This window comes from Psychrobacillus faecigallinarum, assembly GCF_014836595.1.
GTDB classification, from domain to species: domain Bacteria; phylum Bacillota; class Bacilli; order Bacillales_A; family Planococcaceae; genus Psychrobacillus; species Psychrobacillus faecigallinarum.
In genome coordinates, this window is sequence record NZ_JACSQO010000003.1 from 224,662 (window position 1) to 282,332 (window position 57,671).

At 36.8% G+C, this 57,671-nt stretch carries 49 protein-coding genes and 1 other RNA gene (2 of these 50 only partly in view); 23 read left to right on the top strand and 27 right to left on the bottom strand.

Going from position 1 to position 57,671, the window contains the following annotated elements; translation table 11 throughout:
• From hutH to H9650_RS08705, 6 genes are all read left to right on the top strand, one after another.
• Window positions 1-1,231: the 3' portion of a histidine ammonia-lyase gene (gene hutH, locus H9650_RS08680; RefSeq protein WP_144538507.1), read on the top strand. 281 nt of this gene lie to the left of the window's left edge; only the last 1,231 of its 1,512 coding nucleotides appear in the window; its start codon lies beyond the left edge, outside the window; its stop codon occupies window positions 1,229-1,231.
• Window positions 1,232-1,455: 224 nt separating this feature from the next.
• Window positions 1,456-1,791: a L,D-transpeptidase gene (locus tag H9650_RS08685; protein WP_144538506.1), complete on the top strand. Its 336-nt coding sequence runs from the start codon at window positions 1,456-1,458 to the stop codon at window positions 1,789-1,791.
• 480 nt (window positions 1,792-2,271) lie between these two features.
• Window positions 2,272-2,430, top strand: coding sequence for a hypothetical protein (locus tag H9650_RS08690; RefSeq protein WP_154311746.1), 159 nt, complete (start codon window positions 2,272-2,274; stop codon window positions 2,428-2,430).
• A 485-nt stretch (window positions 2,431-2,915) separates the two neighbouring features.
• Complete coding sequence (gene sda / locus H9650_RS08695) at window positions 2,916-3,044, top strand: sporulation histidine kinase inhibitor Sda (protein ID WP_144538505.1); 129 nt, start codon at window positions 2,916-2,918, stop codon at window positions 3,042-3,044.
• 107 nt (window positions 3,045-3,151) lie between these two features.
• A complete protein-coding gene (locus H9650_RS08700; RefSeq protein ID WP_144538504.1) occupies window positions 3,152-3,598 on the top strand; it encodes a hypothetical protein in 447 nt (148 codons plus the stop codon).
• Window positions 3,586-3,876: a DUF2653 family protein gene (locus tag H9650_RS08705; protein ID WP_144538503.1), complete on the top strand. Its 291-nt coding sequence runs from the start codon at window positions 3,586-3,588 to the stop codon at window positions 3,874-3,876. Before H9650_RS08700 ends, H9650_RS08705 begins: the two co-directional genes overlap by 13 nt.
• A gap of 117 nt (window positions 3,877-3,993) precedes the next feature.
• Here H9650_RS08705 and H9650_RS08710 read toward each other — a convergent pair whose 3' ends face one another.
• On the bottom strand, window positions 3,994-4,191 hold the full coding sequence (locus H9650_RS08710) for an alpha/beta-type small acid-soluble spore protein (RefSeq protein WP_144538502.1): 198 nt from the start codon (window positions 4,189-4,191) through the stop codon (window positions 3,994-3,996).
• A gap of 797 nt (window positions 4,192-4,988) precedes the next feature.
• On the opposite strand from H9650_RS08710, the gene H9650_RS08715 reads away from it, so the two are divergent.
• Window positions 4,989-5,291 carry a YunC family protein gene (locus tag H9650_RS08715; RefSeq protein WP_144538501.1) on the top strand — a complete coding sequence of 101 codons (303 nt, stop codon included), beginning with the start codon at window positions 4,989-4,991 and terminating at the stop codon, window positions 5,289-5,291.
• Window positions 5,292-5,499: 208 nt separating this feature from the next.
• Here H9650_RS08715 and H9650_RS08720 read toward each other — a convergent pair whose 3' ends face one another.
• From H9650_RS08720 to ssrS, 4 genes are all read right to left on the bottom strand, one after another.
• Window positions 5,500-9,903 (bottom strand): S8 family peptidase, encoded by a 4,404-nt coding sequence (locus tag H9650_RS08720; RefSeq protein ID WP_154312362.1) that lies wholly within the window; start codon window positions 9,901-9,903, stop codon window positions 5,500-5,502.
• Between the two features lie 789 nt (window positions 9,904-10,692).
• Window positions 10,693-11,457 carry a YqjF family protein gene (locus H9650_RS08725; protein WP_191697006.1) on the bottom strand — a complete coding sequence of 255 codons (765 nt, stop codon included), beginning with the start codon at window positions 11,455-11,457 and terminating at the stop codon, window positions 10,693-10,695.
• Between the two features lie 423 nt (window positions 11,458-11,880).
• On the bottom strand, window positions 11,881-12,654 hold the full coding sequence (locus tag H9650_RS08730) for a 3D domain-containing protein (RefSeq protein ID WP_191697007.1): 774 nt from the start codon (window positions 12,652-12,654) through the stop codon (window positions 11,881-11,883).
• 353 nt (window positions 12,655-13,007) lie between these two features.
• Window positions 13,008-13,203, bottom strand: a non-coding RNA gene (gene ssrS, locus H9650_RS08735) — 6S RNA.
• Between the two features lie 131 nt (window positions 13,204-13,334).
• On the opposite strand from ssrS, the gene H9650_RS08740 reads away from it, so the two are divergent.
• Window positions 13,335-14,138 (top strand): S1C family serine protease, encoded by an 804-nt coding sequence (locus H9650_RS08740; RefSeq protein ID WP_144538498.1) that lies wholly within the window; start codon window positions 13,335-13,337, stop codon window positions 14,136-14,138.
• Between the two features lie 259 nt (window positions 14,139-14,397).
• On the opposite strand, the gene H9650_RS08745 is transcribed toward H9650_RS08740, so the two are convergent.
• Together H9650_RS08745 and H9650_RS08750 are read right to left on the bottom strand one after the other, a co-directional pair.
• Window positions 14,398-15,156, bottom strand: coding sequence for a hypothetical protein (locus H9650_RS08745; protein ID WP_154311752.1), 759 nt, complete (start codon window positions 15,154-15,156; stop codon window positions 14,398-14,400).
• Window positions 15,156-18,995, bottom strand: coding sequence for an AAA domain-containing protein (locus tag H9650_RS08750; RefSeq protein ID WP_191697008.1), 3,840 nt, complete (start codon window positions 18,993-18,995; stop codon window positions 15,156-15,158). Before H9650_RS08750 ends, H9650_RS08745 begins: the two co-directional genes overlap by 1 nt.
• Window positions 18,996-19,443: 448 nt before the next feature.
• Between H9650_RS08750 and H9650_RS08755 the strand changes: the two genes are divergently transcribed.
• Both H9650_RS08755 and H9650_RS08760 read left to right on the top strand, forming a co-directional pair.
• A complete protein-coding gene (locus H9650_RS08755; protein WP_144538589.1) occupies window positions 19,444-19,776 on the top strand; it encodes a DUF485 domain-containing protein in 333 nt (110 codons plus the stop codon).
• Between the two features lie 2 nt (window positions 19,777-19,778).
• On the top strand, window positions 19,779-21,302 hold the full coding sequence (locus H9650_RS08760) for a solute symporter family protein (RefSeq protein ID WP_154312364.1): 1,524 nt from the start codon (window positions 19,779-19,781) through the stop codon (window positions 21,300-21,302).
• 43 nt (window positions 21,303-21,345) lie between these two features.
• Here H9650_RS08760 and H9650_RS08765 read toward each other — a convergent pair whose 3' ends face one another.
• On the bottom strand, window positions 21,346-21,894 hold the full coding sequence (locus H9650_RS08765; RefSeq protein ID WP_144538495.1) for a YhcN/YlaJ family sporulation lipoprotein: 549 nt from the start codon (window positions 21,892-21,894) through the stop codon (window positions 21,346-21,348).
• Between the two features lie 246 nt (window positions 21,895-22,140).
• Between H9650_RS08765 and H9650_RS08770 the strand changes: the two genes are divergently transcribed.
• The 12 genes from H9650_RS08770 to H9650_RS08825 all read left to right on the top strand — a co-directional run bounded on the left by H9650_RS08770 (window position 22,141) and on the right by H9650_RS08825 (window position 34,978).
• Entirely contained in the window at window positions 22,141-23,310 is a 1,170-nt protein-coding gene (locus tag H9650_RS08770; protein ID WP_151111539.1) for a M20 family metallopeptidase, read from the top strand.
• Between the two features lie 211 nt (window positions 23,311-23,521).
• The gene (locus tag H9650_RS08775) at window positions 23,522-24,133 is read left to right on the top strand and encodes a TerD family protein (RefSeq protein WP_144538493.1); all 612 of its coding nucleotides are present in this window, start codon (window positions 23,522-23,524) and stop codon (window positions 24,131-24,133) included.
• A 16-nt stretch (window positions 24,134-24,149) separates the two neighbouring features.
• Window positions 24,150-24,725 (top strand): TerD family protein, encoded by a 576-nt coding sequence (locus H9650_RS08780; protein ID WP_151111541.1) that lies wholly within the window; start codon window positions 24,150-24,152, stop codon window positions 24,723-24,725.
• 111 nt (window positions 24,726-24,836) lie between these two features.
• On the top strand, window positions 24,837-25,934 hold the full coding sequence (locus H9650_RS08785) for an HpcH/HpaI aldolase/citrate lyase family protein (protein WP_144538491.1): 1,098 nt from the start codon (window positions 24,837-24,839) through the stop codon (window positions 25,932-25,934).
• Window positions 25,885-27,252 carry a phosphoribosyltransferase family protein gene (locus tag H9650_RS08790; RefSeq protein ID WP_225215985.1) on the top strand — a complete coding sequence of 456 codons (1,368 nt, stop codon included), beginning with the start codon at window positions 25,885-25,887 and terminating at the stop codon, window positions 27,250-27,252. Before H9650_RS08785 ends, H9650_RS08790 begins: the two co-directional genes overlap by 50 nt.
• Window positions 27,242-28,354 (top strand): cysteine protease StiP family protein, encoded by a 1,113-nt coding sequence (locus tag H9650_RS08795; RefSeq protein WP_225215986.1) that lies wholly within the window; start codon window positions 27,242-27,244, stop codon window positions 28,352-28,354. The genes H9650_RS08790 and H9650_RS08795 overlap by 11 nt, the downstream gene beginning before the upstream one ends.
• On the top strand, window positions 28,351-29,169 hold the full coding sequence (locus H9650_RS08800) for an HAD family hydrolase (RefSeq protein ID WP_191697009.1): 819 nt from the start codon (window positions 28,351-28,353) through the stop codon (window positions 29,167-29,169). Before H9650_RS08795 ends, H9650_RS08800 begins: the two co-directional genes overlap by 4 nt.
• A 12-nt stretch (window positions 29,170-29,181) precedes the next feature.
• Window positions 29,182-30,795, top strand: coding sequence for a YceG family protein (locus tag H9650_RS08805; protein ID WP_191697010.1), 1,614 nt, complete (start codon window positions 29,182-29,184; stop codon window positions 30,793-30,795).
• 18 nt (window positions 30,796-30,813) lie between these two features.
• Window positions 30,814-31,890, top strand: coding sequence for a toxic anion resistance protein (locus tag H9650_RS08810; RefSeq protein ID WP_186318158.1), 1,077 nt, complete (start codon window positions 30,814-30,816; stop codon window positions 31,888-31,890).
• 40 nt (window positions 31,891-31,930) lie between these two features.
• Complete coding sequence (locus H9650_RS08815; RefSeq protein WP_144538487.1) at window positions 31,931-32,509, top strand: TerD family protein; 579 nt, start codon at window positions 31,931-31,933, stop codon at window positions 32,507-32,509.
• Window positions 32,510-32,874: 365 nt separating this feature from the next.
• Complete coding sequence (locus H9650_RS08820; protein ID WP_151111548.1) at window positions 32,875-33,771, top strand: PucR family transcriptional regulator; 897 nt, start codon at window positions 32,875-32,877, stop codon at window positions 33,769-33,771.
• A 109-nt stretch (window positions 33,772-33,880) separates the two neighbouring features.
• Window positions 33,881-34,978 (top strand): ABC transporter ATP-binding protein, encoded by a 1,098-nt coding sequence (locus tag H9650_RS08825; RefSeq protein WP_144538485.1) that lies wholly within the window; start codon window positions 33,881-33,883, stop codon window positions 34,976-34,978.
• Between the two features lie 451 nt (window positions 34,979-35,429).
• Here H9650_RS08825 and H9650_RS08830 read toward each other — a convergent pair whose 3' ends face one another.
• The 13 genes from H9650_RS08830 to H9650_RS08890 all read right to left on the bottom strand — a co-directional run bounded on the left by H9650_RS08830 (window position 35,430) and on the right by H9650_RS08890 (window position 51,817).
• Window positions 35,430-38,510 carry an NHL repeat-containing protein gene (locus H9650_RS08830; protein ID WP_151111550.1) on the bottom strand — a complete coding sequence of 1,027 codons (3,081 nt, stop codon included), beginning with the start codon at window positions 38,508-38,510 and terminating at the stop codon, window positions 35,430-35,432.
• A gap of 168 nt (window positions 38,511-38,678) precedes the next feature.
• Window positions 38,679-39,638 (bottom strand): GNAT family N-acetyltransferase, encoded by a 960-nt coding sequence (locus H9650_RS08835; protein WP_191697011.1) that lies wholly within the window; start codon window positions 39,636-39,638, stop codon window positions 38,679-38,681.
• Window positions 39,639-39,656: 18 nt separating this feature from the next.
• Window positions 39,657-41,249: an FAD-dependent oxidoreductase gene (locus H9650_RS08840; protein WP_151111552.1), complete on the bottom strand. Its 1,593-nt coding sequence runs from the start codon at window positions 41,247-41,249 to the stop codon at window positions 39,657-39,659.
• A gap of 17 nt (window positions 41,250-41,266) precedes the next feature.
• Entirely contained in the window at window positions 41,267-42,934 is a 1,668-nt protein-coding gene (locus H9650_RS08845; RefSeq protein ID WP_191697012.1) for an alpha-glucuronidase family glycosyl hydrolase, read from the bottom strand.
• Between the two features lie 97 nt (window positions 42,935-43,031).
• Window positions 43,032-44,006, bottom strand: a complete 975-nt coding sequence (locus tag H9650_RS08850; protein WP_144538480.1) for a Gfo/Idh/MocA family protein — start codon at window positions 44,004-44,006, stop codon at window positions 43,032-43,034.
• Window positions 44,003-44,689: a hypothetical protein gene (locus tag H9650_RS08855; protein WP_144538479.1), complete on the bottom strand. Its 687-nt coding sequence runs from the start codon at window positions 44,687-44,689 to the stop codon at window positions 44,003-44,005. The genes H9650_RS08850 and H9650_RS08855 overlap by 4 nt, the downstream gene beginning before the upstream one ends.
• Before the next feature lie 14 nt (window positions 44,690-44,703).
• A complete protein-coding gene (locus H9650_RS08860; RefSeq protein ID WP_144538478.1) occupies window positions 44,704-45,546 on the bottom strand; it encodes a sugar phosphate isomerase/epimerase family protein in 843 nt (280 codons plus the stop codon).
• An 18-nt stretch (window positions 45,547-45,564) separates the two neighbouring features.
• Window positions 45,565-46,539: an acetylxylan esterase gene (locus H9650_RS08865; protein WP_191697013.1), complete on the bottom strand. Its 975-nt coding sequence runs from the start codon at window positions 46,537-46,539 to the stop codon at window positions 45,565-45,567.
• Window positions 46,540-46,574: 35 nt separating this feature from the next.
• Entirely contained in the window at window positions 46,575-47,627 is a 1,053-nt protein-coding gene (locus tag H9650_RS08870) for a Gfo/Idh/MocA family protein (RefSeq protein ID WP_144538476.1), read from the bottom strand.
• Between the two features lie 32 nt (window positions 47,628-47,659).
• Entirely contained in the window at window positions 47,660-48,661 is a 1,002-nt protein-coding gene (locus H9650_RS08875) for a zinc-dependent alcohol dehydrogenase (RefSeq protein ID WP_191697014.1), read from the bottom strand.
• Between the two features lie 42 nt (window positions 48,662-48,703).
• The gene (locus tag H9650_RS08880; protein WP_144538474.1) at window positions 48,704-49,507 is read right to left on the bottom strand and encodes a carbohydrate ABC transporter permease; all 804 of its coding nucleotides are present in this window, start codon (window positions 49,505-49,507) and stop codon (window positions 48,704-48,706) included.
• Between the two features lie 17 nt (window positions 49,508-49,524).
• Window positions 49,525-50,421, bottom strand: a complete 897-nt coding sequence (locus tag H9650_RS08885) for a carbohydrate ABC transporter permease (RefSeq protein WP_191697037.1) — start codon at window positions 50,419-50,421, stop codon at window positions 49,525-49,527.
• A gap of 118 nt (window positions 50,422-50,539) precedes the next feature.
• Window positions 50,540-51,817: a sugar ABC transporter substrate-binding protein gene (locus H9650_RS08890; RefSeq protein ID WP_144538473.1), complete on the bottom strand. Its 1,278-nt coding sequence runs from the start codon at window positions 51,815-51,817 to the stop codon at window positions 50,540-50,542.
• Between the two features lie 642 nt (window positions 51,818-52,459).
• Here H9650_RS08890 and H9650_RS20880 point away from each other — a divergent pair.
• Window positions 52,460-53,122, top strand: a complete 663-nt coding sequence (locus H9650_RS20880) for a YesL family protein (protein ID WP_191697015.1) — start codon at window positions 52,460-52,462, stop codon at window positions 53,120-53,122.
• Between the two features lie 22 nt (window positions 53,123-53,144).
• Here the strand turns inward: H9650_RS20880 and H9650_RS08900 are convergent, their stop codons facing one another.
• The 6 genes from H9650_RS08900 to H9650_RS08925 all read right to left on the bottom strand — a co-directional run.
• Window positions 53,145-54,374, bottom strand: a complete 1,230-nt coding sequence (locus tag H9650_RS08900; RefSeq protein WP_144538471.1) for a sugar ABC transporter substrate-binding protein — start codon at window positions 54,372-54,374, stop codon at window positions 53,145-53,147.
• A 508-nt stretch (window positions 54,375-54,882) separates the two neighbouring features.
• On the bottom strand, window positions 54,883-55,659 hold the full coding sequence (locus H9650_RS08905) for a sulfite exporter TauE/SafE family protein (RefSeq protein WP_144538470.1): 777 nt from the start codon (window positions 55,657-55,659) through the stop codon (window positions 54,883-54,885).
• 100 nt (window positions 55,660-55,759) lie between these two features.
• Window positions 55,760-55,987: a sulfurtransferase TusA family protein gene (locus tag H9650_RS08910; RefSeq protein WP_144538469.1), complete on the bottom strand. Its 228-nt coding sequence runs from the start codon at window positions 55,985-55,987 to the stop codon at window positions 55,760-55,762.
• 43 nt (window positions 55,988-56,030) lie between these two features.
• Entirely contained in the window at window positions 56,031-57,158 is a 1,128-nt protein-coding gene (locus tag H9650_RS08915) for an MBL fold metallo-hydrolase (RefSeq protein ID WP_144538468.1), read from the bottom strand.
• A gap of 58 nt (window positions 57,159-57,216) precedes the next feature.
• Entirely contained in the window at window positions 57,217-57,612 is a 396-nt protein-coding gene (locus H9650_RS08920; RefSeq protein ID WP_144538467.1) for a DsrE/DsrF/DrsH-like family protein, read from the bottom strand.
• A gap of 11 nt (window positions 57,613-57,623) precedes the next feature.
• Window positions 57,624-57,671: the 3' end of a sulfurtransferase TusA family protein gene (locus H9650_RS08925; RefSeq protein ID WP_144538466.1), read on the bottom strand. Its footprint extends 516 nt past the window's final position; 48 of the gene's 564 nt are visible here — the last part of the coding sequence; the start codon falls outside the window, past its right edge — the gene reads right to left on this strand; it ends in the stop codon at window positions 57,624-57,626.

Here is a 57,671-nt window from a genome sequence, read left to right on the forward strand (position 1 = left end):
TTCTAGAGCAATGGTTGTACTTCGCTTGAATGCGTTATTGAAGGGGTTTTCAGGCATTCGTTTAGAGGTTTTGGAAAGACTAGCATATATGGCTAATCATAGCATTCATCCAGTAATTCCATCTCAAGGCTCACTTGGAGCATCAGGAGATCTAGCTCCATTATCTCATCTAGCTCTTGTTCTAGTCGGTGAAGGACTAGTTTGGGAGAATAACAAACATATCCCTTCAGCAGAGATATGGAAAAGACATGGCTTAGATCCAATAGTTCTAGAGGCAAAGGAAGGTCTAGCTCTCATAAATGGAACCCAAGCGATGACTGCGCAAGGCGTGATTAACTGGCTAGAGTCTGAAACTCTCGCTTACCAAAGTGAGTGGATTGCTGCTATTACTATGGAGGCTTTGCATGGAATAACAGATGCCTTTCATCCCGCAATCCATGAAGCAAGAGGTTATATAGAACAAGTAGAAGTGGCTAAGCGAATGCTCCAATGGTTGGAGGGAAGCAAACTCGTCACTAAGCAAGGGGAGGAACGAGTGCAGGATGCTTATTCGTTAAGATGTATCCCCCAAATCCACGGAGCTACATGGCAGGTTCTTTCCTATGTGAAGGAAAAGTTAGAGATTGAAATGAATGCGGCTACAGATAATCCGTTAATTGTTGAAGACGGACGTTCTGTTATTTCGGGAGGAAATTTTCATGGGCAACCCATCGCGTTTGCTATGGACTTTTTAAAAGTGGGTATGGCAGAGCTCGCAAATGTTTCGGAGCGTCGTATTGAACGATTAGTAAATCCACAGTTAAACAATGGGCTTCCTCCCTTTTTAAGTCCTGAGCCTGGCCTACAATCTGGAGTCATGATTATACAATATGCAGCCGCAAGTCTTGTTTCAGAAAACAAAACACTTGCCCACCCTGCTTCTGTCGATTCCATTCCATCTTCAGCAAACCAAGAGGATCATGTAAGCATGGGAACAATAGGTGCAAGACACGCTTTTCAAATTATCCAAAATACTCGTCATGTTATTGCTATCGAGGCTATTTGTGCTATTCAAGGTACTGAATATCGCGGGAAGGATCTTATGTCTCCAAGACTACTGAAGAAGTGGCAAGAACTCCGTTCATTCATCCCATCTATAAAAGAAGATCGCGTCTTTAGTAATGACATAAAACTTATGCAAGCATATTTAAAAGAAGAAACTATAAAAAGCAAAGTGCTTAATCATAGTTAAAATAATCTCTTGTATAGAATTGTGAAAAGGCATCCTCTACAGTGTTCCTTCTAGTCGCTAGTAGAAAAGCCTTTTCACTTTATTCAATCCTCTTGAACCATATTCGATTTATGGAATAACTCGCCCCCCTTAGACAGGGACCATGCATTCATCCTTCTCTTCTTTAAACGTTTCCTAGCCATTCACATATAATAAGATGAATAACATTTTAGGAGAGTGGTTCTTTGACACTTTGGATTGATGTGTCTGTTAGCAAGCGTCAGCTAAAGCTTTATGATGCAAGCAAATTACTTAAAACATACCCCATTGCAGTTGGAAAAATTTTAACTCCTACCCCTACAGGCAACTATATAATTATTAATAAAGAAATTGACCCTGGAGGTCCTTATGGAGCGTTGTGGATGGGTCTCTCAAAGCCCCATTATGGCATTCATGGAACTAACGACCCTAGCTCCATTGGTAAAGAGGTTTCGTTAGGTTGTATAAGGATGTACAACGATGATGTTATAGAACTTTCTTCTATGGTCCCTATTCAAACAAATGTATACATTCATAAATGAAAATTTCCAAGTAACTCGCTATATGTTACTAATTACAGACGAAGTGTAAGCCGTATATTAATAAAATTATATCTTCCAATTCACTATGCTAATTAAGTTCCCCTGTACAAATGATCCTACACTTTCCACTTCATCCAATTTCTAAATATATTTTGTAAGTTTCTTCCCTACTTTTGACTTTCAACCCTTTTACCCTATTCCAATTCGTTTTAGCGATTCATATTAGCATATGACTTCTTGTTCCTACTGTTCCTTCTTATTTGTTCCTCTATGATTGTCTACATATCTTTGTTAAATTAACTTTTTCAGTTGTAATGCTTCCTAAATTTTTTTGATAAACCATAGATCACATCACTGTATGTATTTTGTACCTATTACTCCTTTTTAAGTTTACCTCTTGAAAAGAGAGGTAAGTAAATAAGAAAACTCATTTTAGGGATGACGTTTGTTAATTAAGAAAAAATTTCGGAGGTAATATATATGTTTGCTAAAAATAAACGCGCAAAAATCGGCGCTTTTTCATTGATTTCATTAGGCCTGCTTGGTGCATGTGACAATGATTCAACCAATAAAAACGATGAAGGTCCTGAAGATATCAACGTAGAGGAACAAAATATGGAACAAGAAGTGGATAAATAAAAGGTAGAGATAACAGACGAAGAGATAATGGATATGGATAAAGAATATTTTTTAAAAAATTCAATTAATTGGTTTAAGTTTATTCTTTATGGGTATTTAATAAAAGGAAATATTTTGTTTATCCACAGGATTAAATGAATAAAAAGAACAAAAAGTTATTGAATATACTTGAAAAATATTTAAAACATATAATATGTTTCATTTTTTTCAATTAGAAGTAAAAAAAATGTTTTTACATTAAAATGTTTCGACAAAATCCGCCTTTTTTTCTTACTGTGGATAAAATTACACACAGAACTCACACTAGAAGAGTAAGCATTTGAAATTCTTATAAACAGTTTATACACAACTTATCCATACATTACTGTGGATAAAAAGAACGATTGTTCTATCTGAGATTATTTGGTAAAGTATCTATTATAATAATTATTTAATAAGAAGAACTTTTCTCATATATTACTATTTAACTAACAGGAGGAAAAAACATGAGTAAAATGTCAGATGATTTATTATTAGAATCATATTTTACTGCTAAGGAACTAGAACTTTGCCCCGACTTTTTAGCTCTATTAGAAAGCGAAATTCAACGTCGCTCACTCAAGGTTGATTTATAGTTTTTATCTAAAAGTGAAACTTTCTTTCCATTCCTTCGTATATAGTATAAGGTAATACAGTAGACCCATACTATATCAGCTATTACTATTCAACGGAGGTTAATACATTGAAAAAATTGCTCGTCGCTTTACTTACCATCACACTTGTCTTTTCATCTGTCGGTAGCTTCGTCTTCCAAGATGATATTACTGCTGAAGCAAAAAAGTATAAATCCGGAAAAAAAGGATTTAACTCAAATAACAACTCTAATAACACTAATTCAAATATTCAAAAGGATAAAAAAGATGATACAACAGCAACAAACAAAACTACTAACAACACTACTCCTAAAGGAGGATTTTCTGCAGGGGGACTAATGAAGGGTCTTTTTGTTGGTGGTTTAGCTGGATTACTTTTTGGTAGTCTATTTGCTAATATGGGTATCCTAGGATCTGTATTAGGCTTCTTAATAAATGCAGTGGCAATCATTGTTATTATTGTGCTTGCACTTAAAATCTTCAACATGTTTAAAGACAAGAAGAAAAAAGAGGATCCACACACATGGAGAAACTAGTTATACCAGAACAAAATATTATTAATGCTATTTGCGTCCATTTTGGTCGTAAATTTAATACTACTCCTGAAGAGGTTGAAGTAGAACTAATCTTTGATGATGAGGTTGGTTTTTCCGCAGAAGCTTATATAAATAATCAGCAACATAACTTAAGCACATTAGACATTATCGAATCTCTTCGCCAAACAATGAGAGAATTTTTAAATCTAGATCCTATTACTACAGGAATCGAGCTTGTTTTTGATGAAGAAGAGGGAATTATCGCTATAGTAAGCTAAGAAAAAACCGAAGAATCTTTCTTCGGTTTTTTTCTTGGCTTATTTTTCCTAGCACTTATGTTTTTCATTGCACATTAAAAACCGATGGCTAAAATAGCCATCGGCCGTAAAGTTTAATTATTTTTGTGATCCGTTCATTTGTCCTTGAGCTTGAGCTACTAAACGCTTAGTAATTTCTCCGCCAACGGAACCGTTAGCACGCGCTGTAGATTCTCCTCCAAGTTGCACACCGAATTCTTGAGCGATTTCATATTTCATTTGATCAAGAGCTTGTTTAACACCTGGTACAAGTAGTTTATTGTTGTTGTTTGACATTTTTCTCACCTCCTTGTGAGATTAGATTGTGCCATTTGACTTTATTTATACCAACGAAAATAAGAGGAAATTATTGTTATTTTATAAACCACCGAAACAGAAATTTTTTCTTTTTTAAAGAACAGCTTTAATCAAGCATTATTTATTTATCTTTGGTTAAGCTTTTTATAGAAGTCAATCAATTTAATAATTCCTGTTTTTATGAAAAAGTACGAACTATCAAGATAGGAACAATGATATACAGATGCTTTTTTAAGAATATAATAATTGATTTCCACTCTAGACGGAGGCTTTCCGTGGGGTGATCGATAAGCCATCACCGTCGCATACACTCCTGTTGTGATGGTTTTTCTGCCTCACTCATCCCTCCGGAGTCGCCGCCTGGCGCTACTATCAACAAGTATGAAATGTACGTATTTAACTGGTAAAGTGCTATTAAAGTAATTAAATTATTCAATCTGATTTAAGAATGATTTTTATTTAAACGCACTAATTCGCAAGCTACTTATCTGTTTCTAAACTATTTTTAATTCACTCTTAGTACACTTTATATTCTTACATCATGAATTTCCTGCTCCGCCCATAAATCCCCACTATCAGGTAGAAGTTAAAGAAAACAATAGTTTTTAAAGGTTTTTGTAGCTAAAATAACAAAGCATTACCTTTTTAACTTTCCCCTACTATAAGAAGTATATGAGGTGTAAAAGCATATTTAGCAAACTTATTTAGTAATAATGCACGCTTTGTCACCCTATTTCATAACTTGTAGGGAAACGTTAAAAGGAGTGGGTATTAACATGATTAAAGTACAACCAATAGAAATAGAGGGCAATACTTTTATAGCTGTTTCAGTTGAACTTCCTAAAACTAACTTACTTACCGTGTCCAATGATAAAGGTTATATTATGTGTGGGGCACTAGACATAGGATTGCTCAATGAAAAATTGAAGGATCGTCAAATTATTGCAGGTCGCGCAGTTGGAGTTAAAACAATTGACCAGCTTTTAAACGCTCCATTAGAATCAGTTACATTAGAAGCAATAGAAATGGGAATCACTACTGGAATGGTAGGAAAAGATGCATTATTAAGAATGGTCTAGATAGGAAAATGACTTCGAGTAATTAGTAGGACCGGCAAAATGAATCACTTTTTCTTTCAAATAAAAATTGAACAGAATTTATCACTTCCATACCCTAAGGAAGTCGACGCCTTTTTATAAATTTCATTCATTTTTTGGTGTATCACCAATAATAGAAAAAGTGTCAGCAAGGAAATTCCTTACTGACACTCTTTTAAATTTTGCCGAATTAGTTTGTTAATAAGTTATCAATTTCTTCTTTCTTATCTTCGTTTCCTTTTGCTGGCTCCTCTACATCAGCAGGTTTTTCCACTGACGGCTGTGAAGTCGGTGCATCTACGTTAACATACAGTTTACCTGCTGCTTTTTGACGTGTTTCATTCGCAAAGCCATCAACTGTAATAACCTCAATTACCGCTCCATTAGCTACAGTATCAGCTGGTACTGTCCAATAACCTACATAATGTCCATTTCCAGTTTCCATCATTGGAAGTTCTGTAGCATTTTGTACATTACCCACATTTGTAAGCGGCATATGAATAACAAATGTAGATTTTAATCCTGGTTCACTGTCAAATTCAATTTTAACACTACGACCAGTTTTAAGGTTTAAATCAGTCGCTGGTTTCAGATTAGAAATCTCTGGAGCTATGGAGTCAGCAGTAACTTTAATTGTTTTTGTTTCTATGTTTCCTGCTCTGTCCTTCGCTTCTACAGTGATTTCATTTAATCCTTCCTCTAAAAGGACACGTTTAGAGAACTTACCGTTAGTTACTGTTGCAGGTTGTCCATTTACATGAACATACTCTAAATTAGCATCTGCAATTGTACCTTCAACAGTAACACTCTCACGATTTGTTTTCTCGCCATCAACTGGTTTAGTAATAGCTAGTTCAGGCTTTTGAGTGTCTAAAATAACAGTTACAGGAGCAGACTCTCCAGTTTCACGATCATCCAAATTAGAGACAACTGTAAATTCATTTTCACCTTCTGTTAATACTGCATCAATAGCAAATTTACCGTCAGTTCCAACTTCTGTAGATTCTACTACTTCACCATTTTGCTTCAACTCGATTGTTGTAGTTGGTGATGCAGATCCCTCTATTGTAATTTCTTCTTCATTAGTCACTAATCCTTCTTGAGGAGAAGTGATAACTGGGCCAACTACCTCGTAGCTTACACGAGCTCGTATCATGTAGTTACCCTCTGCGGTAGGTGAAGGCGACCATGCACCAGAAACTCCTTGATAGCTTCTGCCAGCATTTGTACCATTTTCATCTGTTCCTAAGCCTGGAGAATTTGGATTTGCAGTCGTTTGACGATAAACCATATAGAAATCTCCAGTTACTACGATGTTGTGTTCTGTTAGGTCAACAACAGTCCATTCACCATTTCGAAGTGCTGTCGCGTCTACAGGACCAGCTAGCATTTTACCTGGTGTACCATCAGCTCCACTTGCATCCCAAACTTCCACTGCAAATGCAGTTCCACCCGGTACAGGCCATTCAGTAGTCCAGAATTTAAACACACCATCTGTTACAATTCCACTTTCTTTTCCTTCAGGAAGTGACATTTTTACAGCCCATGCATTTCCAGCTGCATTAAATGCTCTAGCATTTTCTGCTGTTCCGTCATCATAACCAATTTCCCCACCTGGGTAAGTGTAGAAAGGCTCTAATGCGATATCTTTCGTAATCGGCTCACCGTCAATACTTACAGGAAGTTCTTGACCATGATATCCACGAGCAATAACTTTAAGTGTGTAGTCTCCTACATAAGCAGTGATAGAGTAGTTACCATTCTCATCCGTTACTACAGGAGTAATATTAGCATCCTCTACAAGCAATATAGTTGCTCCAGCGATACCTTCGCCTGTAGCAGAATCTGTAATAGTACCACTAACAGTATTTTGCTCTACTTCATCTAAAGTGAAGTTAGCTGTTGCAGTTCCATCTGCTTCAATCACAACTGATTTTTGCTCAGATGTGAAGCCGTAAGCTTCAGCTTTCGCTGTAAATGTTCCAGCTCCATGAGTCATTGAGTAAGAACCATTTGCCGGATCTGTATAAACAGAGCGACCCGATTCAAGAACACTTACTTGAGCACCAAGAGGTAGCAATGTCGGCACAGCTACATCTTCGCCTACTGGTGGAGCAGCTTTTACTTCAGGTAGGACTGGTTTAATCTTTGTAGGATCTACCGTTTCTTTTTTAGCATCAATATCTTTTTGGTTTTCTCCTTTATTTCCTGCATTTTCAGCATTACCTTTGTTTCCAGCATTGCCTTTTGATACTTTACCTGTTTGAGATACATCCGTTAAGGCAACATCATCAATGTACCAACCGTCTCTTTGTACACTTCCATCAGAAAATGCATTAAATCCAATATAGATACGTTGACCAGCATATGCAGATAAATCAACTTCCGCATCTTCCCAAGCAGTAGAAATTCCCGTAACCATTAATAATTGTTCCCAGTTTACTTGGTCAGTAGAAACAAATACATGGCCGTAATCATAAGCTCTTCCAGAAGATGCTTGTTCAAAGTTATGCCAATGCTTGAACTGAAGATAAGAGTTTCCTTCAGGTAAATCGATTGGAGGTGCTACAAGTGTTGCATTCATGCTGTTTGCATAAAGACCGTCTAGATTAGTAGCATATACTTTTTCACCAGATGCAGCATTTCCAGGGCCAGATGTTGGTACTCCCCATTCCCAGCTATCTTGGTTTCCAAAAGAATACCATCCAGTTGGTTGTGCTTCAAAATCTTCTGAGTAACCAACAGTAATTCCTGGTTTTACTTGTACAGTATATTCATCACTAGTTACTTCGTTATTTCCAAAGTCAGTAACAGTCCAAGTATATTTGAAGGAAGTACCTGTGATTAAATCTCCAGGGACCACTACTGAGTATACTCCAGACTTATAGTCGCCAGATGTGCGACCAGCTTCAATTTCTTGCCATGCACCATTAGCATCTAGGTAGTTTAAAACTACAGAAGAAACACTAATGTTATCTGTAACATTAGCAGTTAAAGTTAAACTCATTCCTTCATAAGTTTCAGCAGGAGCAGAATGTTCAAGTACTGGCGCTTCGTTGTCATCGCCTTCTTGCGTTACTTGTCCTTTTAAAGTACCAAGACCTGTAAGGATTGAGGAAACAGCTGCTTCAGCATCAACTAATCCATAGCCATAGCCATGGTTTGGAACTGCCGTATATTGGGTATCAGTTAATGGAATAGCTGTATTTAATAAAATTTCTTCCATTTCATCTACAGTCAGGTTTGCATTAACTTGTTTAAGTAATGCAGCTACACCAGATACCGCTGGTCCTGACATAGATGTTCCATTCCAACCACCTTCATAGCCACCACCTGGAATGGATGAACGAATGTTCACACCAGGTGCAGAGATATCAGGTTTAATTTCTGCGTATGGAGATGGACCACGAAGAGAGAAATTTGCAACTTTATTATTAATATCGATTGCTCCAGTAGCAAAAGATTCAGGATAGTTAGCAGGTGCTGCTACAGAGCCTGCTCCTCCTGGATTTGTAAGAGTAGTATTACCCGCAGAAAACTCAGGGAAAATTTCTGCAGCACGCCAGTTATTTACAACGTCTCGGTACCACTCGTCAAGTCCTGGTCCGCCACCCCAAGAGTTATTTACTACATCCGGAGCTAAATCTACACGTGTATTTCCATTAGCATCAGTTGGAGCTAAAATCCATTGTGCTGCTTCTAAAAGGTCCGCGTCAGACCCACCAGATGTGGTAAACGCTTTAACAGCAATGTACTTAGCACCTGGGGCAACCCCAATTTGGTTTGAGCCATTTGGTTCGCTACCTACCATTGTTCCAGTTACATGCGTACCATGTTCTAGGTCATCATACGGTGTAGCACGAGCTGCTGAGGTTGCATCAAACCAGTTAAAGTCATGAGACACTTGTCCAGTTGCTTTGTTATAGCCACGGTACTTTTCTTTTAGAGCTGGATGATCCCATTGAACACCAGTATCAATACTAGCAACAACAGTACCTGCGCCATCAATACCCATTTCCCAAACCTCTGGAGCCTTGACCCGTTCAATACTCCACTCTACATTTGCAATTTCTGCCTTAGGCATTACCGCATTTTCTGTTTTAGTGGTAAATAACTGCCGGGTTTCATTTGGAAGTATTTTCTCTACCTCAGGAAAAGTAGCTATTTTTTCGGCAATTTCTTTCGTTGTCGTTACGGACATACCATTAACGATGTAATAGGATTCTAAGTCACTAGCGTTTCCTTTTTCAACTTCCTTCTCAAGAAAATCCATCACAGTTTCTTGAGATTCCATAGAAGTGGACTTTAACTCTGAAACAACCGCTGACCGCTGAACAAGCTTCGTATTATGAGCGGATAGGTTTTTACCTTCGGCATTTTCCCTAGCTTCCGCTGCCACTCCTGCCGTATCAGCCTTTTCTTTAAATTTAATCAAAAAGGTTACTTTTTCATCCTGTTTAAAGCTTTCTAGCAATCTACTACTCAGTTTGTCCTGAACAGATATATTACTTGGACTCGACTCTCTCATAGATTGGTGAAGTTTGCTATTAGCCTCTGCACTAGCCACGTTTGGAGCGATCAGTGAAAATGTCATAAGTATAGATGCTGCGATACTAACGGCTTTAGTACGTTTAGTTCGACTATTTTTTCTACTACTCAACTTCCATTCCTCCTCTGATTTTTACTTCATGTCTTTCCCTGCCCGAACAAATGTCTATACTTTTCTAAAAACACAAAAACACCCTTTCCCCCCTTCCTAATTAATTTAGGCAGAATTCCATGGTGTCTACGAAAGCTCTTGATGTAATTAAAACTATAAAGCAGTAAATATAAATATATTGTCGAAATTTGACACGAATTAGTACATTTTTTCTAATTTGATTGATTAAGACTAATTTCAACTTAATTTACTTAGGTATAAAGAACTTTTTTATTTCATTGAATTTTCATTGTAGGCTGTACTAATCCTTTGATATGTAAGAATTAACCTTTTATTGAAAATTTACATAAAATCTCTATTAACTAAAAAATAATTAAATACTACTATATTATTCTAAATATTTAAAATATTTTAATTGGTAATTTTACTTAAAGGAAAAAAGAACTACTTAACTGTTCAAAGGAAACCCTTTTAGAATATAGCTTTACAGTTTCATAAAAAAGTACAACGATTATTAAGCACTATTTATTAAGAAGTTCTAAATACCTGTAACTCTTAAAATGTTTTATTATAGCTACCATTTCAACAGGATTCTCCATTCCATAATTTTAAGAAGAGCATCTATCTTTCAGAAAATCTGACAAATAATATTTCTCTTAGAAAAATCAAAAGGCGTTAAATACAAGGAATCTCCCTTGAATCTAACGCACTTCTAATATTATTCTACTTTTCAAACGGATTTACTAACGGCCACATACGTACCTTCTTCTTTTTAGAGTAATGTAAAATAGGTTTATCGGACTCGACTGGAATACCTTGAGATGAAAGCAATGTGTTTAAGCTAATATTTGCTTCTGCTTTTTGAAGTAACCAGGGCTGATGCAGAATATCACAGCGACGTAATTCTCCCCTCTTATTGACTGTATATAAGCAATAGCGTTCAGCCATCCATTTTTCAAATGAACTCGCTGGAGCATTATAAGGATCTGAAATTGGTCTGTAGCTACAATTTAATGCCGCTCCACAATTATCTAATCTGTTACTTTTATACTTAATAAAAGGATGATTGTAATCCACTTTCATCTCTGAAGTTACATAAGGTAGATGGTATAACGTCCTTGCCCCTCCTACCACAAGAATATTGCTAGCATCCATACTTAAGAAGTAAACACCAGGTTTTTCATCAATAGTTACATAAGTTCTCACATTAATTTCAGGAAAGTTCGCCAGTCCTGGTAAAGGTGGGACACCTCTCACTCTACTCCCGGTAATACGAAAAGCTACAATACCCACCCAACCTGTTCCATTATAAGTATCTAATGTTAATTCATCAGGTATTAAGCTTTGGAGGACTTTTAAATCTACTGGATAATGAGCAAACAAAAGATTATTCCAAGTTTGTGTTATTATCCAAGGTATATCGGGCAAAGGCCAAAGACGATGACTTTCATCCCATTGAGCTGTTTTATCGCTCAAGAAATTTCCCATGTCTTCTATCCTCTTTTCTTTTTAATTAATATATACCCAATATATAAATGGTTATACAAATCCCCATTTTTCTATGTATTATTAAGAATAAAATGCTATTTTTGTAAAATAAATTTACGCAAAAAAATAGCCCCACTTCTTCAACAGTGGGGCCCGATTTCACTTATGGAAACCAGATGAGAAAAACGAAGGGAGATCTTCTTCAGTGATTAACTGTTTCTCATATCGGTATTATACACCTCTAGGTGAATTTTTAAACCGCTAGTTATTTACATAGAAACCAAAATATTAAAGATAAAAAAATATTGAGATTTTCAATGTAAAAATTATGAATGATATAACGATTTTTTCATTAGCGACTGCCTATAACATCCATTTTTTTGTCCAAAACGACTATAGGCCTTTTTATTAATCAGAAAAGTTTTATTTTAATATTTTTACTGTAACTGTCTTGCGTCCCCAATTAATAGCATCTTCATAGGAAGGCATATATATATCAATTGTATTTCCTTTAATAGCTCCACCAGTGTCCCCAGCAATAGCCTCTCCATAGCCTTCAACCCAAACTTTTGAACCTAAAGGAATAACAGAAGGATCAACTGAAATAACCTTTTGATTTGGATTGGCATTTAAATCGATTCCAGTGGAAGTAATTCCGGAACACCCTTTACAGGAAGCAGTATATGCAGTAGAAGTTACTGTTATCTCTTTTTCAGAGGTTGACGCCACTGGTTTACTTGAACTAGTAGACGTTGAAGCCGCTGGTTTACTTGAATTAGTAGTGTTTGAGTTGCTGCTTGCAGGACTTTGAGCTGCACTTACCTGTGATTGTACTTTGCCTGCACTAACAGCTAATTTGTCTCCAGGATATATTAAATCGTCTATTAGCTGGTTACTAGTCATTAGTTCAGTCACACTCATACCATGCTTGCTGGCAATTCCAGAAATAGTGTCCCCTGAAACAACTGTATAAGTATCAGTGGATTCCCCTAATTTTAATTGTTGAGCTGGGTATATAAGTGTTGTATCGAGATCGTTCCATGCTTGTAAATTTTCCACACTAACATTATTATCTTGTGAAATGGACCAAAGTGTATCGCCTTTTTCTACCGTATGGACACTTGATGCAAAAGCTTGTCCTGCTGTCCCTACTGATAGTGCTGCTATAGCTGTTAGTGCTACAATGTGTTTTTTCATAAAATGAATTTCCTCCTTTTCACTAACGACTCCTAGCATAACACTTAAAGATGTCAAAGCTATTTCAGAATAGTGTTAAAGAGATAATAAATACATGACAGAACCCAAAGGAGTATTACAAATGGTTCCTTACATGAAATCTTTCTAAAAATTTCTAAAAATTATTTTATAAAGAAAAGCGCAAGCGCCTATGTAAGAAAAGCGCAAGCGCCTATCTCTGCCCCGACAAGCAAATGGGGTTATGCCATATAATTTATGAGAAAATCCTAAAAAACATTTCTATACAAAAAAGCACCTTCCCTTAAAAGGGAAGATGCTTGGCTAGAAAGTTTTATTGAAACTATACTTTAATGGTAAAAGCCGCCTTTGCCGTATCTTATATGAAAGTTTTAAACCACCACTCCTCAAAGTGGGTGTTCGCAGAAACCTTCTATGCATGTCTTCATTGTCTAAAAAGAGAACGAAGCTTGTCATTCCGGCTCTATATAAAACTCCCTGTTACAGCATAAAGGTTAAAACTTAATATTCATACGAACAATGCAGCTTATAGTCATATAATAAACCCCTTTTCCCTTAATTTCAAGTGAAATAATTTCTAGTCTTGCCAATTAAGTAAATGTGCTTAGTTAACATTTATGTATAATGGTAATACATACTTGGTTGCGAGGAAGTGAATAAAGATGCCTTATAGTCGCAAAAGAGAAGAATGGGAAGAGGACATAGATGATGAGGAATTGCAGCGCTTGGTTTTAGAAGCTCAAGCCGAAGCTCTTCAAAAGGCTGCGAGAGAAAAAAATAATCCAACTCGAAAGCGTCCTTTTCCAAAATGGATCTTTTACGTAATGGCTGCTGTATTATTCGTGAATACTTTTGGTCTTATTTTTCAAATATACTCCATTCCTGCAATTGAATTTTTAAAAACATCTGCGCGCCTTTCAGCTCAAGATGAAGTTTCGGCAGATAAAAAGGCTGTTGTAGTTGTTTTAACAGATGACAGTAAAGGTACTGGTTTTTCTGTTTCAAGTGAGGGAAAAATTATTACAAATAATCATGTAGTAGAAGGAAATAAAAATGTGACAGTTGGCTTCCCTGAGGCAGGCCGTTTTAAAGCAGAAGTTATCCAAACTTTCCCTGAAATCGATTTAGCAGTTTTACAAATCCCTGACGAAGTTGGTCTTCCATATTTAGACTTGGCAGATAGTATGTCGGCTAAGAAAGACGATCATATTACATTCATTGGAAACCCTCTTCGATTTACAAGTATTGCAAATGAAGGAACGCTTATTGAACCTTATCAATTAGTTGACTGGGAAGTGCCGGTCATGATGATGAAGGCACCAGTTTATAGAGGTAATAGCGGAAGTCCTGTATTCAATGAAAATGGCCTAGTAATTGGTGTAGTTTTTGCTACATTAAATCACGAGGAGCATGGAAAAGTCGGACTTTTTATACCTATAGATGAGTATTACAAGGTAACTAAATAAAGTGAAAAAATATTTTTATGTGAGTTAATCTCGCAAATCCCATCCCTAACCATAGGCAAACGACCCGAATGCGACGATGATGGCTTATCGCTCCCCACGCGGAGGAAGGTATCCACTTAAAGTGGAAATCGATTATACTTTATTCATTGTAAATATATAGATACCATTAATTATTTTTCTATTGTTCGTTTTTACATAAATAGAAATTATGAAATTGATTCAAAAAGAGAAGCCCACCACATAAGGTGAGCTTCTCTCTTTAGTTCAAATATTTTTTTCTCCAGTTCAATCGTTCTTTTTCATTTAACTGTTCTTCTAGAACTTCATCCCACCGATCCGTAAGCGTGTTCCATACTCTTGCAAAGAATAGGTCATCACTTTCGTTATAAACGATGTATTCTAAGCATGGGATGTCATCAATATACAATTCAGAAGATGTAATAATCTCGGAAATGATAATCAGCGGAGCGTCTCCTTCTGTCACTTCAACTTTAGATTCTTCAACCGCTTCTAATAACAACCTATCTTCTAATAGTAGTTTCTTTTTTTCTTCTTTCGCATATCTATATACTTCAAGCAACTCCTCGCCCTCAGAAGCAGGCTTAATCTCTCCTTTTAAAAAGGCTTCGTGGCTAGGACTATACAGGATATTTTGTGTGCCAGGTTCCTGCTCTTCTTCAAAGATCCCCTCTTCCAGCTGCTGGATTCCCTTGCTCGTTAAAGAAATAGAATCCTCTTCCTTCTCTATCAAACCTGATTTCTTCATGACATCTATTAAATCATCGATGAATAAATTCTCTACAAGTAATAGCTCACTAAGCTGCATAGAAGATGTGATGTCTGTCTTTTGAAAGGAAATCAGCATTATTTTCATCAGGACATCCATCTTCGTACGCTTAATACGTTTGTACTCAACCTCAATTGTATGAATTGGAACACACCATAGAAAAGATTCCATTATTTTTAGTTTTGAATTCTGTTGAATTTCCTGCTTCAAACGATTTTGTAATGATTGCATCATTTAACTCCTATTTGGCTCCCTTGATTGATCATTTCAGGATTACGGAAGCCTTCCTTCTCTTTTACAATTCTTTTCAGACGGCCGTACATTTCTCTAGAGCTTTTTTGTTTAGCCCGTTTCGTGAACATTTCTACACTACCGACTAGGATTAACAGCTCTCTAGCCCTTGATAAAGCTACATTTAGTCGTCGGTAATCGTTGGCAAACCCGATATCTCCACTCTTATCTTGGTTGTTTCGTACCATACTCAATATGATGACGTCCATTTCCATTCCTTGAAATTTATCGACTGTTCCTGTTCTAAAATTTAAATGCTTTAAGTTCAATTCCTGTTGGATGAGACGATCAATTCTTTTTACCTGTTCCCCATAAAAACTAATGACTCCTATGCTTTTCTTTTCATGTTGCTCCATTTTTCCCTCTGCCTTAGCGGTTTCTGTTGCTTTATTCAAATCAATAAGAATTTTTCTAATGGAATCGAGCTCCGCCTGATTGAAGCGACTCTTACCGTTTTTCATACGTTCTTCAAAGTATCGCTTCTCATTAGGCATGTCCACCCAAAGAAGATGGTCTTTTCTTTTAACTATATTTGAATCCAGCAAATGATCGCGCATTGCATCTGAATCAGATAGACCGCATTGTAATCGGTAATTTTCTTCTTCATAGAATGGAGTAATGGTTTCCATAATACTCTCATGCATTCGATATTGAATGGCAAGCATGGTTTTATTGCTTTTAGGCAGGTTTTTGAACAATCGTTCGAATAGAGACTCCTTCAACAGCTTTTTCAATTCCTCTTTTTCTTCCAAGCTGTCACTCTCTTCCAAAATAGCCTGAAGAGTCTCATCCAATGTATCCTCCCCAACAAGTGGTGGTAGCTGATGATGGTCGCCAACTAGAATAATCTTCTTGCCCTTGAGCATAGGCAGTAGCAATTCCGGCGGGGTCGCTTTCGAAACCTCGTCAATAATCACTACATCGAAGGTTGGGTAGTTTTCCATGAATTCCTTACGTGCCGAAGCTACACAAGTTGTACCAATTACATTTGCATGACGGACATATAATTTACGGATTTCCTCTAAATCATGGTCATTCGCATCCTGTAGCAAGGAGTACCATTCGGCTTGAAGAGCTTGTGTAACCGGCAGACTATCCAATTGCTGTTTAAGCTTTCCTGCCTCTTGGACTAGTTCTACCATCTTTTCTTTAGATTTTTTTAAAGCCGTTTCTGGATTTTGTAGAATAATTTCATCCAAAGCCTTTAAATGTCTTTCTTGCTCCAAGCCCTGTGCATTCACTTTCTTGCTTTCTAATTCTTTTTCTTGGAGAATTGTTTCCTTCTCTATAACTTGAGTGTTTATGTTCTCCCAGTCACTCTTTTTATGAACGAGTTGTTCCATATAGGATGAAATCTTTTCAAATGTACTGGTAAGTATTTCTCGCTTCTTCTCCATGTCTGATAAGCTAGAACTCAATATGGCTAACATTGGAATATTTTCATACATCTCTATATCTTTATAAGTTTGTTGAATTTTTTGTTCTAACATTGCAAGACGATTCTTTTGAGTTGATCCCATATCGATTAATGTATTTGTCTGTTTTTGTAGAATGATTAATGCATTGTCCAATTCGCTACCTACTTGTGTTTTAATAGCTTGATACTTAGAAATAGAATTGTTTTTTGAAAATTGTACATTTGCTTGCTGCTTCAATACGTATTTTTCTCGAACGTACAAGCCCTCAAGTAAAATAGCTAATTTTTCAGTAGTAAGCTCATCCTCATCTGATGTCATAATATGCTTCAGTCGGTTCATAAATTGATGAATCTCTTTCACTGTATAGGTTGAATCAAATACGACTCCACTTCTTCCCATATTATTTTTTACATTTTCAACAGGGAACTTATACTTTCTTAACAGTTTTTCGATAAACTCGATTGCTGATCGCAATCGAGCATATAAATCTTGCCAATCCGCAGAAGATTTAATATTCTCAATCAACACATCTAGTTCTTCTATCTGTCGTTTTACAAGAGATGAAGGTGTAATTTCACAAAGCTCCATTCTCTCTTTCAATTCATCAACCTTACGAATTGTCTCAATTTCTTTCCTAAAAGTTTCTAAAGCCCCCAATTTCTTATGGAGCAGGTGATATTGTTCTCTCGTTTCTTCTATTTCTTTTTGTGTTCTCTGTAAGGAATCCATTGTCTCTTTAAACAAGATTTTTTCATGTGCATTTTCTATTTCTTTTGTCAGCTGACCTATTAGCTCAGTTACCTCTTGGGCAGTTGGATTTTCTTCTACGAATTTATCCATTTTTTCTATTTCTTCAGCCAGCTGTTCCGAGCGAGTACGAAGAGGTAGCAAGGAAGCCTCTATTTCTTCTCGTTCCTTTTTTAACAATACCAATGCTTTTTTTAGCTTTCTTATTTCATTATTATGTTCATCGTGCTTAGCCTGTGCTATGACTTTTCTTTCGATAGCTTCCTCTAAGCGTAGTTGCTCTTCTTTAATACTTTTCTCTTCTGAATAAATGTCGGCTAGTTGTTGCTTTAGAGTTTCCTCTTTAGAAGCTTGTTTCTCTAGTTCAGCCTTCAGTGTGGCTAGCGTTTGCTCTTTCCAATACTGGCCAACATTTTCTTCTATAAATCTTTTCCCTTCCTCTTCTATACTTTCCGTTCGGCCAAAACGCAAGATACGTATCTCTTTATTGGAAAGCAGTCTACTCAGAGCATTGTCTACTGCTAAGTTGGACTGTGATGCTACAAGTGTGCGAAGCCCTGCTTTAGCATTTTGCTGACATATTTCGGAGATAACTGTTGTTTTACCCGTCCCTGGAGGACCTTGTATCACGTAAAGATCCTCTGCTGACATTGCCCCAACAACTGCTTCCTGTTGAAACTCATTTAGGCGGTTATGAAATTCAAGTTCCTTTTGTTTATTTGTAATCCTAATAGTAGGGCGGTCCTCAAACAGAATTTTTTCAAGATTAGCATTTGCTGCCAAACCATTTTGCAGGTCTTCAAAACCCTTTCGCAGTCTACGTATTTGACTTAAAGTCGCAAAATTACTAAAGACCACTTCCTTGATCTTAGGGTGTAAACTATTTTTTCTTGCCATTTCTCTATATTTCGGTCTTAGCTCTATCTCAATTATATTCTTGCCACGGTCTGCCTTTAGAACATCACCTATATCATTTTGATAACCTTTAAAGCTAATACTTAGACCTTTTATTTTGTTCCATTCGTCCCCATTCACTTCACTGCCCATTAAAGAAACTCTACTAAAGTCTTCATTAAACTGAATTCTAGAAAAACTAGCAGTAATATCGGCAATATCGGCGTTTCGTTCCTGTATTTTTAAATAGCCTTCCCAGCTCGAGATCCGCTTTTTAACATATTCGGAGCGTTCTTCTGCCACAGGCAGCTCCCTTATTCTTGTATGTAGTTGTATAGGGAGTCCTGCACCATTATTTTTTCCGGTGACAAATGTAAGGCTTACCGGTAGTCTTCTATTCGTTTGGATAGGAACTCGAGCACCTCTTAAATGGAATCCAGTCGCCAAAAAACCATTATTCTGTAGCACACAGTCCATTACAGCTACTTTTCCACCAAGTTTTTCTGTAAGTGCGACATTCTCTATGTTGTCAAAATATAATGTAATAGATATATTTCCTTGATTATTAACTGGACGTTTCTCAATATAAACACGAAACTCTCTTTGTATATTAAAAAAGTCATGTTCATCAGTTGACCATTCCTGGATTCCTTTGCGAGCATTATTCGTTATCATCAGGTTGCAGCGCATTGTTTTTTCTAGGGTTGAAGCATTACTCATGAACAGACCTCCTTGGTTATTTTTTTAGTCCAACTTATATATGTTAGCATTTTTTAAGGAAATCTTAAATTATCATTTACCAATTTAATTTGGTGATATTTAGAAATAAACATTTTAGTAAAAAATTATTTTAAATAAATCCTTCTCAAAAATACCGCTATGCCCAATAACCTGAGGTTCAATCCTTTCCAAGGAAAGGTGGAATTAATAAACTAATTTTAGAGCAACAATTAAATTTAAAGCTTTAAATATTATATAAATATATTTTTAGAAAAATGTAAATTTTGTGAATTTTTTATTGATATTTAGATTATTTTTCCCTATCATTAAATATACAGTTTTCTAACTTAATATTCGGAAAACTAATAAAGTTATAGGAGGAAGGAAAATGCCAAAGAAAGCTGGAAGTGTATTAGACCCTGCTAGTCCTCAAAAAAACTCTAAAAAAATGAAGAAAAGTGGAACTGAGCCACCACTTTACAACTATGAAGCTATCGCACAAAGCCCGGATTTTAAAGCTTTAAAAAAGAAAAAAAGAAACTTTATTATTCCTATCGCCGCTTTCTTTCTGCTATTTTATATTTCTTTACCCATTCTGACTTCTTATACAACGATATTGAATAAGCCAGCCATTGGAGATATTACATGGGTTTGGGTGTTTGCCCTCGCTCAGTTCATAATGACTTGGGCTTTATGTATGATTTACGTGAGCAAAGCTAATGGATTTGATAAAGATGCTGAAGCAATAATTGAGAAAGAAAAGGCTGGTGACTATGTATGAATATGAGTGGAGTTGGTCTAATATTTTTTGTAGGAATTGTAGCTTTAACCTTATTTGTAACATATATTGCCTCCAAAAGAACAAACTCTGCAAGTGAATTTTACACAGCAGGTGGAGGATTGACTGGCTGGCAAAACGGTATAGCCATTGCTGGAGATTACCTCTCCGCTGCATCGTTTCTTGGGATCGCTGGTGCTATTGCTCTCTTTGGATTTGACGGTTTCTTCTACAGTATAGGTTACTTAGTAGCATACTTAGTAGTTCTTTATATTGTTGCCGAGCCACTTCGAAACCTTGGACGCTACACGCTTGCAGATATGATTACAGCACGCTTCAACCAAAAGAAAGTTCGAGGGGCCGCAGCGATAAGTACAATTACGATTGTTTTGTTTTATATGATTGCACAGCTTGTTGGTGCAGGGGCACTTATACAATTATTACTAGGCATTGACTATTGGGTTGCTGTATTAATCGTAGGTACTATGATGACAATCTATGTTCTTTGGGGTGGAATGGCAGCTACGAGTTGGGTACAAATTATCAAAGCAGTTCTGTTAATGATTGGGACGGTTGTCATTTCATTTTTAGTATTATTGGAGTTCAACTTTAATATATTTGGAATGTTCACTGAAATGAAAACGGTTACAGCGCAAGGTGAAAATTACTTAAATCCTGGTGTCAAATATACGAATGGCTTGGATACCATTTCTATGATGATTGCTTTAGTTTTAGGTACTGCTGGCTTGCCGCATATCCTTATGCGCTTCTTCACTGTAAAAGATGCAAAGACAGCTCGCTCTTCTGTTGTATATGCCACTTGGATTGTAGGTATCTTCTATGTGCTTACTATTTTCTTAGGCTTCGGGGCTGCGTATTTTGTAGGTGCTAGTGACATTATGGCAGCAAACTCGGCAGGAAACATGGCAGCGCCATTACTAGCAAAAGCACTTGGCGGAGACTTTCTCATGTCCTTCGTGTCTGCAGTAGCCTTCGCAACCATTCTTGCTGTTGTAGCAGGCCTTGTTTTATCAGGGGCATCTGCATTTGCTCATGATATTTATGGACAAATTATCAAAAAAGGTAAAGCAACAGAAAAAGAACAAATGAAAGCCGCTCGTCTTGCATCTGTTGGAGTTTCTGTACTTTCTATCATACTAGCTTTAGGTGCGCAGACGATGAACGTAGCATTTCTAGTTTCTCTTGCTTTCTGTATTGCGGCGAGTGCTAATTTACCTGTTATCATCTACACCATCTATTGGAAAAAATTTAACACTACTGGTGCTATGACTGCGATTATTACAGGTCTGGTAACTGCTCTAGTATTAGTTTCTTTGAGTCCAAACCTATGGGGAACAGACGGCACACATCTTTTCAATGGCACTGCTCTTTTCTCATTGACTAACCCCGCAATTATTTCAGTACCAGCGGGCTTTTTAGGTGGATTTGTAGGTGCCTTGATTGGTGCCAGGGCAGATCAGAAAAAATATGCCGAGGTGGATGTCAAAGCAAATATTGGTTTAAAATAATGAAAAGGCGAAGAGATAAAACTCTTCGCCTTTCTTTATTGTCTTAACGTGCGTCAGGAAATATACGATCAACTGTATCACGGAATTCATCAAAGAACCCTTCTACTGGTTCACCTTCTCTGATCTTTGTTCCGTACTCTTCCATTTTACCAACAAAATCAGGATCTAAAGAAACGTATACGTTTTCAAAGGTTAAATTACCTTTACCTTCTTTGGCTTTATCAGAAATACGAGTTTTTATATCCTCGCTCTCTTTCACTCCGTCCTTTAGCCTTACTGCAACATACGCATTTGTGTCCGTCACTAATACGTGAGCCGCATCCACTTCATCCAGTTCCGCAACTTTTGCTGCCACATCATCTGCTACATCAACTTTTTGGTCACCATTAGTGGAAACATCTTTTCCTTTTTCATCTCCAATATCTCCGTCATTACCAGTGTCAACAGTTGCATTTGGATCCATATTCTCATCTTTGTTTGTATCTGTTGTCGTTGTATCGGTTGTTGTGTCATCCTTCTTATCATCATTTCCACAGGCTGTTAGAAAACCGATTATAAGAATAGCAATTAATATTTTCATTTTTTTAATCATTTTATTTTCTCCTTTTCAATAAATTATTACAGTTGTATGATGTGAATTAATCTACACAATATACACCCAAACAAAAAAATAGATTATTTAAATAATTTAAAATATACAAGTTATAATCTGTTATAATTTTTAGAGATGAAGAATTCTAACCTTTTCTAAACTGATAATATAGTTAAAAATTTTCTTTTAGCAGCGTTATTACTTATCTATTTACTATGCAAAAAAAAATATAAAAGAGGTGTTGTTATGAATACTGTTCTATTGGAAAGCTTAGAAGCTAGCTACGACGACATGGTAACGATTAGAAGGTATTTACATATGCATCCTGAGGTATCCTTTCAAGAAGTACAAACTGCTAAATATATTCAAGAATTTTATTTACAGCTTGGTATACCTTTCGATGCCAATATCGGTGGAAATGGTGTCGTGGCAAGAGTTAAAGGCTCAAAGACTGGAAAGACTATTGCTCTACGGGCCGACTTTGACGCTCTACCTATTCAAGATGAAAAGGATGTTCCATACAAATCTACCGTTCCAGGTGTAATGCATGCCTGTGGTCATGATGGACACACTGCTGCTTTACTTATACTTGCCCGTACACTCAATGAGATAAAGGAAGAACTTAGCGGAGAATATGTATTTATACATCAACATGCGGAGGAATATGCTCCAGGTGGAGCGAAGCCAATGATTGAGGCTGGTTGTTTAAAAAATGTAGATGTGATTTTTGGTACACATTTGTGGTCTCAAACACCTCTTGGTACGGTCGCCTACCGTTCTGGTCCTATCATGGCTGCAGCTGATCGTTTTATCATTAAAATTCAAGGTCGCGGTGGTCACGGTGCTAATCCGCATGATACGAAAGACGCCATCCTAGTTGCTTCTCAGCTAGTAGTAAATTTACAGCAAATAGTCTCTAGAAGAGTTAATCCCACGGAGTCTGCTGTCCTTTCTGTCGGCTCATTTGTGGCCGACAATGCATTTAACATTATAGCCGATTCCGTAAAATTGAGTGGGACCATAAGAACATTTACACCTATTGTAAGAGACTTAATGGAAAATGAGTTACGACGTGTGTTGGAAGGCACTTGTATGACAGCTGACTGCACTTATACGCTCACATACGAAAGAGGTTACCCTCCAGTTATTAACCATAAAGAAGAAACAGAATATCTTTCCTTAATAGCTAGACAGATTCCTGATGTTAAAGAAGTAGTAGAATCTGATCTTTTAATGATTGGCGAAGATTATGGATACTACCTTGAACAGATCCCAGGAACATTTTTCTTTACTGGAGCGATGCCCAATGGAGATGTATATCCTCATCATAGTCCAAAGTTTGACTTTAACGAGAAGGCGATGCTAACAGCAGCTAAAACTTTGGGGCTAGCAGCTATTAGCTACCAGGAACAATAAATGTAAGTAAAAAACTTTGCCTAAAGCAAAGTTTTTTTAAATAAATTTTTAGCAGATCAGCTCAATAGTTTTAAAATTTCCAATTTTCGATACAACACGTTAAAATATAAAAGAATGGGTAATGTTAAAAAAATTACCATTTAATGAAACTTTTCCAACGTTAATTACGTAAAATTAATTAAATTCAGAAATTAGGGAGGTTTGTTTATTAATGGCTATTAATCTAGTAAAGGGACAAAAGATCGACCTTACTAAAGGAAGATCTTCCTTAAAGAGTGTAATGGTAGGACTCGGCTGGGATCCTGTCAGTCAAAAGAGTGGTGGGTTTTTAGGAGGTCTTTTTGGTGGAGGTTCTAGTGGTGCTGCAATAGACTGCGATGCTTCTGTTCTGCTTTTAAATGAAAATAATAAGCTCTCGTCTAAACAACAATTAATATATTTCGGAAACAAAAGTTCTAATAATGGAAGCGTCGTACATACCGGTGACAACCGTACCGGAGCTGGGGATGGAGACGATGAAATTATCAACGTAAACCTTAAAACGGTTCCAAGTTCCGTTCATAAGCTATTGTTTGTCGTTAATATTTATCAAGCAAAACAACGTAAACAAGACTTTGGCTTGATTAAAAATGCATTTATTCGTTTAGTAGACAATGATACAAAACAAGAACTGGTGCACTATAATCTATCAGACAATTATTCTGGAAAAACTTCACTTTTCCTAGGTGAACTGTATCGCGCTGGAGAAGAGTGGAAATTCTCTGCAATTGGAGAAGGAACAACCGACTCTGATATTACATCTATTGCAAACAAATATTTTTAAGGAGTGTTAAATAAATATGGCTATTAATTTATCAAAAGGACAAAAGGTAGACTTAACCAAAACTAATCCAGGCTTAACAAATATTATTGTTGGACTAGGATGGGATACTAACAAATATGACGGTCGCAACGATTTCGACTTAGACTCATCCGTCTTCCTATTAAACGGTAGTGGAAAATGCAACTCTGAAGCTGATTTTATTTTTTATAATAATACTTCAGGTAGTAATGGGGCAGTAGTTCATACTGGAGATAATCGAACTGGTGAAGGCGACGGCGATGACGAGCAAGTTAACATTGAACTGACAAAGGTCTCAAGCTCAATTGAAAAAATTGCATTTAGCATTACTATTCATGATGCAGACTCTAGAGGACAAAATTTTGGTCAAGTAAATAATTCATATGTACGAATTGTCAATGCGGACACTCAGGAAGAACTTATCCGTTACGACCTGGGAGAAGATTTCTCTATTGAAACAGCTGTCGTTGTAGGTGAATTATATCGCCACAATAACGAATGGAAATTTAATGCAATTGGAAGCGGCTATCAAGGAGGGTTAGGAGCTTTAGTTTCTGACTTTGGCTTAAACTAGTTAAATCTTTTCTAAAGCAAGGGTCTTTTTCCTTGCTTTTTTTTTACAAAAAGTAAATTTCATAGAATTTGGGTGACCTATAGCCCCTTCTTCATTTAAGGAGTGATTACCATGAGACATTTTAAGGGTTTGAGTGAAAATGAGATTAATAATTTTTTTCATATACCCCCTAACGAATTTTCGAAAACGACGGATAAGCTAAAATTGGGGATTGCACTAGGAGCTACTTTATATATCCCTGGCCTTATGAGTAATTTCTCCTTAAAGTTCGTTGAGAACTCTTTTGAAAATCTCACTAGCGGAATTATTTGTTTAGAGGATTCTATTTCAGACAACGATTTAATAGAAGCAGAAAATAATGTAGTGGAACAGTTACGCACGTTGGCAGAAGCAATCGAGGAACATTCAAGCTTACAGAATAACCTACCCCTACTATTTTTAAGAATTCGGAATACAGAACAGTTACTTAGGCTTTCTCGAGAGTTGGGAAACAGTCTTGGACTCATTACTGGTATTGTCTTTCCTAAATGTAATTCTAATAATGCTTCAGATTTCTTTTCATGCCTGGAATCTTTAAATAAAGAAAAATCCTTTTCGCTATACGGTCTACCTATTATCGAAACAAAAGAAATTATTTATAAAGAATCTCGACAAGAGGAGCTCCAAAAGCTATATGCAATATTCCTGCATTATGAACGTCTAATCTTAACGATTAGAGTTGGAGCAACAGATTTTTCTAGCCTCTTTAGCCTTAGACGCCCTTACAATCGAACTGTTTACCAACTACAGTTGATCGTAGATTGTTTGACAGAAATTCTAAATACTTTCAACAGATATGATAATAACTTTATAATTTCTGGTCCAGTATTTGAATACTTTGATACTAAAAGCGAGAAGATTTTATTTGAAGAGGTGCAATTGGACCTTTTGAATGGTTTCTATGGTAAAACATGCATTCATCCAAACCAAATAGACATCGTTAACGCTGTGTATCCTGTTTCTAAAGAAACTTTTGACGATGCTAGCATGATTGCAGGAAATCGATATGTAACTAATGGAGTTTTAAGAAGCCCTACTAAAAATAAAATGAATGAGGTAAAGCCTCATTATAGTTGGGCTATAAAAATACTAGCGCAAGCAGAGATATATGGGGTGCTAAATGAAAATGTTACCACACACGACTTTATCGGCTACATCAAGAACTTATAATTTACATGGAAATTTAAAGCTAACCATTGAGATTCAAAATAATCCGTATAACCTTTCACCAGAGCAACTTTTTGAAATGGGAGTAAGAATAAATAAAAAGAGGCAATTTCTATTTATTAGTCGCCTTCTCGGGAAGCACTTGGCAGTAGACCCTTCCCTTTCACTAGGTACGGGAACAGTTCTTGCTTCTATGTTAATGGAGAACGAAGGTTTATCTTCTCATCCTCAGTTAATGGATATTATTCATATGATTGATTCAGGGAAGCCTGACCGTGAACTTAGCCTAAGCTCTTTAAAATATAAAGTAAGATTACCGACAAATACGGTCTTTATAGGCTTCGCAGAAACTGCCACCGGATTAGGTCATGCTGTTTTTAATCATTTTGAGGAGGCGCAGTATATTCATACTACGCGAGAAGATATCGTCAATCTCACCCCTTCTTTTGTTTTTGAAGAAGAGCACTCACATGCTACCTCTCACCGAGTATACGCTTCTGAGAATTCGTTAAAAGAAGCAGAGACGATTGTGCTGATTGATGACGAGATAACCTCTGGCCTCACACTTTCCAACTTAATAATATCCTTAAATAAAAAGTTCCCAAAAAAACAATTTAAAATTTTATCTATTCTGGATTGGAGAAGTCTTGAGAATAAAAACAATTTTCACAGCCTAATGAATAAGCACGGGATTCATGCGGAAATAATTTCAATTCTCTCCGGTCAATTCACATTGCATAATACAGAGATAATCCATGAGGATATCATACCTTACCTAAAAGGTAGAGAAGACTTCGATTTACCTTTAGAAGATGACTTTTCCTCTCAGTATACCGCTCCTTATTTTAGCGAGCATGCTATTTATAGCAATTTTACTGGTAGATTTGGTCTTACGAGTGAAAACCATGCAGCGATAAATGATTGGATACATAAATTGCTTGATACGCTGAAACTTGATAGGAATAAGCCAACGCTTGTTATAGGTTTAGGAGAAAATATTTATATTCCATGTCGTATTGCTCTCGCATTAGGTAAACACACTAAGATACAAACAACGACTCGTAGCCCGATTTTTGCAAAAGATAAAGAAAACTATCCTATTAAAAATAAGTGTAAATTTATATTGCCTGACTCTAACAATATTGAACAATACTTATATAACCTTACAGAGCATGAATTTGAACAAATCTTAATGGTGGCCGAGTCTGTTAAAAACAAGGATACCTGGTCTCCGTTACTGAACTACTTACAAAGCAAGGGTCCCGTTACATGGTTATCCCTTACAGCTCCAACTAAAAGAGGTGGAATAAATGATGCTTAAAACTGCCGATTTAGTAAAAACAAGCTACTCGCCTGAAGATATAACCTTTCTCTTAAAGGATATGTCCAAAATTCAGATTGAATCCAATGTAGACACTCGAGAAAAGGCATTTTCTTTAGGACATCATTATTCTGAGTCTTTACCTATAGAATATCGCCCATCCGAAGAGTATCTTCATTTATACAATCAGGCTATGCTACAACTTTCCAGCTATATAGCTCAATTAGTAGGCATTGTCACCAGACGCGTCCATAAATATGCCAAAACGGATCACGTCGTCATTGTTTCTTTGGCGCGTGCCGGAAGCCCAGTAGGGATTTTAATGAGAAGATATGCCCGGTCATTTTTAGACTTAGACTGGCCACATTTTAGTGTGTCCATTTTAAGAGGAAAAGGGATTGACGAAAATGCTATTAAAACAATTCGTGAGTTATACCCTAATTATCACTTGCAATTTGTTGATGGTTGGACTGGAAAAGGTGCTATTCAAAAAGAATTGACCAAGTCTATTCAAAAATTGAATCAGCAGGGTCTACATCTAAATGATGACCTTGCAGTCCTTTCCGATCCAGGGGGATGTGCAGCTCTATATAGTACAAGAGAGGATATTCTTATACCGAATGCTTTTTTAAATTCCACAGTATCTGGGTTAATCAGTAGAACTATTTTAAATAACTCTTTTCAGTCGAGGGAAGATTACCATGGGGCCAAGTATTATGCTGATCTTGAGGAGGAAGATGTATCAAATGCTTTCGTAGATCAAATCTCTGCACATTTTTTGGCTCAAGAGAAAGCTATCTTAACGCGGTCAAAAGAATTCCCTATTAAGAATGAAAGAACATGGTTAGGCATGCAGGTAGCTCAGGAAATAGCACATAAATATTACAAAAACTCTGACCTAACCAAAGTGAAGCCTAGCGTTGGAGAAACTACCAGAACGTTATTAAGGAGAAAGCCATACAAAATTCTATTAAGAGATGAAAGTGATGAAGCTGTTAAGCATATTTTAAGCTTATGCCAAGAAAAAAATATACCTATCGAAATAATTCCTGACCTTTATTATCGTGCTATCGGTCTTATAGAATCGGAGGAACTAATATGACTATTCTATTTGCAAGCGATTTAGACCGTACACTTATATATAGTAAAAAATCTAGAGGACACGAAATAAGTGAACATGATTTAGCTATAGTCGAATGGCGCGAGAATAATCCCGCTGCATTTATGACCAAGGAGGGGCTGGAAATTTTCAAGGAACTTTCCTCCTCGATTGAATTTTTACCGGTTACTACTCGAACCAATAAACAATATGAACGTTTATTTGGATTATATAATCCACAGGAAAAACCGACATATTCTATTGTCTCCAATGGAGCCGTAATATTAGAGAACGGAAGGCCGATCCCTGAGTGGTCGGATAAAGTAAAGGAGCAGCTTGAGGCAGACTGTACATCAATTCCTCACGTTCTTTCACAAATAGAACCTTATATCCAAAGAGGTTCCATCTTGAACTCCTTACAGGCAGAGAACTGGTTTGCATATATGATTATCGATGAAGGCAGGTTTACTGTTGAGGATTTTGAAGACCTTTCCCAACTATTTTTCAAACAAGGATTCACCTTGTCTAAACAAGGGAGAAAATTATACGTAATGCCTAATTGTATTAATAAATCGCTAGCACTGGAGTTTGTGACAGATCGTTTAGAGGCAGAAATTGTAATTGCAGCAGGCGATTCCTTGTTAGATTTAGATATGGTTTTGGGTGCTGATTATGGCTTTATCCCACAGCATGGGGAGGTTATTTTAAATAATAGGGCCCTTCCCTCCCACGTTCAAATAACCGATCACACTGGTGTATTGGCAGGTGAAGAAATAATTAAAAAAGTATCTGAAATTTGTTATAATATGTATGAATAGGAGGTAAAACCCATGGTGAAGTTAAATCCAATAAGGATGCAGTCGTGGGATTCATCTAACATTGGGAAATGGCTAAAGAACTCTTTAGAGGATCCAAGTATAGTTACAATCGATCAAGATAGCCTGATGTATCCCCAGTTATTATGCCAATTTATTGGTGTCTCTTTAGATGAAGATGAATATTTTACTATTCTGCATACACAAATCAATGATTCTGATGGTAAGCTGATTAATCTTACTAATTCTCTTAATAAAGAAATTTCATCTGATAAACTACGTGCAATTAATCAACTTTTTGAAATCCATCGACAAGAAAAAGGACTTTCCCCTAATCGAATGGTTGCATTTTTAGAAGGTCATTTCTTGCTACCAAGGCTCAATGATAATGATTTAAATAGACGTATAAGAATTGTCTTAATAGATTTATTAAAACAGCTCCAATCCAACTACGTCGAAGGGACCCAGCATCATGAATACCGACGGATAACGATTGACATGATTAAATGGATATTCAATCATGTCGAACCTGTTCTAGAAAAACTAGATTTTAAAACCGGTCTACCCGGTTTCCTTTGGTACGGTGATGCTACCCCTAGCGAGAGATGGTTTCTGAAATATTTAGCAGCTTATGGATTTCATATAGTAATATTCAATCCCTGTGATGAATCCTGGCCTAAGCAAATGTTTGGAATAGATGAGGAGCATTCCTTTAAATTCCCAAAAATCGCAAGTAAGCCAAGTGAATTTCCAGGTGAAATGCCTAAAATTGCTGGTACAGTTGCCTTTAAGGCTACTCAAGAGATAAATGAACTCTTACATCACGATGACTCCGGCCTATATAAGCCCTTTCAGTTTAAATCACATTCAATAAATTCCGTAAGGCTAAAAACTACCGAGGATGAGGCATTTTTAATAGCCAAAGAGCGCGCCATGATTAGACCTCACTTTCAGGTAAGTAATCAGCTAGTAACTATTCCTGTCGTCTTTGCAAAATACATGGGAATTGACCGCAATCGAAAGCGTTTTTGGAACAACGTTCATTCCTTAACCTCTCGGGAAGATACCCATGTAATTCGTCAATTTCCATTCACTAAGGAACAGAAAACAAATCCCTTGTTCCATTACCGCAATGCTTTAAGTTCAGATGGAACATTAAATCCAGAGATTATGAAAACTTCTAACTGGTGGTCTTATGGTAAATTGCCAACTGGTACACAAACAGCCATCGGTGAAGCCATAGCTAAGCATGTTCGTGATCCAATTCTTATCCCCCAAGGTAATGAATCATTTGAGGAACTGCAGCTATATGCATTTTCTCAATCCATGTATTTACCTAATTTTGTAATTCGTTTGTTTCAGACATTCGATTATCCTCAATTCGTCCCTACTATCTTCTTATATAACGAAGAAAAAGGACCGGAGTTGAGTAGAGCAGATGCAAACGCTTTATGTATGATGCATTATCTTGGTTTAGATATTATCTTAGTAAATCCTCAAGGACATTTGGATATCGAAAAGTGGGTCCAGGAAGGAATGTTTGATTTGCACTGGATGGACGATAGATCCTTCAATGAACCTTATAAGGAACAAAATGTTGTAAGTAAAATTTTCAAAAAATTTAGATGATATAGGGGCTGAAGTATTTTGGAACTGCAAAAATTAGAATTGGAACAGAAAGAACAACTTTTAGAGGAAAGCAATGAACTTAAAACACAATTGAAGAGAGACCCTCAGGTTTTACAATTGGTGGCGAAAATTGACCCTAAAAACCAGGTGGAGTTATTAGAGTTTGGTCGCGAACCTGCCAATGAAATATCTGCTTTTACGGGCCGTATTTTAAATACAATAAAATCTAGTAGTATGGAAGAATCCAGCGAGCTTTTAAAACAGCTAGGTAAAATTATGGATAAGTTCGATAAAAAAGACTTTGTAGAAAAGCCATCACTCTTAACCAAAGTATTCAAAAAGGGTGAAAAGCTAATCGAAAAGCTCTTCAACAAATATCAAACAATGGGGAAAGAAATAGACAAAGTCTACATTGAAATTACGAAATATGAAAAAGAGATGAAAACGTCTACCCAAACGTTAGAAGACCTCTATGATAAAAACTTCAACTATTTTATGGAGCTAGAGAAATATATTGTTGCAGGGGAATTAAAGGTTAACCAATTACGTCAGCAACTCCCTACCCTGCAGGAAAAGGCGGAAAAAGGAGATCAGCTTGTTTTAATGGAATTGAACTCCCTGCAAAATGCTATTGAATTGCTGGATCAAAGAATTTATGACTTAGAAATGGCCAAACAGGTTGCATATCAGTCTGCCCCTCAAATTAGAATGCTACAACGTGGCAACACTAAGCTTATAGGAAAGATTAACTCTGCCTTTGTCACAACGATTCCTATATTTAAAACCGGGTTGATAAATGCTATTTCCGCAAAGAGACAAAATCTGGTCGCCCAATCCATGAGTGAATTAGATCGTCGCACAAACGAAATGCTGCTAAGAAATGCGAATGATATTTCTAAGCAGAGTGTAGAAATTGCTAAGCTGTCTGGTCAATCTAGCATTAAAATTGAAACTATTGAGCAAACGTGGGATACGATTATGCGAGGGATGAACGAAACAAAAGCAATTGAGGAAGAAAATCGCAAAATGAGGGAACAAGGTCGTCTTCGACTAGAGGAACTACAAAAGAAATATGAAGACGGTCAGAGGAAATAACTAATTGTCTAATACTATCTAATTTTAAGGAGGAATTTGAATGTCAGTTATTAACCTATCTAAAGGACAAAAGATTGATCTTACAAAAACGAATCCTGGATTAACAAAAATCATGGTTGGATTGGGTTGGGATACTAATCGCTATAGTGGTGGTCATGATTTTGACTTAGATGCCTCTGCTTTCTTAGTTGATCAAAATGGGAAAGCACTTAGCGACAAAAGTTTCATCTTCTATAATAATCTTCAAAGCGAGGACGGCTCCGTTGTTCATACTGGGGATAATCGAACAGGTGATGGTGATGGCGACGACGAACAATTGTTAGTTAACCTACGACAAGTGCCAAGCGCTGTGCATAGGGTAGTCTTCACTGTTACCATCCATGACGCAGACACGAGAAGTCAGAACTTTGGCCAGGTTTCAAATGCCTTTATTCGAATTGTAAACGACGAGACACACGAAGAAATAGTTCGATATGATTTGGGAGAAGACTTTTCAATTGAAACTGCTCTCGTGGTTGGGGAGATATACAGACACGGTAATGAATGGAAGTTTAATGCAATTGGGAGCGGTTTTCACGGCGGATTAGCCTCTTTAATTACAGAGTTTGGTCTCAACTAACCTATGTAATAAATAGCATCGCACCATGAAAGATTGGTCTAGAATCAACACAAAATAAGCGCTCCAGTCATCTGAATAATATAAGAAATCTCTCGAGTTCATTTGAAACTTGGGAGATTTTTGTTTAAAGCCCTTTTTATTTTTGGATTACCTAATATGGATCGAATAATATTATGTGATTTTCTTTTCTTATTTGTAGGGATATATATATAGGTATTTGTAATTTTCTTATTATTCCTTAGTTTGATAAAATGAGATTAAGATGAAAATTCTAAAATTGAAGACTTTAGTTTAAACCAGTTAATACTTTATTCCTCTTCTATGTTGTGGACAATAGAGGTATTCAAAAGAAAGGAGTTTAAAACATGCGTAAAGATTTATCAGTAATTTTCCCTTCCTATCAATTATTTTCGGAATACCCTAATAATAAAGATAACAATTTCCTTACTTTTCATGATGCCCCTAATAATCAGTGGATACAAATCAATAAGGATGAAGTATCTTCTCGGGATTATGCACTACTCTCTTCTTTCTACACAGTAGTCGATTTAACGTTTCCTACTAATTATTCACTTTCCGAAAAATGGATTCGTTTCCTTCATGGATCTGGTGAACTCCCTATTGAAGCTGGTACTGAAATTCGTATTATACAACTTGTCGTAAAGAATAGTGACTTTCTAAATGAAGATTTAACTAAGGCAGTCCAATTGTTTTTTGAAGATGCTGTACAGCTGGTTTTCATCTCCAACGATAATGCCTTGCTTATTGAGCAAAAGTCTACTTATGTTCAATCTACAGAGGATCTTGCATCCTTTATCTTTGCTCTAGAAAGTGATTTCTTCATAAAAGCAGACCTCTTTGTCGGAAAGTTTAATACTGTAAACGAACAAACCCCTTCACGTTACACTTTGGAAAGAGAATGGTTCTCTAACGGTATCGTAAATTACTATCCAGGAAGAATTTATACGCTTGAAAATATATTCCCGACTATCTTAATAAAAGAAATGTCCGATAGCTTAAGACAAATCATTCACCAAGAGGTGCTCATCCCTATTGAATTCGATACGGAGTTACTGCAAACCGTACAAGCTTTTTTTGAAAATGGCTTTAACGCCTCTATTACTTCAAAAAAATTACATATTCACCGAAACACCCTTCATTATAGACTATCTAAATTTCAAGAAATCACAGGTATATCAGTCCGTGACTTTGACGGGGCACTTATTGTATATTGCGCAAGCTTGCTCGTAAACTATGAATAACAACATGCACAATATATTTCATTAAATCTTGTGCATATCATCCATATCAACCATTATTTCCTATTGGTAATCTTAAAGAAAGGTAAAAACAATTTTAGGGGGATTACTAATGGAAAAAATGGTTCTTGAAAATATCTTTAAAATTTACGATGACACTTCAACTGCAGTTTCAGACTTTAATTTACATGTTCAGGACAAGGAATTTATCGTTCTTGTTGGTCCATCAGGCTGTGGTAAATCTACAACTCTTCGTATGATTGCTGGACTCGAAGAAATCTCTAAAGGTGAGCTTCGTATTGAGGGTAAGCTAATGAATAATGTTGCACCTAAAGACCGCGACATCGCAATGGTTTTCCAAAACTACGCTCTTTATCCACATATGTCTGTCTATGATAATATGGCTTTCGGATTAAAGCTAAGAAAATTTCCAAAAGCAGATATCGACAAGCGAGTGAAAAATGCAGCAGATATTTTGGGACTTGAGCCTCTTTTAAACAGAAAGCCAAAAGCACTGTCAGGCGGACAGCGCCAGCGTGTTGCACTAGGTCGTGCAATTGTTCGTGACGCAAAGCTCTTCCTGATGGATGAGCCTTTATCTAATCTAGATGCTAAATTACGTGTCCAAATGCGTGCTGAAATTATTAAGCTACATCACCGTCTTAAAACAACTACTGTCTACGTTACACATGACCAAACGGAAGCAATGACGATGGCTTCTCGTTTAGTAGTTATGAAGGATGGTCTCATTCAACAGGTTGGAACGCCAAAAGACGTTTATGAAAATCCTGAAAATGTATTTGTTGGAGGCTTCATCGGGTCACCTGCTATGAACTTCTTCCAAGGGCACGTAAAAGATGGTTATTTTATTGCTGGTGAGCATAAGATTAAATTATCTCCGGAAAAGGCTTCCCTGTTAAATGGGCAAGGCTACAATGGGAAGGACGTTATATTCGGTATCCGCCCTGAACATATTTCTGCTGATCCAGAGGATCTTACTCGCACACCAGAATCTGTTGTAAATGCACATGTAGATGTATGCGAGTTAACTGGAGCAGAGTTCATGGTTTATTCTACTCTAGGAGAACAGCAGTACGTTGCTCGTATCAATGCAGATTCACTTTTAGAAACTGGGCAACACATCCAACTTACATTTGATATGTCAAAAGCACACTTCTTTGACAAGGAAACGGAAAGTCGTATTCGATAAAATAAAATTGGCCCACAGCCCATTAAAGGGGTGTGGGCTTTTATAATAGGTAGACCCTTGCCCTTATACAACAATTATCTATAAAAAACTCTCCTCAAAATAAAGAGCCTCGAAAACTTTACGACCCGGAAAAGTTTTCGGGGCTTCTATTCAAATTACCTATAGTTGTTTTCCGTTACATCGGACGCTTTCCGGGAGCACGGCATCTATCTCCTCGTCGCTTTGCTCCTGCTTAGGCTTTTACGCTCGCGCTGCTCCCCCAAGAGTCGCCGCCTCCTCTTTCAAACAATTAGAATGGAGAGATTTCTTACAAGAAATCAGCTAGCTTTAATAAGAAGTAAAAACGTGAAATCAAGTTACCGATTTCAAGTTTTTTCATTAATTGACTAGTTATGCTCCAGCATTTTCTTATACTTTTTATTTTCTCCCCCTAGTGTATGTCCTTGAGGCTTTATTCCTTAATGATAAACTCTTCCGATAACGGCACCATATTCTCCTTTATCTTCTTCCCTTCCCACGCAGTTACTTTTACTTGATAGCCTTTAATGTTTTTAGGCAACTTAAGCTTTGTGGACATTTTCATCGTTTTACCTTTTGGGATTGTTCTTGAGCTTTGGTCTTGATCAACTACTTTTCCGTTTTCATCTATTAATTCCATTAGCACTAATATATCTTGATTTTTATTTCTAGTGTTAACAACCTCTACGGCAGCAGTAATCTTTTTTCCCTTTGTTAGCTTGTGTATTTCCTTTCCTTTCTCATCCTGGAATTTTACACTCACGTCCATTGCATATTCCGGATTCTCTGCTTGCTGCTCCCAATGAATACTATATACTTTCTTTGACTTACCATCTGTAGCAATGACTGTAATAGTAGAAACTTTTCCCTCATCAATTATATTTACCTTAGCTTCTGTTTGATTTGCTATAGCTTGTAAGCTTGATCTTTCTAGTTCCGGTAAGCTATATCGGCTCTTTCCTGGCGAGAAATCAGAAATAGCTTTTCCACCAATTAGAATAGATTTTAGCGTTGCATCTGTTTCGGGTACTGCAATCATTTGCAGCTTGTTGCCTAGTGCGTAATAAATGCTTCCGTTCATCCCTACCGCCATATTATTTATAAAGCGATCTACGATAACTTTACGTGACAGAGTTTCTGGATCAATAGCAACTAACTTTCGGGAAAGTGTAGTATAGAGCATTCCATCTGGTGCCCATTCTAGTCGGTAAGGTAGCCATTTACTGCTATTATATAAGCTTGGATGAATGGTTTTGCTCTTAACAACTTCCAGCGTTTCTGGATCTATCGCAAATATCGTCCCATCTACTATGCCCCATAGGTTACCATCTGGCCCAATAGAGATTTCTCCAATCATTCTCGGAGTTTCGTCTATTCCAGGAATAGTAGGTGTAAATTCTGCTATTTTTTGTGAAGTAGCTACATCCCAAACAAATATCTTAGCCTCTTTTGCTTTTGGGTCCAAGCCTAGCCCACCCCAAATGGACGTGCTACCATATAGTTTCCCGTCCTTATAGGCTAATCCAATAATACTTTGATCTTCTACTACATTTCTATATTGTGACCATTTACCAGTATTTTCATCAAATATGGCTAAAACTCCACCTAATACACCGTAATCTGGTACCGTACCGACAAATAGCTTATTATCTCCGGATGTCATCGTAAATGGTCTATCTTGATGGTCCGTTATATCATATTCAAGTTTAGGATTACTATTTAAATCTATATCCTTGCTTGGATCATAGCTATACATCATAGCCCCAACATAAGTTCCATAATATACTTTGTTGTTTAGAAAGCCGATACCTTCTGGTTGGGCAAAGGAAGGTATATTCACTTCTCTTTCATTGGTAAATGGGTTGTATATACTTAGTCCACGTTGGTAGCCACCCATATATAATTTGCCGTCTTGTCCAGCTTCTAGCGCCTGAATCTCTACGGATTGAGAGGCAATATTCATGTCAATAAACGTTATCTCATTATTGACCGGCTCATATAATATATATTCGCCATACTGCGTAATCATTGCAAGAACCGTCTCTCCATTGCTTAAAGTTATCCATGCCATATCTTTTACTCGGACTGTGTCAGGCAATAAAGGAATACCTTCAATTTCTTTTGTTTCATTTTTACTAGAATCGTACTGATACAATTTCTTTTCAAACTTAAAGTAAATTAAATTATTATCGTGTGGAGAAGGTTCTGAAATCATATTGCTGTAACTAAACTGATTAATCACTTCGTGCTTCTCTATATCTAGAACTAGCATAGTTACCGATCCAGCAGAAACAAAAAGCTTATCATTTACGATAAAAATGTTTTCTATCATTCCATCCAGACCTGAGTGACCATCAATTATAATTTCTTCTTTTTCCCCTGTTGATCTATCAATTTTTATCAAATGCTTTTTAGTACCTACTCCAACATAAATGGATTCGTCATCTACTCCAATACCTCTGGCATATTGCTGTCCTTCCTTCGCACTACCAAAGTTACGGAAAACACCGCTTTCTATGTCGTATTCAAATACACCTGCATGGGGATAAGTAGATCCATAAATCTTCCCGTCCGTTGTCCCTTCTAAATCCCATACCCAGTCATCAGATGGATTGACCCCTAATTCTTCTACTTTCTTCTCTTCGGGTAAATATCGATAAAGCTTACCATCCCCGGTCCCTGCAAAATACACATTTTGATCGGAACCGACAGTGATTGCCCATAAGGCTTCTGTTCCTTCTATTACTTTAGAAAATTTAAGCTCTCCTGTCTCCGCATTTAAAACAGAAAAGATGCCCGGAAGGCCGTTAGAATGATAATATACCTCATTTTCTCCGAGACTGTTTTTTTGAATGACTGCTGCTTGTCCTAGCTGCACGTTAACCATTTCACCTAAATCGACTGGAGAAGCATATTCTCTTTCTAAAGGAATATCTTCCGCTGCTTGCTCCCAAGATACGTCGTCAAAGTAAGCTTCTGTTAAGCTAATTCCTCCTGAGTAGAAAGCTAATCTTGCATATGCTGCATTCATAGGAACCTCAGTGAAGACTTTTAGTTCTGCCCACTTGTTTTTAGGTAAGTTTCCGAATAACTCTGTTTTGACATTGTTTGTGAGCTTTCTATTATCTTTGTCGTAATAGTGCACCTCATACACAATATTATGAGTTTGCTTTACCACATTCGTCATGACCTTTGCAGTATAGGATTTACCTGGAATGACTGATACTCTGTCACTAAATATCCTACTACCTGCTTTGTCTGATTCGTCTTTAAAATGTAGGCTGTGAAGCCCTGTGTGAGAAATGGTGTTGATAATAGTTGCTGGAGTACTACTGTTATTTTCCATTGACCAGCCCGGTATAGTAGACGGGTCATTATTTGCCTCTTCAAATCCGGCGTTTCGCACCTCAATTGGCACTTCCTCCGCATGAGATATGGATAGAGGTGCAAAGTTCCCTAGTGCTACACTGGTGCAAATCACTGTAGTTATCATAATTTTCAAGAGCTTTTTCATTTATTCTTCCTCCCATATTTATAGTTTTTAACACTAGTATTCTAGGATTCTAGGATTCTTGCGCATACTATCACGCAATGTGTAAGTAAAAATAAATTAATCCTGCTTATGATCAGTAGTTAGATTCGGGAACATGGAATGGATAGCAAATGAAACTTCGAGCATATTTCATTTCTCGCTAGTTAAATCCTTCAAATAAATTCCGTAAGTCTTCCAAATATCGAAGTCTAGTTTTTTATAGAAATCTACTAGTATCGTCCAATCAATAATAATAGTTTCGATTTTTCTTTCCTGTAAAATCACTATCGCAGCCTGTACAATTCCTAATCCATATCCTTGCTTTTGTTCACTAGAATCTACTCCAAGTGGTCCAATTCCTCCGACCTTAGTTGTAAAGGAGGGGCTCCAGTAAACATTCTGAGCAATAGTTGGTGATGCATCATCATTGATTCGACAAAAACCAATGATACCTCCATTCTTTTTGAGAACTACAAACTCTCTGCCACTCCCCTTCGATTCAAAATATTTTATCGCCTCATATTCCCATCTACCAGGAAAAGACTTGTTTAAAAAGGTTAGAAACTCTTCCTTTTCCTCCGCTTGTAGAATTGAATAGGAAACTGTATTGTCTTCTGGCATGGAATAGTTCTTACTAAGGTGATTAATCAGGTCATATGTGTCGATTCTTTTCAAATAGCCCTTCTTTTCCGCCCATTGTTGCGTCTCTTCATATTGAAGAGGGACTCCAGAGAAATAATGAAAAGGATCTCCGCCCAGTTGAATTTCTTCTATGCCATTATCTCTTAGTGTTTCTTCCGCCTTACCAAGTAACTTTGTTCCTACTCCTTTATTTCGATAATTTTTATCAACCAAGAGGACTTGAATCCATCCCCTTTTTGAATCCATTTTTATATCTACTTGCTCTTGCCACTTTTTAGCTATAATAAATCCTATTAAGTTGTTTTGTTCATCTACCGCCATGGCGCAACCATCTTCTAGAACATTCTTGTCTTCCAAACTGTTTTGGTTAAAAAGCTTCTGACGCATTGGATATTCTTCTCCTAACTCTTTGTTCCAGAGCTTTACCATTTCCTCTAGCCTACTAGCTTCCCAAGGTATTACTTTCATTTCACGTCACCCTTTCTACTACTGTCCGAATGTCTCTTGCATACGTTTAATAGGGTCATCTTCCATGTCGCTACTCCACTCAACAACCTGGTTTACTTTCTTCAGCTCTTGTTTTAGTTCCTGATAATCTATATCTTGGACGGATGTATTATTTTTGATAGCTAAATTTGCTGCAACACTTGCGGATTGTCCAAGGATCATGAAAACGGGCTCCATGCGGATTGAGCCATATGCGATATGTGAGCTTGATAGGCAAACTGGAACGAGCAGATTAACACACTCTTCTGACTTAGGGCGTATTGATCGATAGGAAATCTCAAAAGGAGAAATTGGGACCTGCACATCCCCCTCATTGACACACCTACCATCAATCACTACACGTCTACAGTTATGTGAATCCATATGGAAGGATGCTAATCCAACAGGGTCTTTAACAAGGGATTGTCCAAGACAGTTATGGTCTGTCATAACATAATCTGAGATCATTCTCCTTGCTTCTCTAATATATAGCTGATGTGGCCAATGTCCCGTTTCTTTAAATTCATCCTTTGGAAGCCCCCAAGATGCTACCTCCTCACGAATTGAATGTGGAACTCTTTCATCATTAGATAGAAAATAGAGCATTCCAAGATCATAGTTTACGTGATTTTGAAAAATTTCCTCCCGTTTTTCGTAGCTACCCTCCGGCCATTCATAATTGTTTCCTATATTGTCAGTCGAGATTGCCCCATGGTTATTCAAATCTGACTTATCATTTGGAAGTGGAGTATGAAGTTTCATAGCGTCCCATACGCCAGACTTAATATAACGTAATAATAGCTCATAACGTTGAGGCTCATATTTAGGGGGTTTTGGAAAAGGAATGCGATTTTTAGGGTTATTCGTTAAACAAATTCGAAAGTTGTAAGCTTGAATCCGATGATCCCCCTGTCCCTGGTATCCTAGAGACTCTTTACTGTCCTCGCTTATACCTGGTAATATTCCACTTTCCTTCTGACCCTCTATCACATATGGATCAATCCACTTCTCAAATTTATGGTGTGGTGCTCCAAACTGTACGCCATTGTAGATTTCTTTATAGGTGGCATTAGATTCTCTCCCTACAAAAAAGGACACACCAGATTGAGCTAGTAAATCGCCTTCATAGCTACAATCCATAAAGATTTTTCCTTTAAAACGATTATTACTCTCCATTACTATGTCAATTATTTTTTCATCCTCTTTAATGACTTTTTGTAAATGCTCATTAAGAAACACGGGAATATCGTACTTATCCATCCATGAGGCAAATATAGATTGAGCAGCCTTAGGTTCGAATCTCCATTGCTTTTCTTTGTTATAGTACCTAGCTATCTCATCATAAAACTCTTTAGCGATCCCACCTATTGCACTCTCTGCGCCAAGATCTGTAGCACCTAACCCACTAGCAGTCATCCCACCGATATTTCGACTGAATTCTACCACTGCAACAGTCAATCCATTTCGTCGTGCCTGGACAGCGGCAGTTAAACCTGCTGGAGTTCCACCGTATACAATTAAATCCTTTTCTATTATTTTAAAGTCTAATTTCGGCAATGTTGGCTTGTAATAGTATAGTGATTTAAAATCCATTATCTTACCTCCATCTTTTATTTATCGAGCCATTCCTGTAGAGTTTTCTCTGCAATAGTTTTTACATAATAGAAATAGAATTTGGACATTTCCTCAGAATTATATGATTGGTTATTATTCTTTGAATAAATAGGTAGTAGCGTCTCTACCTCAGTAAAATCCCACTCGTCAAAAAACTGACCTATCTTTTGTAAATAGTTTAAAATCTCCTGAACCTCTACGATATTTGTAACCTTCTCGGGGTCTACTACTCTAGCCGGGAATAACGGAATGTTCCATTGAGTGTAAGGTGCAATGATTTCTTCTAACAATAGAAACGTCCGCTTGAACTTCTTCGGATCCTGATAGCTTTGGAAATATAAGTCTAACGCTCGTTCTAATTCCTCGCCCCAAGCAAGCTTCGTATATATATAATTATTGAAATGTTGGACCCACTTCCATGGATATCTTTTGTCCATTTCCGAGGAATGTTCTTTCAAATGTGGTGGTACAATCAGATTTAACATTCCTGTTATGTTTTGCTGCTGATAATCCTTTAGGTCTTCATCAATTCTTCTTGCTAGGGGTGGGAATAACTCGCTTAGCATGAAATGGTCACTATAATATTCTAAAACGGTTAGATTTCTACCGTTCTGTATGACTTGTGCGTTCCAATCCTTTAATGCATGGGTAGCTCTTTGCTGATTAATCTCTTGGGATTTTATACTATCGGCGTAGTTTCTACCCCAGTACGCAAATAGAATATCAACATCAGACGAGACATTAGTGTCATTTCCACGTTCTAGCATATTCCACGAAAGTCCAGCATTATAGACTATATGCTCTACCTCTACTGACTGGCCACTACTCTTTAATAATTTATTTAAATTTTCAGTAAACAAAATATAACTGGACATGAAGTCTCTACCGTTTTTCTCACCAATACCAACATCCTCTGGCCACAAGGATATTCTTGAGATGACTTCATTCTCTTTACAAATGTCTGCTATTTTTTGAATGACCTGCTCCTGTATTGCCTTGTCTTTTGTAATAAATTGAAGATTTTCTTGTTTATCACTCTTAATTTCTATCTCGTTTAATAAAAATTGCAGGGAATGACCACCTAACGTCACCTTCACACCTCTTTTTTGTAACGTAGGTGCGACATAAGCTTTTACTTTTTCCCATAAAAAGAAAGTAAAAAAATATTCATTATGACCATTTTTTACTCCCCAATCAATTAATGAGTTAATAAACATTGGATCATCAATCGTTTCAATAATATTTCCCCTTCTTTGAAAGGACGGTTCAAATATAGAAAGTACTACTTCCTCTTTCAACGATGCATGGACTAATTCTTCTTGATTCAAATGAATCCATCTGTATCCCATGTATATTTCACAGTACTTGTAAATTCCATACAAGACAGAGCGTGGTTCCTCCCCAATAATCCATGTATTTGAGCCTTGTTTTACTATGGCAAAGCCATCTAGTTTTAAATTTATAGCTACTTTGTCCACATTTAGTAAAGCTTCATATTGTTTTCTAGTGACTAACAGAATTCGTTTTTCATCTTGGGCGCTCTCTTTCAATTTTTCATTATATTGAAGGGTACTTTCTATACCTGCCTTCCTTAACAATCTCCTTATCTCTCCTACTGCAAATAGAATTGTTTCTTGTTCGTCAAAATAAGTAATCAAACACATCTCTTCACCACCCTTTATAGTTAATATATTTCTTCTTAGTTACAGTAAAAGGCACATGATTTTCTCTTAGTTGATGAAAACATGCGCCTTTGAAACTCTATAATTTTATTGGTTGTTTTAATTTGCTGGATTCATATGCGGCCAAGGCAACCTCTAGTGATTTTAAACCATCAAACCCAGTAATTGACGGTTCTCTTTTTTCTTTAACACATTGAACGAAGTCCTGTATTAATCCAAAGTCCATGTCATTTCCATAAAAAACATGCTCAAGAGACTTTTCTCCACTAATAAACATACGGAAATGCTCTTTAAAGGCATCTACCTTAACAATTTGTTTGGTACCAATAACTTCTATTGTTGCATCACCCCAAGCAGGATACTCCGAGAATCTTGACCAACTTGGATCATGAGAGGCTATTACTCCGTTTGCAAACTCTAACGTCAGTAAACCAGCATCATCTATTTCAATATGATGAAAATAAGAGTCAACTATAGAAGACACTTCCGTAATTTCCTCTTTCAAATACCAACGCATAATATCCACCATATGTACAGTATGATCAAGCACTGCACCCCCTCCAGCCTTTTCTTCCTCTATAAACCAGCCACCAGGGTTTTGTCCTCTGTTAGTCGTACGAAAAGAAATAATATCTCCTAACTCTCCCTTTTCAATCATCCCTTTTAAATGCTGAATCGGAGAACTAAATCTAACTGGGTACGCTATTTGCAGAATGACGGCTTGTTCTTGGCAAACTTGTATCATTTCCTTTGCATCTTCTATGTTAATGGCGATAGGCTTTTCACATAAAATATGCTTTTTTGCTTTTGCGGCACTTATCACCATCTCTTTATGGCGAAAATTTTCACTACAAATGATAACTGCATCCATCTCTATGGAAAGAAATAATTCCTGATCCATATAATATTCTGTATTAAACAAAGCAGCTGCCTTTTGCCCTCTCTCCACCAAATCATCAAAAACAGCAACAATCTGCACATCTTTAATTTTTGTTAGTGCATCAGCATAACTATTTGCATGCATATGAGCAAAACTCATCATACCTACCTTCATATAAGTGCACCCCCAGCTACGAAATTCTTATAATATCGTACTTTGTCAATAAGCACAGCATCTATCTTTTTAGCAGAGGAGACTAAATCGTTAGCAGAGTATTGTAGCGGGAGTAATTGCCCCCTTAACTCATCACTATCGAATTCAACTATCTGTTTGATGCCACTCCATTCCAATTCAATACGATTAACATTAGCAAACGTAAATTCCACATGGGCCATGACTCCACTTTCAAAACGTATCATCAGAATAATATGACTTATTACAGTCTCAAGCTTACTCTTTTTTATGTGTTTCTCTTTAGGTTCACCAAATAATAAGGACAGGACGTAAAGGTCATCTGCTATAAGCTGGGGGTTATTCCCTTTGGATATTCTTCGAAAACGAAACACACCGTTTGATGTAATACCTTTTTCTATAACTTCTTTTATCTTTTGATAAAATGGATGACACTCTAAGTCAAAATATACTTTAGCATTACTATCCTCATTCACATGCTTAAGTAAGTCTGACGGAATATAAAACTCATGTCCTCTTTTTTCTAGGGCTGTTAAATTTGACTCTGTCGCATCCATCACAAAAGAACTTTTTGTACTATTAATCATCACTAGTTGTTCAACAGAATGAAGTTTATCTGCTTGCGCTAATTCTATATTGTTAAAGCTACTCAAAATAACACTCATAATGTTTCACTCCTTCATTTCAACAGCTTTCTCAGACGGCGTACAGCTTCCTCGTTAGCCATTTTTGCATCCTCAAAACCTTCATACTCGATTGAGAGCCAATCCTGGTAACCATATTTTTTTAACCCCTCTACTATATAGGCAAGATCGACTTTCCCATCTCCTGGGATAACTCCAATTAACTCTTTTCCTTCTGTAGAACGGAATCCTTTTACGCTTTCATGAGTGTGCTTCTCTCTAAAATCCTTAAAATGAACATGAGCAATTTCTTGCTTAAGTCGATCAAATGCTTTCGTAGGCTCTTCATGGACTAATAAGAAGTTACCTGTATCAAAGGTTGACTTCACATACGGACTGTTGACTGCTCTAAGAATTTCATGAATCTGTAGACTTTTTCCTGCTAGTAATCCATGGTTCTCAACAGCTAAGACTATCTTTTCTTGTTCTGCTATCTTTGCACTTTCTTTTAAACCTTCAATTATCCAATCAAAACATTCTTCATAGATAAGACCCTCTCTAATATCCCCACAGAAAACACGAACAGTATTAGCATTCAATTCTTTGGCCACACGAATGCCCTCAATTACCTTCTCGACCTCAGCTTTTCGCTCAATCTTTTTTTGATGAACGAAATTATTTGTAATATCATAAGCTGAAACTTCTAGATTGTTTCGTTGTAAATTCTCGACAATTCCCTTAATTTCTTCATCTTTATTTGCTGGGTTTTGCCAGTAAATATCTAACAGCTCTACCCCGTCCAAGGAAATCGTTTTTGCATACTCAATAAATTCTGTTACTCTCCAACTCTCTCGCCGAAGAGTAGAAGCTAAACTATACATACTTATACTGATTTTCATCATCTGACCCCCTATCTATCACTCCAACCAATTCTTTCTTACAAACTCTAGTTTCTTTTCTTCATGAAAGGGATTTACCTCATGTGCGTATTGAGGATAGATTTCAATTTCCTTATTTGATGTTCGTAAATGATTATAGGCTGCAAAGACAGTAGAGGGAGGGGTAACAGGATCCTCCAGTCCAATAGATATTAAGGTCGGGCAAATAATAGAATCACAAAAGTGGACACAATCTATATAGCCTAGTGTTTGCATTACTGATTCATAGGTTTCATATTGCGGATCTGTATACTTAAAATAATTCACAAACTCCAGATAAGGACCTGCTTGAGAAATCTCTATTGCTCGCTCAAAGTTTGCTAGGAATGGATAATCTGCAACAACTAGCTCTACCCCTTGATCCAATCCTGCAAGACCTAGAGCTAATCCTCCTCCTTGGGAACTTCCAAGAAGTCCAATCCTCGTTGGCTCAATTGGAGTTTCAGACGACCTTATCCAATTGAGCTGAAATAAAAGATCCTTATACACGTTCGTATAATAATAATTTTCAGACTCATGAATACCATTCAACATCCAGCCCAGTGTCCTACCCCCATTGTTATATTTAGCATAGTCCGGAGAACTACCTTGTGCGCGGACATCAAATGCATAAACTGCAATGCCCATAGAAACCCACTTTACGTAATCCAAAGGTAATCCACGGCTACCTGTGTAACCATGAATACTCAGCATTACAGGACACTGATCTACTCCCTTTGGTTTTATGGCCCACCCTTTTAACGGTGTACCATCCCAGCTTACAAACAACAAATCCGCGACCTCCATTGTAGGAATCACATACTCCTTCCAATCGATTGAGACCTTCGGCTGTAAGCTATTTATTTGTTGCTGTTGTTCGACCCAAAATTCACCAAAATCTGACGGCTTGTGAATAAGCTTTGGTTGATATACTTTAAGTTGGTTTAATGGGAAATCTGCGATTTGTCTACCCATATTTATCAAGCCCTTTCTCTAATTGAACCAAATGCTCACAAATAAACTTCTTTACCAGTTTGAGCCGACTCATAGATAGCATTTAACATTTTCATTACTTCTACCCCGTCTTCAACAGGAGCAACAGGAGATTTGCCTTCCAAGCAACATTCTACAAAATGATTAATTTCATTTGTAAAGGATCCAGCGAAGTCAAAGCTTTTATTGTCAACCTGAGGAAGTATATTCAAAATCGTATCGTTCTGCTCTGTTACAATAACCAGCTCTGGTTCTATTTCAGCTCCACCTTTGTTTCCATACAATTTCACGCTCAGTTGATCCTCCTTTGCCTGAAGCGTAAAACTCACATCTACAGCTAAGGAAGCACCGTTTTCAAAACGAATCAATGCATTTGCTAAATCTTCTACATTATTTAAAGAGGAATCATAATCAGCAGCCTTGTAAAAGGAAAGATTCTTAATATTACTGCGGTTACCTAATTTCGAGTAGGTATTGCCGCTAACTGAAATCGGACGTGGTTTCCCCATCATATACCAGCATATATCAATCATATGAACACCCAAATCCATGAGAGCTCCTCCCCCAGATTTAGACTTATCACTAAACCAGCCACCTGGATTGCCTAACCTTCTTAAACAAGAAGCCTTTGCATAATAAATTTCTCCTAAATAATCTTGATCTATAAATTCTTTTAAGAGATTCGTGTTATCACCATGTCTTCTAACAAACCCGACTAGTAAAACCTTTCCAGATTTTTCTGCTGCTGCTTCCACTGCTAAAGCCTCTTCTACCGTCATACATAATGGTTTCTCAACTAACACATGTTTTCCAGCTTCCATTGCTGCAATAGCTATTTCAGCATGAGTATTATTCCATGTACAAATACTTACAGCATCCACATCTTTGTTGGCTAATAACTCTTTATAGTTAGAATACAAATGAGTGACCCCATATTGGTGTCCACACTCCGTAAGCCTTTGTTCATTTTGATCACATAATGCTATTAGTTCTACCTGTTTATGTAGGATATAAGGGGTAATATGAAATTGCGAAATTGACCCTCCACCAATTACACCAACCTTTAACATTAAAACTCTCCTCTCAGTTTATAAAAATCTACTTATCGAAAACTAATAAGCTTCGTCAACGTTTTCGATTTCTTATTAATCAAATCTTTATATGCAGCTGGCGCCTGATCTATGTTCACTTCTTCTGTTATAAATGAATCAATCTTAATACGCTTTTCTTTTACTAGTCTTAAATATTCCGCTACATTTCTTCCCTCTGTCCACCTTACATATCCATAAGGATAGTCCACCGCCTGCTTCTCATAGACAGGATCATATCTCCCTGGCCCCCCTGCCCTGGAAATAAGAATTTGAGCCTCTTTTCCAAACATTAATTCCCTAGGGAAATTCGGCTCGACATCACCTACAATAACTATTTTTCCTTGACCACGTATCCACTCTAAGCTTTGTCCTGTAAGTGTAGTTCTCTTGCCGCCTGTACAAAGCAGTACAGCATCTGCTCCTCTGTTGGCAGTGTGCTTTTTAATCTCTTCTTCCATCTCGTCTAGCTTAGAAAAGGAAGTAATTCCTGACTCTTCTGTTAACATAGCTCCTCGCTCTGCTTGTGTATCGAAAGCAATAACATCGTAAGCTGCAGCATGAGCAATCTTTGCAATCATTTGCCCTAACAATCCAAGACCAACAATCACTACTATTTCTCCAAAGGCTAATTTAGCTACTCGAAGTGCATGAATAGCGATTGCTCCAATTCCAGCTAGAGATGCTTCTTTTGGATCCATCCCCTGTGGCACTTTCGCACATAAGGTCATTGGCACACACAGATACTCGGAATGTCCTACGTAAGGTGCTCCATAGCAAGCGACTATATCTCCTTTTTGAAAGTCGGTTATACCATCACCGCATTCCTCCACAATACCAACTGCGCTATAGCCTAAGGAAATCTCTCTTTCATTGCTTGCTGTTATTAAGCTTAGCTCCGTTCCTGGAGAAATCGCACTGTACAACGTTTTAATCAAAAGAAAGGAAGGCATAATATCCATTTTGGGTCTGTCCTCTATAAAAACCTTTTGATCTTTAGCAATAACTGACTTCACTTCACTCACTCCTTACTTCAAAACCTATTTAGTTAGGCTTCATTATTTCAAACCTGACATTTGTATTCCTTCTGTGAAATATCGTTGAAAAAACAGGAAAATAAGAAAGGTTGGTATAAAGGAAACTGCTGAACCAGCCATTTCTATTCCAAAGTTACCTTCCTTCCCTAGCATGGACGCCAATCCTAGTGTTACTGGGAACATTTTTTCCTGCGTTAAATAAATTAGTGGTTGAAATAAATCGTTCCAGTTTGATATAAAGGCAAATGTTCCTACAGTAGCCACTACTGGAATAGAAAGTGGCAAAATAACTTTAAAGAATATTTGTAAATCATTTGCTCCGTCTATATAGGCAGCCTCTTCTAAATCATTTGGTATTCCCTGTAAAAACTGTCTTACTAGGAATACTCCCATGATTCCCCAAAGCTCAGGAACAATGAGTGCCCAATAGGTGTTGATCCATCCAAAATCGGAGAACATAATATATTTTGGAATGATTAGCAATTGCTGAGGAATCATAATAACCCCCATAAATACCCAAAATATAAATTCTCTCCCGAAGAATTTTTTCTTCGCAAATATATATCCTAAAATTGCACAGAAAATCATCTGACTAGCTACCGGGATAACTGTGATAACTATGGAGTTGAAAATCCATCTGACAAATAGACCGTCTCTCATAATATATAAATAGTTTTTTAGAGTTGGTTCATCTGGTATCCAAAAAAGTGGATCTAGTTGGGCATACTCTACATTTTTAAAGGAGCCTAAAATCATAATGATAAAGGGCATGAGAAAACAAAACCCTAACAATAACAAAGCAATGTAGGAAATAACCTTTTTCATAGTTTTTCATCCCCCTTCTAATAGAGATTAGATTCTTTCCCTAAGAACCTTCTTTGTAAAAGAGAGATCATTAGGATGATGAAGAATAACACATAGGAAAGTACTGCTGCATAGCTTAAATTTAAGCTAGTAAAACCTTGATTGTATAAGTAATAAACAATCGTCGTCGTTGCATAATTTGGGCCGCCACCTGTTAATAGGTAGGCAGAGTCAAAGATTTGGAAAGAGCCAATGGTTGTCGTAATGGCAACATAAAAGTGTATAGGCTTCAATAAAGGAAAAGTTACCTTCCAAAAGATTTTAGTAGTGGATGCCCCATCCATTTTGGCAGCTTCATATAAACCCTTATCTATTGATTGAAGTCCTGCAAAATAATAAATCATCGTGCTGCCCGCTACTTTAAAAACGCTTAGTGCTGCTAACACTGGTAAGGCCTGGCTAGAATCAGATAAAAATAATTGAGGCTCAATGCCTATTAAGCCTATTAGATAGTTAATCATCCCTTCTTCTGTTCCTCTAAATAACCAACCCCATATACCGGCAATAATTACAAAAGAGGTAACAACCGGCAAGAAAAATATCCCTTTAAAAAATCCGGCCATCTTTACTCCTGAATTAATAATTAAAGCAAGTATCAGTCCTACAGCCATTGTTGGTACTATATAATATACGGAGAATTTTACTGTGTTCCATATGGCTTTCCATGCGAGCTTATCGCTTAAAAAATATTCCCAATGTTTAAGACCTACAAATTCTGGCTCTCCAATTACCTTCCAATCCATAAAAGTCAAATAGAAGCTCAAAAGGAATGGATACACTTGGAAAATAGCAAAATGTATTAATATGGGGATAAGAAAAATATAGACGATCGCATTACGATCCCACTGTCTTTTTAATCTTGCCCGAAGAGTCATCCCGCTTTTCTTGGACACTAAAGGCTTACCTAATGTATTTACCAGTGTAAACACCCTTTCTTATGTAAATTAATCAATAGAGAGCTTGATCTGTTTTAGATCAAACTCTCTATTAGATTTATTTTACTTTTCCTTTAATCGCTTCAGCTGCTGCATCCGCTGCCTCTTTTGGAGTTTTCTTGCCTTCCATCATTGTTTGAAGCTCCGCTTGGATTAACGGCATGATGTTACGTCCCTCTGGATGTATAACCCCCGGCATTGCAAACTCAGTATAAGTTGCTAGCTGAGCTAGATACTTCTGCTCTCCAAAGATATCCTTTGCAGATTCACGTGTTGGAATGTACTGAGTAACCTGATTAAATTTACGTTGGTTTTCTGCACTCGTCATAATTTTTACAAATTCAGCTGCTGCATCTGGATTTTCTGAGTTAATAGGTACTACGAACATACCAGTAGTTCCATAAGTAACTTGTTTTTTGTTCTTTAATGGAGGTGCAATAACAAATTCAAATGTATCTTTACTTAACATACGGCTAATTGATGCCCCAGATCCTTGAACAGAAAGCATTTTACTGCTATCCCATAAAGCGTCGTGCTCTAATGCAGTAATAGAATCCTTTGGAATCCACTCATTTTTATACATTTTGTTGATAAATTCGAAGGCTTCTACTCCAGCATCGCTGTTAATCATTACTTCATTGTCAGCTGTAAGCACTTCTCCACCTGCTTGCCATAGATATGGATACAACGTTCCATTCATCGAACCACCGCCTTGGAAGCTAGATGCATAATATCCTTTTTCTTTTGCTTTTTCAGCCCATTTTTCAAATTCTGCCCAAGTTGCTGGAAGCTTTGATGGGTCTTCTCCAATTTCTTTAATGATGTCCACGTTATATAGGAATGTATATGCTTCCTGAAGAATTGGTAATCCATATACCTTATCCTTCCAAGTAGTTGAAACTAATGCACTCTCCACAAAATCTTCCATGTCATTATCTTTTAAATATGGATTAAGATCCAATAACATACCCGCTTCGGCATATTGCGGCATTTGGTCAGGAATAGCATAGAATACATCTGGCCCATTATTAGCTGCTAAAGCAGTCAGCACTTTTTGGTCACGATTCGCCCAAGGTATTTGTTCAAAGTTCACTTTCACTCCAGTAGTTTCTTCATAAGAACTAATTATTTCCTTCCACATCTTACCTTCTACTTCCTGGTCACCTGTAAAAGGGTGTGCCCAAACTGTTATTTCCCCTGAGAAACCATCTTCTTTATTTCCTGCTTTTCCAGAAGTTTCTATCTTTTCACCCGCATCCGAAGCATCTTCCTCACTACACGCTACCATTAGAGCACTAAATATTAATAACAATAAAAAGAACCACAGCTTTTTCATTTCATTTACCCCTTCCCATTTATAACGATTTTCTCTTAGAGCGGACAACTAGCTATTTTTAAAAGACTACCTCCCTTCAAATAAGCTAATCCTTTTAATAAGAAAAGTAGCCAGTGCCTATGTCTCTAGCAAATGGAGCTAATCACTTAACTAGAAAAATACTCAATAAAAAGTTCTACTTCTTATTCCGTAAAATAGTAAGCGCTGTCATAGCAAAATTATTAATTTTTTTAAATATTTACTTTTTACTCACCTTTGAATATACTGAAATTACTAAATTATTAATTAACTTTTAATTAATCTTATATGATTAGTAATAAAGAGACAATGTCTATAAATAGTCTTTAATTGATAAAATGTTTTATTTAGTAAAATTAAATCAATTTCATAATTCCTATTTTTTTTAAAAACACGAACAATCGAACTATGATATAAGCCTTTTGCGATGGCTTATCTGTTTCACTCATTCCCGCAGGAGTCGCCGCACCTGTCGCTACAATCAATATATTAGGAATCTTCGTGTTTAATTGGTAAAGAACTATTTACGAAATTAACTCAATTTAATATTAAACTTTTAAATTTGAGAATTGAAAGGCGTGATATATTCTGAATTGGGATAGCTTTAATAACATCGCCTATAGGATGCTTTCACTGATCTATTTAAATTTTTTATGGATTTTTTTTAGCATTGTAGGGTTAGGGGCTTTTGGTTTATTTCCTTCTACTATCGCTTTGTTTAGTACTATTAGAAAACTGCTAAACAAAGAGAACTATGAATCGATTAAAATTTTCCCTACGTATTGGAGATTTTTTAAAAAGGATTTTTGGAAGGCAAATGGCTACGCCTTAATTTTTGTTCTCGTGGGTTATTTTCTAGTTTTTGACTTTCAATTTATTCTGTTAAATGATGGCCAATTTACTTTTTTAATACCAATTCTATTTTTTATTCTTCTCTCTAGTATTCTTATTTTATCGTTTTTCTTTCCTGTTTATGTTCATTTTGAATTAAAGTACTTTGAGTACATAAAGCAATCCTTACTCATAGCTATTACCTCTCCATTAGAGCTTTTAGGCATTTTAGCAAGCACAGTTGCTATGTATTTTTTTCTTACATTTTTGCCTGGGGCAATCCCGCTTTTCTCTGGAAGCCTACTTGCCTACGTCATAACCTTGTTGAGCTTTAGAGCCTTCAGAAGAATCGAGAAAAGACAAGAAAAGAACAGAAACGCAGATTCTATCTCTTTGAATGATAGTACTAAGTTTGAGGAAGTCCCTTCTCTAACTAAAGAGAGCTCAATCTATTAATAAGATTAAGCTCTCTTTTTCTTTATTTTAATTTTTCTTCAATTGCCTTGGCTGCTGCATCTGCAGCTTCTTTAGGAGTTTTCTTGCCTTCTAACATTGTTTGTAGTTCCGCTTGTATTAAAGGCATAATGTTTCGCCCTTCCGGATGAATGACCCCTGACTGTGTAAATTGAGTGTAAGAGGCCAATTGTGCTAAATATTTTTGATCATCGTAAATATCCTTTGCCGATTCTCTAGTAGGAATGAATTGGGTTTCTCTATTAAACTTCCTTTGATTTTCTGCATTGGTGATTACCTTTATAAACTCTGCAGCAGCATCTTTATTATCTGAATTAACTGGCACAACAAACATCCCAGTAGTACCATAAGTAGCCTGTTTTTTATTTTTTAATGGCGGTGCTATCACAAAGTCAAACGTCTCTTTTTCTAGCATTCTACTAACTGATTTCCCTGCCCCTTGAATAGACAGCAGCTTACCGCTATCCCATAATGCATCATGATCTAAAGCAGTAATAGAGTCCTTTGGAATGTAGCCGTTGTTATATATTTTATTGATAAATTCAAATGCCTCTACTCCGTTTTCGTTATTAATCAACACTTTGTTATCTTCTGTTAGAATTTCACCGCCTGCTTGCCATAGATAAGGGTAAAGTGTCCCATTCATTGAACCTCCGCCTTGAAAGCTAGAGGCATAATAACCTTTTTCTTTAGCTTTAGCAGCCCATTTTTCAAACTCTTCCCAAGTAGTAGGAAGCTTTGAAGGGTCTTCTCCAATCGCTTTCACTACATCCACATTGTACATAAAGGTCTCGACAGATTGAAGAATTGGTACACCGTACATTTTCCCCTTCCATTTAGTAGGGATTAAAGAGCTTTCTACAAAATCGTCCATATCATTGTCTTCCAAATAAGGGCTTAGATCTACGAGCATCCCTGCTTCAGCATATTGAGGCATCTGATCGGGAATGGCGTAAAACACATCGGGTCCATTATTGGCAGCAAGAGCAGTCAAAATTTTTTGATCGCGATTAGCCCAAGGGATTTGTTCAAAATTAACTTTCACACCGGAAGTCTCCTCATATGAAGCAATTAACTCTTTCCACATTTCTCCTTCTTTTTCTTGATTGTCAGTGTATGGATGAGCCCAAACGGTTATTTCCCCTTTGTCATTAGAACCAGACGTTTCAGAATCATCATTACAAGCAACTAGTAATAAACTACAGAATAGAAACAAAGAAAATAACTTTTTCATTTCACTTTCCCTCCTAACTATTTGTATTCAGATTACATTTCTTTATTTTCATAAAAACCAACCTTCTCAAATTCCTCCTTTCATTTTCATCCGACTGTTCTCAAGGATAGTAAGCAATAATACAAATTACACCAAGGTATATATTAACAAAAATTACAGATTCTAAATCAAATAGTGACCTAATAGTATATGATTGACTAGAAAGAAACAATGTCTAGAAATGGTCTGTAATCCCCCATATTAAATAAAACGACATTATTGTGAATGAATTAAGAGCGTGGAAAAATAACCCAAGAGTTTCACATCGAGGGTATCAATGGCCTTTTCCGAGTCTAACAATCGCTCTTAAACAAATCGTTTATCATCTGTCTCTGCATGGAGGGAGAAGTGTAACCATCCACGTAGAAAGCGTAGCGCCTGAAACGAAAAAAGACTATAGACAGTTTCAAATTTCTTTGAATTTGTCTATAGTTTGCAACAACATTAATAATGATACTTCTTTATAATCCTATAAAATATCCAACCAAATTTTAATGGCAGTTCCTAAAATGAGTAATGCAAGTATGAACTGTAAAACTTTCGTATTCATACTCTTGCCTGCTTTGGCTCCAAGTGGTGCTGCTATTAAACTAGCTACAATCATAATAACTGCAGGATAATATTCAACCTGTCCCGTTGATACTTTACCTATTGTCGCACCAATAGAAGATATAAAAGTAATTGCTAAGCTTGTAGCAATTGTCATTCGTGTTGGTATTTTTAATACTACTAGCATAATTGGCACTAACAGAAATCCACCTGCTGCCCCTACAATTCCCGATCCAATTCCTACTATAAAAGCTAAAATAGCTGCTAAAAACTTGTTAAAGGTGACTTCATTTAAAGGCTTATCATCCACCTGTTTTTTTGGTACAAACATCATGACTGCCGCTATTAACGCTAAAATGCCATACACAATGTTAACTGTCTCCTCGGTTAATCCCTTTGAACCGAAGCTACCTACAAAACTACCTATTAAAATAGCTCCACCCATATAAATAATAAGTGACTTATTTAAATATCCACCTTTACGGTAAGCCCATACACCCGCTATAGAGGCAAAGAGCACCTGTACTGCGCTAATCCCTGATACCTCATGTGATGTAAATGCTGTAAATCCGAACATGACTGGTATATATAATAGCATCGGGTATTTAATGATTGATCCCCCAATGCCTAGCATACCAGACACATATGAACCGACAAATCCTATAAGAAAAATTGTAATGATCCAAGGTATATCCATATTTATTCCTCCTTTTAAGAAAAGACAGACAAACTTTGAAAACAGCTTTTGTTTCCTTATTTATGAAAAAAGGGGACCACTCTAGGGTCCCCCTATCCACTTATGCTTTTTGAATCCAAAACTTTAGAACTCCAGCTTCCTCTAATTGCTCTAAAATAGTGTGACCTCCAGATGAAGCCCAGGCAGGAATATCTGCCAAAGCTCCTTTATCGGTTACATGTACTTCTAATATTTCACCGGACTCAATTGTATCCATTGCCTTTTTAGTACGAACGATCGGCATTGGACAAGCTAAACCTTTTGCATCTAATACTTTTGTTGAATTCATTTTTCATTTCTCCTTTTAGTAAATAGTTTTTTTTTTAGACTAATTAGCGTACAGCACAACGGTTTGGACCTATTTCCATTTCTGTTTGTTCTTCTGAGGTCGGCGTTATTTTCCCCATATTGACTTGACGGATTTCTTGATAGGCATTAGGTTGTGGAGGAAGATTATCAGTAACAATGCTACGGAATTTATTTTCATCCTCAATATTTAAACCATGGTTTTCTAAAAACAAATCTCCTAATCTTTTCGCAACAGTTCCATCTACATTTAATTCATCAATTATCATGAAGTGAGCAGGTAGAACGATTAAATCATCAGAAAGCTCGCGATAGCGTGTATACAATGTTTCTCTTAAATCTCCAACCCAGTCTTCTGCCAGACCAGCTAAATCTGGGCGTCCTATGGAATCAATAAATAAGATATCACCTGTTAATAAAAACTTGTTATCTACAATAAAAGAAGTAGATCCTATTGTATGCCCTGGTGAATAAATTGCTTGGATAGCAATAGTTGTATGACCAATTTCCACTTTTTCACCATCTACTAACGGTGTGTAGTCAAATACGACTTCTACTGCGTCCTTTGGTGGCAAGTAATAAGTAGCACCTGTCTGCGCAGCAATTTGACGGCCACCAGAAATATGGTCTGCATGTAAATGCGTATCAAAAATATGTGTAATCTTTGCTTTTTTACTTGCTGCGAAATTGATAAATACATCAGCCATGCGAGTAGCATCTATAATTGCCGCTTCCCCATTAGAGATAACCATATAAGATAAGCAGCCTTTTCCTAAACGAACAAATTGGTAAAGTTCGCCTCCATCCTGTAGGTCACTCACTTTAATTGGCTCGAGGTATTCACTCCATGCCTTCATCCCACCTTGTAGATAAGCAGCGTCACGTCCTGCATCTGAAAGCATTTCTGCTACCATAATGGACGACCCTTCCTTCGCACAAACGACTAAAATCTCTTTGTCATCAGGTATCTGAGGTAGAATTTCTTCTACACCATCCAGTAATTCAAAATAAGGTATATTTAAGTATTTAAATTTATGTCCTTCTATTTTCCAATCAGCAAATGCATCCGTGTTACGTACATCTAAAATGAATAGATTTTCATTATTAATTACTTTTTTTGCAATTATATCTGCTGTCCATTTAGTTACTGTCATGTCCAAATTACCCCCATAGGTATTATTTTCGTTAAAAATTTTTAAGCATTTTGTACGGTTAGAAAGTCAATGTCGGAGACGCGTCTTTTGCAAATTCTAGAAACGTCACTGCTCCTCCCACTTCGATACCATTAACAAAATCCTCCTTTGTTAATCCCATTACATCCATAGTCATTTGACAAGCAATAAATTTAACCCCTAATTCCTGCGACATTTCCACCAGTTGAGGAATATTAGGTATATTCGCGTTTTTAAACCCTTCCGCTAGGCTCTCTCTGCCTTCAGGCATTGGTAATGCCTGCATTCCTTGTTTATGGATTAAATTCAACCCTTCGAACGTAAAAAATATTGCTACCTCTTTTTCTGTTGCTGCTGCAGCTGTTGCTATATTGAACACTTTATATGCATCAAAAAGTCCACCATTACTTGCTATGATTGCTACTTTGTTTGTCATCATTTTTCCTCCTAAATTGTTTTTTTAACGCTTCCGCTCCACTCTGTCATACCTGGTAT

What these genes read in the sequence shown, in the direction of transcription:
- H9650_RS08865 (WP_191697013.1), bottom strand. Translation starts at nt 46,539, where the DNA reads ATGGGTAGACAAATCGCAGATTTCCCATTAAACCAACTTAAAGTATAT.
- H9650_RS08920 (WP_144538467.1), bottom strand. Translation starts at nt 57,612, where the DNA reads ATGACAAACAAAGTAGCAATCATAGCAAGTAATGGTGGACTTTTTGAT.
- H9650_RS08740 (WP_144538498.1), top strand. Translation starts at nt 13,335, where the DNA reads ATGCCTTATAGTCGCAAAAGAGAAGAATGGGAAGAGGACATAGATGAT.
- H9650_RS08820 (WP_151111548.1), top strand. Translation starts at nt 32,875, where the DNA reads ATGCGTAAAGATTTATCAGTAATTTTCCCTTCCTATCAATTATTTTCG.
- H9650_RS08815 (WP_144538487.1), top strand. Translation starts at nt 31,931, where the DNA reads ATGTCAGTTATTAACCTATCTAAAGGACAAAAGATTGATCTTACAAAA.
- H9650_RS08715 (WP_144538501.1), top strand. Translation starts at nt 4,989, where the DNA reads ATGATTAAAGTACAACCAATAGAAATAGAGGGCAATACTTTTATAGCT.
- H9650_RS08885 (WP_191697037.1), bottom strand. Translation starts at nt 50,421, where the DNA reads ATGACTCTTCGGGCAAGATTAAAAAGACAGTGGGATCGTAATGCGATC.
- H9650_RS08775 (WP_144538493.1), top strand. Translation starts at nt 23,522, where the DNA reads ATGGCTATTAATCTAGTAAAGGGACAAAAGATCGACCTTACTAAAGGA.
- H9650_RS08795 (WP_225215986.1), top strand. Translation starts at nt 27,242, where the DNA reads ATGATGCTTAAAACTGCCGATTTAGTAAAAACAAGCTACTCGCCTGAA.
- H9650_RS08915 (WP_144538468.1), bottom strand. Translation starts at nt 57,158, where the DNA reads ATGACAGTAACTAAATGGACAGCAGATATAATTGCAAAAAAAGTAATT.
- H9650_RS08710 (WP_144538502.1), bottom strand. Translation starts at nt 4,191, where the DNA reads ATGTCAAACAACAACAATAAACTACTTGTACCAGGTGTTAAACAAGCT.
- H9650_RS08830 (WP_151111550.1), bottom strand. Translation starts at nt 38,510, where the DNA reads ATGAAAAAGCTCTTGAAAATTATGATAACTACAGTGATTTGCACCAGT.
- H9650_RS08745 (WP_154311752.1), bottom strand. Translation starts at nt 15,156, where the DNA reads ATGCAATCATTACAAAATCGTTTGAAGCAGGAAATTCAACAGAATTCA.
- H9650_RS08870 (WP_144538476.1), bottom strand. Translation starts at nt 47,627, where the DNA reads ATGTTAAAGGTTGGTGTAATTGGTGGAGGGTCAATTTCGCAATTTCAT.
- H9650_RS08845 (WP_191697012.1), bottom strand. Translation starts at nt 42,934, where the DNA reads ATGTGTTTGATTACTTATTTTGACGAACAAGAAACAATTCTATTTGCA.
- H9650_RS08880 (WP_144538474.1), bottom strand. Translation starts at nt 49,507, where the DNA reads ATGAAAAAGGTTATTTCCTACATTGCTTTGTTATTGTTAGGGTTTTGT.
- H9650_RS08850 (WP_144538480.1), bottom strand. Translation starts at nt 44,006, where the DNA reads ATGAAGGTAGGTATGATGAGTTTTGCTCATATGCATGCAAATAGTTAT.
- H9650_RS08840 (WP_151111552.1), bottom strand. Translation starts at nt 41,249, where the DNA reads ATGGATTTTAAATCACTATACTATTACAAGCCAACATTGCCGAAATTA.
- H9650_RS08900 (WP_144538471.1), bottom strand. Translation starts at nt 54,374, where the DNA reads ATGAAAAAGTTATTTTCTTTGTTTCTATTCTGTAGTTTATTACTAGTT.
- H9650_RS08855 (WP_144538479.1), bottom strand. Translation starts at nt 44,689, where the DNA reads ATGAGTGTTATTTTGAGTAGCTTTAACAATATAGAATTAGCGCAAGCA.
- H9650_RS08825 (WP_144538485.1), top strand. Translation starts at nt 33,881, where the DNA reads ATGGAAAAAATGGTTCTTGAAAATATCTTTAAAATTTACGATGACACT.
- H9650_RS08725 (WP_191697006.1), bottom strand. Translation starts at nt 11,457, where the DNA reads ATGGGAAATTTCTTGAGCGATAAAACAGCTCAATGGGATGAAAGTCAT.
- H9650_RS08690 (WP_154311746.1), top strand. Translation starts at nt 2,272, where the DNA reads ATGTTTGCTAAAAATAAACGCGCAAAAATCGGCGCTTTTTCATTGATT.
- H9650_RS08705 (WP_144538503.1), top strand. Translation starts at nt 3,586, where the DNA reads ATGGAGAAACTAGTTATACCAGAACAAAATATTATTAATGCTATTTGC.
- H9650_RS08790 (WP_225215985.1), top strand. Translation starts at nt 25,885, where the DNA reads ATGAAAATGTTACCACACACGACTTTATCGGCTACATCAAGAACTTAT.
- H9650_RS08910 (WP_144538469.1), bottom strand. Translation starts at nt 55,987, where the DNA reads ATGAATTCAACAAAAGTATTAGATGCAAAAGGTTTAGCTTGTCCAATG.
- H9650_RS08765 (WP_144538495.1), bottom strand. Translation starts at nt 21,894, where the DNA reads ATGATTAAAAAAATGAAAATATTAATTGCTATTCTTATAATCGGTTTT.
- H9650_RS08755 (WP_144538589.1), top strand. Translation starts at nt 19,444, where the DNA reads ATGAAGAAAAGTGGAACTGAGCCACCACTTTACAACTATGAAGCTATC.
- H9650_RS08800 (WP_191697009.1), top strand. Translation starts at nt 28,351, where the DNA reads ATGACTATTCTATTTGCAAGCGATTTAGACCGTACACTTATATATAGT.
- H9650_RS08905 (WP_144538470.1), bottom strand. Translation starts at nt 55,659, where the DNA reads ATGGATATACCTTGGATCATTACAATTTTTCTTATAGGATTTGTCGGT.
- sda (WP_144538505.1), top strand. Translation starts at nt 2,916, where the DNA reads ATGAGTAAAATGTCAGATGATTTATTATTAGAATCATATTTTACTGCT.
- H9650_RS08890 (WP_144538473.1), bottom strand. Translation starts at nt 51,817, where the DNA reads ATGAAAAAGCTGTGGTTCTTTTTATTGTTATTAATATTTAGTGCTCTA.
- H9650_RS08760 (WP_154312364.1), top strand. Translation starts at nt 19,779, where the DNA reads ATGAGTGGAGTTGGTCTAATATTTTTTGTAGGAATTGTAGCTTTAACC.
- H9650_RS08835 (WP_191697011.1), bottom strand. Translation starts at nt 39,638, where the DNA reads ATGAAAGTAATACCTTGGGAAGCTAGTAGGCTAGAGGAAATGGTAAAG.
- H9650_RS08780 (WP_151111541.1), top strand. Translation starts at nt 24,150, where the DNA reads ATGGCTATTAATTTATCAAAAGGACAAAAGGTAGACTTAACCAAAACT.
- H9650_RS08860 (WP_144538478.1), bottom strand. Translation starts at nt 45,546, where the DNA reads ATGAAAATCAGTATAAGTATGTATAGTTTAGCTTCTACTCTTCGGCGA.
- H9650_RS08730 (WP_191697007.1), bottom strand. Translation starts at nt 12,654, where the DNA reads ATGAAAAAACACATTGTAGCACTAACAGCTATAGCAGCACTATCAGTA.
- H9650_RS08785 (WP_144538491.1), top strand. Translation starts at nt 24,837, where the DNA reads ATGAGACATTTTAAGGGTTTGAGTGAAAATGAGATTAATAATTTTTTT.
- H9650_RS20880 (WP_191697015.1), top strand. Translation starts at nt 52,460, where the DNA reads ATGCTTTCACTGATCTATTTAAATTTTTTATGGATTTTTTTTAGCATT.
- H9650_RS08770 (WP_151111539.1), top strand. Translation starts at nt 22,141, where the DNA reads ATGAATACTGTTCTATTGGAAAGCTTAGAAGCTAGCTACGACGACATG.
- H9650_RS08720 (WP_154312362.1), bottom strand. Translation starts at nt 9,903, where the DNA reads ATGACATTTTCACTGATCGCTCCAAACGTGGCTAGTGCAGAGGCTAAT.
- H9650_RS08805 (WP_191697010.1), top strand. Translation starts at nt 29,182, where the DNA reads ATGGTGAAGTTAAATCCAATAAGGATGCAGTCGTGGGATTCATCTAAC.
- H9650_RS08750 (WP_191697008.1), bottom strand. Translation starts at nt 18,995, where the DNA reads ATGAGTAATGCTTCAACCCTAGAAAAAACAATGCGCTGCAACCTGATG.